The sequence below is a fragment of the Variovorax sp. 3319 genome, from assembly GCF_031456585.1.
GTDB classification, from domain to species: domain Bacteria; phylum Pseudomonadota; class Gammaproteobacteria; order Burkholderiales; family Burkholderiaceae_C; genus Variovorax; species Variovorax paradoxus_P.
Map to the genome: position 1 here is coordinate 335844 of NZ_JAVDUZ010000001.1, position 55869 is coordinate 391712.

A 55869-nucleotide genomic window follows, 5' to 3' on the forward strand; every position below is an offset into this window, starting at 1 on the left:
ATTCGCCGTTGGCCAGCCCTTGTCGCCCCAACTCGAGGCTGCGGCGCGTGTGCGCGCAGGTGCGGGCACCGTCCGGGCACTGAAGCCTGGCGAAGCCGTAACGATGGAACTCAACGGCGGACGCCTCAACCTCGACGTGGATGCACGCGGCCGCGTGACGGACGTCCGCTGCGGTTGACCACACCAACGACGCTATCGAAACCCTAGCAGCTGGACAGGGGTGAAACGCAGTTGGCGAACACCGTCGATCTCCACGGTTTCGCCGAACATTGCGGCGGGGCGAACCCACAACCCTTGCGCGCCGTAAAGGGCGCGGTAAAGCGTCATCGGCTCCAGGGTTTCGCTGTGGCGCACCGTGCCCAGCACTTCGTATTCGCCGCCCTTGTAGTGGCGATAACGGCCCGGCGGCGTCTCTATCAGGGGTGGCAGGTCGTTGTCGTTCACGGTCTTGCTTCTTTCAAACTGCGGGCATCGGTTAGAGGAAAGTCGGATGGATCGCGCTGATTTTGTTCACCTTGTCCGCCTGAGCGAGCATGCCAGCGCGGACGACAGCGCGCGCTATCGTCGAAGCGTGGCGGCATTTGCCGCACTCGGCTACCTTTGGGTGCTGGCTTGCCTGGCGCTTTCGGCGGGCATCATCGCCTGGGTTGCGCTGTCTGCCGGACGCGGTCGCTTCAGCTTTACGCGCGGGTGGCTGCTGCTTTTTGCTTTCGGCCTGCTTTGGGCCACGCTGCGTGCGCTATGGGTTCGATTCGACGAGCCCGACGGGCGGGAGCTTTCGCGCGCGGACGCACCGGCACTCTTCGAGGCGCTCGACCGCATTCGCAAGAAGATCAAGGGTCCGCCGGTTCATCGCGTCTTCCTGGACGATGAATTCAACGCCAGCATCCGGCAGGTGCCGCGCTTCGGGGTGTTTGGCGGAGCGGTCAATTCCCTGAGTATCGGGTTGCCGCTGCTGATGATGCTTGACCGGCGGCGGCTGCTGTCGGTGCTAGCCCACGAATACGGACACCTGCGCGGGAATCACGGCAAGCTGAGCGCCTGGATCTACCGTACGCGGCTCTCGTGGCTCAAGCTGGACGCAAGCCTGCAGCGCGACGAGGGCGTGATGGCGCTGGTGTCGCAGAGTTTTTTTCGCTGGTACTTCCCGCGTTTTGCGGCCCGAACCTTCGCGCTTGCCCGGCAAGACGAGTACGAGGCCGACCGCATTTCGGGCCGGCTCCTGGGCACGCCGGTCGCCGCGGCAGCGTTGACCGAAATCGCCATCAAGGCCACCTGGTATGCCGATGAATTCTGGGTTTCGCATTGGGCCCGGGCCGAGCGGGAACCCCAGCCTCCGGGCCCCTTCAGGGCACTGAAGGAGCTTGCCGAAACGCCGCCGAGCGACGAATTCGCGCGCCGGGCGCTGCGAGAAGCCATGCGGCGCGTCAGCGATCTCGAAGACACCCACCCGGTCTTGCGCGACCGGCTCGAAGCGCTCGGCCAGAAGGCGGTAGTGCCGCCCTGGTCGGCCGAGCCGGCACTCGGCATGCTGGCCGACAGTGCCAAATGGATCGAACACTTCGATAGCCAATGGCGCCGCGACCATGCCAGCGACTGGAAGCAGCACCATGCACACCGGTCTCGCCTGCGGGAGCGCGTCCAGCTTCTTGCGGCGCGAGGCGAGCGAAATACGCCTGATGAGCTCGTCGAATGGGCCGACTCCGAGCGGCGGCTCGATCCGGCGGCTCCGGTGCGCATTCGTTACGAGCGTGCGCTTCAGATCGCGCCCGCGCATGCCGGAGCCTTGCGGGGGCTGGCCCAGATGCTCCCGGTGCGTGATCGGGCGGCACGCCTTGCCGTGCTCGAGCGCTTGCACGGATCCAGTCCTGCCAGCGGATGGTGGGCTGCAAAAAGCGCGGTGGCCGCGCTCGAGAATCCGGATGCCGGAGCACACGACGAAGAAGCGCTCAAGCTGTGGCGCGGTCGCCTCAAGGAGGCTGAAGAAGCCGAGGCCAGGGCTTGGGAAGAGATCACGGAGACGCCTTTCTTCAGCCAGATCGCCCGGCACGACCTGAGTGACTATGAATTGGGCGAGCTGCGGGCCGACCTGGCGCGGTGCCTTCCAGTTTCGAAAGCGTGGCTGGTGCGCAAGACGCTGCGCGAATTTCCGTGGCGCAGGGCCTACATTGTGTTCGTCGAGCTGCCCGGCATGGACGACGAAGACCGCTGGCAGCTTTGCCGCCAACTCGAGCACACCCTGAGCCTGCCGGGTGCGGCGCTGGTCCTGTGGGCCGGCCATTCGCCAACGCTGGCCGAGATCGAACGACAGGCTTTCGGGACGATCTGGACGCGCAGGGCGTAGGAGGGGCCTCCGGCTGAGACAATCGGGGGTATGCACCCCAAAGCCCTGTTGGAGGCCACCGCCGATCTGGTCGGCCTTGTCCTGAAATTCGATCACCCGGCCGACCAGGTCGTTTCGCGCTTTTTCCGCGACCACCGCGAGTTCGGCCCCCGCGAGCGCGCCACGCTTGCCGAGACGGTCTACACCGTCTTGCGCAAAAAACTCCTGTTCGACCATCTTTCGCCTTCGGGCAGCGGCTCGAAAGAGCGCCGCATGGCGATTCTGGGCTTTCATGGCCCGCGAGACTTTCTGAAAAGCGCGCTCAACGATACCGAAAAGCGCTGGCTCGACAACTGCGATGCCGTCAAGCCGGAAGACTTGCTCGAGCGTCACCGCCACAACCTCCCCGAATGGCTGGTCGCTCCCCTCAAGGCTCAGCTCGGCGACGGTTTCTGGCCGCTGGTCGAAAGCCTTCAGCAGCCCGCGCCGCTCGACCTTCGGGTCAATGCCCTCACGGATAAACGGACCGATGTCAAGGCAGAGCTTGCCAAGGCTGCTATCAAATCTGAAGTGACGCCGTTCTCGCCATGGGGCTTGCGGATCGACGGCAAGCCCGCGCTGACCAAGCTGGACGCCTTTGCCCGGGGCGCCGTCGAGGTGCAGGACGAGGGATCGCAGCTGCTTGCGCTGCTGCTGGACGCCAAGCGCGGCGAAATGGTCGTCGATTTTTGTGCCGGCGCCGGCGGAAAGACGCTGGCGGTTGGCGCGACCATGCGCAACACCGGCCGGCTCTACGCCTTCGACACCTCCGCGCACCGGCTCGATGCGTTGAAGCCGCGGCTGGCACGCAGCAAGCTCTCGAACGTTCACCCGGCGGCCATTGCCCACGAGCGTGACGATCGCATCAAGCGGCTGGCCGGCAAGATCGACCGGGTGCTGGTCGACGCCCCGTGCTCGGGCCTGGGGACGCTGCGCCGCAACCCCGACCTCAAATGGCGCCAGTCGCCCAAGTCGGTCGAAGAGCTGACGGTGAAGCAGGCTGCCATCTTGCAGAGCGCAGCACGCCTCCTGAAATCGGGCGGACGTCTGATTTATGCAACTTGCAGCGTGCTTCCCGAGGAAAACGAGGCCATTGCCGAGGCTTTCAGCGCCGTCAACCCCGATTTTGTGCCCCTGGACGCCGCGGAACTGCTGCAGGGCCTGAAGGTGGAGGGTTTCGAGGCCCTCTGCGCGGGCGGCGAGCACGGCCGCCGCTACTTGCGGCTATGGCCCCATCGCCACGCCACGGACGGTTTCTTTGCGGCAGTGTGGAACCGCAAATAGGCGCGGCACTCCAAAGTAGGGTAAATCTGCGTTTTTAAGGAAGGGTAAAAGGCCTCATTTTGGCCTTGCCACCTTAAAATTGCGGGTTAACTGAAGGCTGCACCTTCGTGTGGCCATGGAGTACTTATTTCAATGTTGATTCCTGACTCTGCCGTTTTGAGCGCGGCCATCGACTGGCTCGGACACGGCTTGTGGGACCTGACATGGTGGCAGATCGTGTTGTACACGCTCGTCACCACGCACATCACGATTGCTGCGGTCACCATCTTCCTGCACCGTACGCAAACGCACCGTGCAATGGACCTGGGGCCAATTCCCTCGCATTTCTTCCGTTTCTGGCTCTGGCTGGGTACGGGCATGGTCACCAAGGAATGGGTTGCCATTCACCGTAAGCACCACGCCAAGTGCGAATCCGAAGAAGATCCGCACAGCCCGCAGGTCAAGGGCATCGACGAAGTCCTCTGGCGCGGCGCTGAGTTGTATCGCGCCGAGTCCAAGAACAAGGAAACGATGGACCGCTACGGTCACGGCACGCCCGACGACTGGATCGAACGCAACCTGTACACCCGCTACAGCTGGCAGGGCGTGGGCCTGATGCTGGTCATCAACCTGGCGCTCTTCGGCGTGCTCGGCCTGACCGTCTGGGCAGTGCAGATGCTGTGGATCCCGATCACGGCCGCCGGCATCATCAACGGTATTGGCCACTACTGGGGTTACCGCAACTTCGAGGCGCCCGACGCCAGCCGCAATGTCTCGCCCTGGGGCCTGATCATTGGCGGTGAAGAGTTGCACAACAACCACCACACGTATCCCACTTCGGCCAAGTTCTCGGTCAAGAAGTACGAGTTCGATATCGGCTGGGTCTACATCCAGATGATGCAGGCGATCGGCTGGGCCAAGGTCAAGAAGGTGCCGCCGAAGATGCAGATGGGCGACATCCAGCCCGTTGCCAACGAGAAGACGCTCGAGGCCGTCATTGCCAACCGCTACGAAGTCATGGCCGGCTACGCCCGCGAAATGCGCCGCGTTACCAAGGCGGAGCTGATTGCGCTCAAGACCAAGGGTGGCGACATCTCGGTGCTCAAGGCGGCCAAGAACTGGCTGCATCGCGACGACGACAAGGTGCCGGCATCCGCCCGCTCCCACCTCGTGCAGGCGCGTGCTGCCCACCCGGTCATCGACAAGATGGTGACGATGCGCGAAGAGTTGCGCCAGCTCTGGCTCAACACCTCGCAATCGCGCGAGCAACTGGCTGCCGATCTGGCTGCCTGGTGCCACCGTGCCGAAGCCAGCGGCATTGCGGGTCTGCGCGAGTTCTCGACGCGGCTGCGCGCTGCGCGGGCCTGATCGCCAGTCAAGCTCGAAGAGAGGCGGGCGGGCAGGCCGCTTGAAACTCTCCCCTGAAAAAGCCGGCTTGGAGCCGGCTTTTTTACGTCCATATCACGCCCATATCCCTGCGCCAAGCCAAGCGCCAAGCCGTACGCCAAGCAGTTGACGCGGGCAACAAAAAACCCCGCTGGGCAAGCCCGGCGGGGTTTTTTGTTTTTGTGGAACCAGTGCTGAATTACTTCAGCTTGATTTCCTTGTACTCGACGTGCTTGCGCGCCTTCGGGTCGAACTTCATGATCGACATCTTTTCAGGCATCGTCTTCTTGTTCTTGCTGGTCGTGTAGAAGTGGCCGGTACCCGCGGTGGATTCCAGCTTGATCTTTTCGCGTCCGCCTTTGCTCGTTGCCATGATTCAGCTCCTTAAGCTTGGCCGCGTGCGCGCAGGTCTGCGAGCACGGCGTCGATGCCGTTCTTGTCGATCAGGCGCAGCGCAGCGCTCGAAACACGCAGGCGAACCCAGCGGTTTTCAGTCTCGACCCAGAAACGGCGGTATTGCAGGTTCGGCAGGAACCGGCGCTTGGTTTTGTTGTTGGCGTGGGAAACGTTGTTTCCGACCATCGGGCCTTTGCCCGTTACGTCGCATACGCGTGCCATGAGGACACTCTTTCTTGAACAGCTGGCACCGGCGCAATCGTGGAGATTGCAGGTGTTTTGCAGCTTGACCTCGCCAGAAACGGGTGGCGGTACCCCGGCTTGCCGGAACGCTGAAGGACCCCGCAAGAGGGTCCTCATTTCGGCAAAGCCTTGGATTATAGCCCTTTTGGCGGGAGCCGGGTCTAGAGCGTGCCGTCCTGCTCCAGGAAGCGCTGCGCGTCCAGCGCGGCCATGCAGCCGGTGCCGGCGCTTGTGATGGCTTGGCGGTACACGTTGTCCTGGACGTCGCCAGCAGCAAAGACACCAGGAATGCTGGTCATCGTTGCGAAACCCTGCAGGCCCGAACGGGTCAGGATGTAGTTGTCCTTCATCTCCAGTTGGCCCTGGAAGATGTCGGTGTTGGGATGATGTCCGATGGCAATGAAGCAGCCCTTGAGATCGATCTGCTCGGTTGCGCCGGTCTGGGTGTTCTTGATTCGGATGCCTGTCACGCCCGTGTCGTCGCCCAGCACCTGGTCGAGTTCGCTGTGCAGCTTCAGCACGATCTTGCCTTCTGCCACCTTTTCCTTGACCTTGTCGATCAGGATTGGCTCGGCCCGGAACTTGTCCCGGCGATGAACCAGCGTGACCTTGTTTGCAATGTTGGCGAGATAGAGCGCCTCTTCCACGGCGGTATTGCCGCCGCCGATTACGCACACTTCCTGTTCGCGATAGAAGAAGCCGTCACAGGTTGCGCATGCAGAAACACCGCGGCCCATGAATTTCTGTTCTGAATCCAGCCCGAGATACTTGGCGGAAGCGCCTGTTGCAATGATCAGCGAATCGCAGGTGTAAGTGCCGCTGTCGCCCGTCAATGTAAATGGACGATTGCTTAGATCTACTTTGTTAATGTGATCGAAAACGATTTGTGTCTTGAAACGCTCGGCGTGTTCAAGAAATCGCTGCATCAGTTCGGGCCCTTGCACTCCGTGCACGTCGGCTGGCCAATTGTCGACTTCGGTGGTTGTCATCAATTGCCCGCCTTGGGCAATGCCGGTAATCAGCAAAGGCTGCAGGTTCGCACGTGCTGCATAAACAGCAGCGGTATAGCCGGCCGGGCCGGAGCCGAGAATCAAAACCTTGGCGTGTTGGGAAGCGGACATGAGTAGAAAACCTAGGATTTGCGCTGCGTCAGCGTGTACATTTTCAGGGTGGTAGCGATATATGTGGAGTATCACCGCTCGGTTCAACACCGGGTGAACGGTGTTTTCAATGCGCGCGATTGTAGTAATCCATGGGGTTCCGCAGGGTTGGCCCACACGCGCAGTATTAGGGATTGTTAAATGTCGATGCTGTCCAATCTTGAATTGCTGCGGCGCGTTCCGCTGTTTGCCTCGCTGACCTCCTCGCAGTCGTCGAGCATCGCAGACGCGATTGTCAAGAAACGTCTCAAGCGAGCCGAAATCATTGTGGAGCAGGGCAAGAAGTCCGATGCGCTCTACATCATTCTCACCGGCCGTGCGCGCGTTACCAGTGCCGACAGCCGCGGGCGCGAGGTGATTCTTGCAACGCTGCACCCGGGCGACTACATCGGCGAAATGAGCCTGATCGACGACGAGCCGCACTCGGCCACGGTGCGCACCGAAATCCAGTGCGACGTGCTCATGCTCGGCCGCGATGCGTTTGCGCGCTGCCTGCCCGAAAACTCCTCCATGGCCTACAACATCATGCGTGGTCTCGTGCAGCGCTTGCGCCATGCGGACCGCAAGATCGAATCGCTCGCGCTCATGGACGTGTACGGCCGCGTGGCGCGATCGCTGCTCGAGTTCGCAATCGACGACGGTGCGGGCAATCTCAAGGTGCGAGACAAGATCTCCCGCCAGGATCTGGCGAAAATGGTCGGTGCCTCGCGTGAAATGGTGAGCCGCGTGATGAAGGATCTCGAGGAACGCGGATTTGTTCAGACCCAGGACGACGGCTCCATGCTCGTCAAGGATCGGCTCCTGTCGCTGACCTGAGCGGTCACCGGCGCTTCTGGCGGCCACGTCCTTTTGTTGTAGTGTTCAGGCTCCAGCTGCTGCTTCCAGAGGCTGGAGTGCTGTGTTTTTCATGACCTATTCGCTCAATACGCTTCAATCTTCTTCGGCCACCGAAGGGCAACCCGTGCGCGTGCGCGCCATGCGCTTCGCCCATGAAATCACACTGATCGCCGGGTTTGCCGCGTTGCTGTTCTGGCTGCTGGCCATGCTGAGCTTCACGCCTTCGGATGCGGCCTGGTCGACCTCCGGCACCGGGGGAGAAATCAAGAACTGGGCGGGCCGCATCGGCGCCTGGCTGGCGGACGGCAGCTATTTCCTGGCCGGCTATTCGGTTTGGTGGTGCCTGGCCGCGGGGCTGCGCGCATGGCTTTCTTCTCTTGCCAACTGGTTGCGCGGAGGCGAGGCTTCGCCCGCCGAGCAGCCGGTGCGCGGCAGGTTCAACCGTAGCAGGCTGGCGTTCTGGTTCGGGCTCGTCCTGCTGCTCTGCGCAAGCACGGTTCTCGAATGGTCGCGCCTGTATCGGCTCGAATCGCATTTGCCGGGTTCCGGCGGCGGCGCCCTTGGCTATCTGGTCGGCCCGGCAAGCGTGCGCTGGCTCGGCTTTACAGGATCTGCGCTGGTGGCCATTGCCGCTGGCGTGATCGGCTCGGCGTTGGTGTTCCGCTTTTCGTGGAGCCTGATTGCCGAGCGCATCGGCGCGCGCGCTTACTCGCTGTTCGAGTCGCGCCGCGAAAAGCGCGAACTGGCGGCCGACATTGCCATGGGCAAGCAGGCGGCCCGTGAACGCGCGGAGGCTGAAGAACCCGTGTTCTCGCGCGAAATGAACGGCGGCATCGACCCCATGGGCGCCGATGACGACGAAGAGCTGCGCATCGAGCCTCGTCCCAAGCGGCGCGCGCCTTCGCCGCCGGTGCAGATCGAGCCGGCGATGACCGAAGTGCCCAAGAGCGACCGTGTCGTCAAGGAGCGCCAGAAGCCGCTCTTCAAGGAGTTGCCCGACAGCAAGCTGCCGCAGGTCGACCTGTTGGACGCCGCGCAGGCGCGCCAGGAAACCGTTTCTCCCGATACGCTCGAGATGACCTCGCGCATGATCGAGAAAAAGCTCAAGGACTTCGGCGTCGAGGTGCGCGTGGTACTTGCCTCACCAGGGCCGGTGATCACGCGCTACGAAATCGAGCCCGCCACCGGCGTCAAGGGCTCGCAGATCGTCGGCCTCGCCAAGGACCTTGCACGCTCGCTCTCTCTGGTGTCGATCCGCGTGGTCGAAACCATTCCGGGCAAGAACTACATGGCGCTCGAGCTGCCCAACGCCAAGCGCCAGTCGATCAAGCTCAGCGAAATCCTGGGCTCGCAGGTCTACAACGAAGGCAAGTCGTTCCTGACGATGGGTCTTGGCAAGGACATCATCGGCAACCCCGTGGTGGCCGATCTTGCAAAGATGCCTCACGTGCTGGTGGCCGGCACTACCGGCTCGGGCAAGTCGGTCGGTATCAACGCAATGATCTTGTCGCTGCTCTACAAGGCCGAGGCGCGCGACGTGCGGCTCTTGATGATCGACCCCAAGATGCTTGAAATGTCGGTCTACGAGGGCATTCCGCACCTGCTGGCACCCGTGGTCACCGACATGCGCCAGGCTGCGCACGGCCTGAACTGGTGCGTGGCCGAAATGGAGCGCCGCTACAAGCTCATGAGCAAGCTCGGGGTGCGCAACCTGGCCGGCTACAACACCAAGATCGATGAAGCCAAGGCGCGCGAAGAGTTCATCTACAACCCTTTCAGCCTCACGCCCGACGACCCCGAGCCGCTCAAGCGCGAGCCGCACATCGTGGTTGTGATCGACGAACTTGCCGACCTGATGATGGTGGTCGGCAAGAAGATCGAAGAGTTGATCGCCCGCCTGGCACAAAAGGCGCGCGCGGCCGGCATCCACCTCATTCTGGCCACGCAGCGGCCTAGCGTCGACGTGATTACCGGCCTGATCAAGGCAAACATTCCCACCCGCATCGCGTTCCAGGTGTCGAGCAAGATCGACAGCCGCACCATCCTCGACCAGATGGGCGCCGAAGCGTTGCTTGGCATGGGCGACATGCTCTACATGCCCAGCGGCACGGGGTTGCCGATTCGTGTGCACGGCGCTTTCGTGAGTGACGAAGAAGTGCACCGTGTCGTCGCTTACCTCAAGAGCCAGGGCGAGCCCGATTACATCGAAGGCGTGCTCGAAGGCGGCACGGTCGATGGCGACGGCGACATGCTGGGCGAGGGCGGCGACGCCGAGAAAGACCCCATGTACGACCAGGCGGTCGAAGTGGTGCTCAAGAACCGCAAGGCCAGCATCTCTCTTGTGCAGCGCCACCTGAAGATCGGCTACAACCGCGCGGCGCGGCTGGTCGAAGACATGGAAAAGGCAGGCCTGGTCAGCGCCATGAGCGGCAGCGGCCAGCGCGAAATCCTGGTGCCGGCACGCGCCGAATAGCCGACCGATACCGGCGAGTAGCGGCAAATACCTGCGGCAAATACCTGCAGGCCCAGCCGTCACGCGCCGACAGGCAGGTTGCAAAAGCTGCAATAACGTTGCAAAACTTCATCAATCCCCGCACATGCCGCAATGCGCCGCGGGGTATGGTCGCACCGACGCCACCGCTTCCTGAGGAACCCAAATTGAAATTTCGTCATTGGCTGTTGATCGGCCTTCTCTGCTCCGCCAACGCCTGGGCCGGCGGCCTCGAAAGCCTTGAGACCTTCGTCAAAACGGTCAAGTCGGGCCGTGCCGAATTCACCCAGACGGTGACTGCGCCGCCGCGTGAAGGGCAACCTGGCCGCACCAAAACCTCGTCGGGTACTTTCGAATTCCAACGGCCCGGCAAATTCAAGTTCGATTATCAGAAGCCGTTCGCCCAAGTCATCGTGGCCGATGGCAAGACGCTCTGGCTGTACGACGCCGACCTGAACCAGGTAACGCAGCGCGCCCAGTCGCAGGCTCTGGGCTCCACGCCGGCCGCACTGATTGCGGCGGCGCCAGACCTGCGCGCGCTGCAGGCCGATTTCGCGCTCGAAGCAGCGCCCGAGCGCGATGGCATGCAGTGGGTCAAGGCCACGCCCAAGAACAAGGACGGCCAGCTGCAGAATGTGCTGGTCGGCTTCCAGGGAGATTCCCTCGCGGCGCTCGAAATTCTCGACAGCTTCGGACAGCGCTCGGTGCTCAAGTTCAACAAGGTCGAAGTGAACCCGGCCCTCAACACGAGCGTGTTCGAATTCAAGGCGCCGGCCGGGGCCGACGTCATCAAGCAATAGCAGACCGACAGGCAGGTTTGGCCACCAGTTCGCATCAACCCCTTGCCGAGCGCCTGCGTCCGAAGACGCTGGGCGAGGTCATTGGCCAGCAGCATCTGCTGGGGCCAGGCATGCCGCTGCGCATCGCATTCGAGTCGGGCCAGCCGCACTCCTGCATCCTCTGGGGGCCGCCCGGCACAGGCAAGACCACCATTGCACGCTTGATGGCCGATGCCTTCGATGCGCAGTTCCTCAGCATCAGCGCCGTGCTCGGCGGCGTGAAGGACATCCGCGAGGCGGTCGAGCGCGCCACCGCCGCACGCGACGGCCTTGAACAGCAGCGCACCATCGTCTTCGTCGATGAAGTGCACCGCTTCAACAAGAGCCAGCAGGACGCGTTCCTGCCGCATGTCGAATCGGGGCTTTTCACCTTCATTGGCGCCACCACCGAAAACCCGTCCTTCGAGGTCAACTCGGCCCTGCTTTCGCGGGCAGCGGTGTATGTGCTGCAACCGCTCACCGAAGCCGATCTCAAGCAGATCGTGTCCAAGGCGCAGGCCATTCGGGCCGTTCCCGCCATCGAAGAGGCGGCCATCGACAGGCTCGTCGCCTATGCCGACGGCGATGCGCGGCGGCTGCTCAACACGCTCGAAACTCTGGCAGTGGCTGCCAAGGCCGAGAAGCTCGACAACATTACCGACGAATGGCTGCTGCGCGTGCTCGGCGAGCGCATGCGGCGCTACGACAAGGGCGGCGAGCAGTTCTACGACACCATCAGCGCACTGCACAAGTCGGTGCGCGGCAGCGACCCTGATGCATCGCTCTACTGGTTCGTGCGCATGCTCGATGGCGGCGCCGACCCGCGGTACATGGCGCGGCGGCTGGTGCGCATGGCCAGCGAGGACATCGGGCTGGCAGACCCGCGCGCGCTGCGGCTCGCGCTCGACGCCGCCGAGGTCTACGAGCGGCTCGGCACGCCCGAGGGCGAGCTTGCGCTGGCCGAGTGCGTGATCTACCTGGCCATGGCCCCCAAGTCGAATGCCGTCTACACCGCGTACAACGCCGTGCGCGCGCTCATCAAGAAAGACAGCACGCGCCCGGTGCCAATGCACCTGCGCAACGCGCCGACCAAGCTCATGAAAGAGCTTGACTACGGCAAGGGCTACCGCTACGCACACGACGAGGAGGGCGGTTTTGCCGCCGGCGAGCGCTACCTGCCCGAGGGCCTCGAAGGCCAGGTTTTCTATCAGCCCGTCGAACGCGGACTCGAAATTCGCATAGCAGAAAAACTGCGCGAACTCCGCCGCCTCAACAGCCAGCGCGACGAGTAATACGCGCATGCACGCTTGCGTGCATGCGATGCATGGCTTCACTTACATCTAGCATGACTTGAGCGGGTAAACCCCGGTGAGCGCGCACCAAATCGGCGCTGGCGCGTGCTTACAATCCCGCCCACAAATCAGCCGGCGACACATGTTGGCTGGTTTTTTGCTTATCAAGCCAAGGTGCCAAACCGGTGCCACGGTGGGTGAATGGCACCCTGCAACGGTGCAATAAATAGGAACGCTTATGGAAATTTTGCTGCAGCAGATCATCAACGGTCTGGTCCTGGGCAGCATGTATGCCTTGATAGCCTTGGGCTACACAATGGTGTACGGCATCATCAATCTGATCAACTTTGCGCACGGCGAAGTGCTGATGGTGGGGGCGCTTACAAGCTGGACCATCATCGGGCTCATGCAGGAATCGATGCCCGGCACGCCCGGCTGGTTGATCCTCATCATCTCGCTGGTCATCGCCTGCATAGTTGCCGCCACGCTCAACTTCGTGATCGAGAAGGTTGCCTACCGGCCCCTTCGCAACAGCCCCAAGCTCGCGCCGCTCATCACCGCCATCGGCATGTCGATCCTGCTGCAGACGCTGGCAATGATCATCTGGAAGCCCACCAACAAGGCGTATCCCAACCTGCTGTCGACCACCCCCATCGAAGTGGGCGGCGCGGTGATCTCGCCCACGCAGGTCATGATCCTGAGCGTCACGGCGTTCTCGCTCGTGGTGCTCATGTGGCTGGTCAACTACACCAAGCTCGGCCGCGCCATGCGTGCCACTGCCGAGAACCCGCGCGTCGCGGCGCTCATGGGCATCCGGCCCGACATGGTCATCTCGGCCACGTTCATCATCGGTGCCGTGCTCGCAGCCATTGCAGGCGTCATGTACGCATCGAACTACGGCATTGCGCAGCACGCCATGGGCTTCTTGCCCGGCCTCAAGGCCTTTACCGCAGCGGTCTTCGGCGGCATCGGCAATCTCGCCGGCGCGGTGGTCGGCGGCATCCTGCTCGGCTTGATCGAAGCCATCGGCTCCGGATACATCGGTTCGATCACCGGCGGCGTGCTCGGCAGCAACTACAGCGACATCTTCGCTTTCATCGTGTTGATCGTCATGCTCACGCTGCGGCCTTCCGGCCTGCTCGGCGAACGCGTGGCCGATCGGGCTTGAGGAGCGGCACACCATGAAGAACAGCAAGAACCTCGCTCTCTACATCCTCGGCGTCGTCGCAGTGCTCGCACTGCCGATCTTCCTGCAAAGCCAGGGCAACGCCTGGGTGCGCATTGCCGACATCGCATTGCTCTACGTGATGCTGGCGCTCGGCCTGAACATCGTCGTCGGCTACGCCGGCCTGCTCGACCTGGGCTACGTTGCCTTCTTTGCCGTGGGCGCGTATCTCTTCGCGCTCATGGGATCGTCGCACCTGTCCGACACCTTCCCGTGGTTCAAGGCCATGTTCCCGAACGGGCTGCACACCTCGCTGCTCATCGTGATACCGCTGGCGTTGGTGGTGGCGGGGGTGCTGGGCGTGATGCTCGGCGCGCCCACGCTCAAGCTGCGCGGCGACTATCTGGCCATCGTGACGCTCGGCTTCGGCGAAATCATCCGGGTGTTCCTGAACAACCTCGACCAGCCGATCAACATCACCAACGGGCCGAAGGGCATTACCGCCATCGACTCCATCAAGTTCTGGGGGCTCGACCTCGGCAAGGCATGGAAGTTCGACGGCTTCACGATCTCCTCGGTCACGCTCTACTACTACCTGTTCCTTGCGCTGGTGATCGCCACGATCATCATTTCGCACCGCTTGCAAATCTCCCGCATCGGCCGCGCCTGGATGGCCATCCGCGAAGATGAAATCGCTGCCAAGGCGATGGGCATCAACACCCGCAACATGAAGCTGCTGGCCTTCGGCATGGGCGCCAGTTTCGGCGGCGTTTCGGGTGCCATGTTCGCGGCCTTCCAGGGCTTCGTATCGCCCGAGTCGTTCAGCCTCATGGAGTCGGTGATGATCGTTGCCATGGTGGTGCTTGGCGGCATCGGCCACCTGCCGGGTGTGATTCTCGGCGCCGTGCTGCTGGCCGCCTTGCCCGAGGTGCTGCGCTATGTGGCCGGCCCGCTGCAGGCCATGACCGATGGCCGTCTCGATGCGTCCATCCTGCGCCAGCTCTTCATCGCGCTGGCCATGATCGTCATTATGCTGATGCGCCCGCGCGGCCTCTGGCCTTCGCCCGAGCATGGCAAGACGTTGCAGCGAAAGGGTGCGCCTTCCGACGCCCCAGTGGCACCGGGTTCGCTCCAGACCCATGCGCCCGGCATCGAAACGCCTGCAGACGAATTGCCGGGTGCGGCTTCGCGTCCCATGTCGATCAATCCGTGAGCCGAGGAAAGCAATCAACATGACGACAGACACCATCCTCGACGTTCGCGGAATTTCCAAGCGCTTTGGCGGCCTGCAGGCGCTTTCCGACGTCGGCATCACCATCAAGCGCGGCCAGGTCTACGGCCTGATTGGCCCCAACGGCGCCGGCAAGACGACGTTCTTCAACGTGATTACCGGGCTCTATACGCCCGACAGCGGCAGCTTCGAGCTGGCCGGCAAGCCCTACCAGCCGACGGCCGTGCATGAAGTGGCCAAGGCCGGCATTGCGCGCACCTTCCAGAACATTCGCCTGTTCTCCGAGATGACCGCGCTCGAGAACGTCATGGTCGGGCGCCACATCCGCACCCATTCGGGCGTGTTCGGCGCCATGCTGCGCACGCGTTCGTTCAAGGCCGAGGAAAAGGCCATTGCCGACCGCGCGCAAGAACTGCTCGACTACGTGGGCATCGGCAAGTTTGCCGACTACAAGGCACGCACCTTGTCGTACGGCGACCAGCGCCGGCTCGAAATTGCCCGCGCACTGGCCACCGATCCGCAACTTATCGCGCTCGACGAGCCCGCCGCCGGCATGAACTCCACCGAGAAGGTGCTGCTGCGCGAACTCATCGACCGCATTCGCAAGGACGACCGCACCATTCTCATCATCGAACACGACGTCAAGCTCATCATGGGCCTGTGCGACCGCGTCACGGTGCTCGACTACGGCAAGCAGATTGCCGAAGGCACGCCGTACGACGTGCAGAAGAACGAGAAGGTGATCGAGGCTTACCTCGGCACCGGAGGACACTGAAATGACGACGATGACGAGCGCAGAAGAAACAATCACCGCAACCCCGCCGAAGACTGCAGCCAACGCCCCCGGCAAGACGCTGCTCAAGGTCAGCGGACTGAAGGTCGGCTACGGCGGCATCCAGGCCGTGAAGGGCGTGGACTTCGAGGTTCATGAAGGCGAACTGGTGTCGCTCATCGGCTCCAATGGGGCTGGCAAGACCACCACCATGAAGGCGATTACCGGCACGCTGCCAGCGGGCGCGGGCAGCATCGAATTTCTGGGCCGCAACATCAAGGGCCGCGGTGCATGGGACCTGGTGGGCGAGGGCCTCGTGATGGTGCCCGAAGGCCGCGGCGTGTTCACGCGCATGACGATCACCGAGAACCTGCAGATCGGCGCCTACATCCGCAAGGACAAGGCCGAGATCGCAAGCGACATGGAGCGTGTGTTCGTGACCTTCCCGCGCCTGCGCGAGCGCAAGGACCAGCTCGCGGGCACGATGTCGGGCGGCGAACAGCAGATGCTGGCCATGGGCCGCGCCCTCATGGCGCGCCCCAAGGTGCTGCTGCTCGACGAGCCGACCATGGGCTTGTCGCCCATCATGTGCGACAAGATCTTCGAGGTGGTGCAAACCGTGGCCTCGCAAGGCGTGACCATTCTGCTGGTGGAGCAGAACGCCAACCGCGCACTGCAACTGGCAGACCGCGGCTACGTGATGGAGTCGGGGCTCATCACCATGACCGGGGACGCCAAGGAGCTGCTGCGCGACCCGCGCGTGCGGGCCGCTTACCTGGGCGAATAGCCCGCAAAGGCCGCAGGGGTCAGTCGACCCTTGCGCCGGTTGCCTTCACCACGGCTTCGTACTTGGAGAGCTCGCTCTTCATGAACGCGCCGAACTGCTCCGGTGAGCTGGCCACCGGCTCAGCCAGCAGCGTGGCAAAACGGGTCTTCGTTTCCGGTGCGTTCAGCGCCGCAACAAAGGCCTGGTTGAGCTTTGCGACCGCGTCGCGCGGGGTGCCGGCAGGTGCAACCAGCCCCCACCAAGTGTCGATTGAAAAGCCCTTGAGCGTGTCTGCCACCGGCGGCACTTCGGGCATGGCGCTGCTGCGCTGCAAGGTGGTGACGGCAATGGCCTTCAACTTGCCCGAGCGAATGTTCGGCGCCGCCGTGGCAAGGTTGTCGAAATTGAAATCGACCTGGCCCGATAGCAGTGCCAGTTGTGCCGGGTTGCCGCCGTTGTACGGAATGTGCAGCGCAAAAATGCCGGCCTGCTTCTTGAACAACTCGCCCGCGAGGTGCCCGGCGCTGCCGTTGCCGCCGCTGCCGTAGTTGAGCTTGGCCGGGTTGGCCTTGGCATAGCGGATCAGGTCGGCCACGGTGTTGATCTTCAGGCGCTGCGCTGTTTCCGCGTTCATTACCAGCACATTGGGCACGCGCACCATCTGCGTGATGGGGGCGAAGTCGGTGGCCGCGTTGAACGGAATCTTGCTGTAGAGCCACGGATTGACCGCATGCGTCGCCGTTGCCGCAATGCCGATCGTGAGGCCGTCGGGCGCGGCCTTGGCCACGGCATCGGCGCCGATGTTGCCGCCTGCGCCGGGCTTGTTGTCGATGATGACCGTGCCCAGGCTGTCTTTCACGCGCTCAGCCAGGATGCGGGCAGTCACGTCGATGGGGCCGCCCGCGGCATAAGGCACCACAAGGCGGATGGGGCGCTGCTGTTGTGCTGCGGAATGGCCGGTAGCAAGCACTGCGGCGCTCGCAAGCAGGGTGAAGAGGAAGTGTCTCGTTTTCATTTTTCTGTGTTGTCCAAGGGAGGCAGGCCGATCAGGGCAGTGCCTTGTCGGCCTCTGTGGTGAACGCGTCGGCAAAAAATTCTTCTTCGGGCAAGGCGGCCATTGCCACATAGTCGCGCTTGGCCGAATCGACCACGATCGGCGCGCCGCAGGCGTACACCTGGTGGCCCGAGAGATCGGCAAAGTCTTCAAGCACCGCGCGGTGAACAAAGCCCGTGCGACCGGTCCAGTTGTCTTCCGGCGTGGCGTTGGACACGACCGGCACATAGCGCAGGTTCGGCATTTCGGCGAGCTGCTCGCGCAGCCACGCATCCATGTACAGGTCTTCCGGCCGCCGGCCGCCCCAGTAGAGCGTGGCAGGCCGGTCGATGCCCTTGAACTTCATGTGTTCGAGCAGCGCCTTGATGGGCGCAAAGCCGGTGCCCGATGCCAGCAGGATCATCGGCTTGCTCGAGTCTTCGCGCAGGAAAAAACTACCGTAAGGGCCTTCGATGCGAAGGATTTCCTTTTCCTTCATCACGCCGAACACATGGTCGGTGAACTTGCCGCCCGGCAAATGCCGCAGGTGCAATTCGATGCCCGTGCCCGGTTCGCCCAGCGTGTGCGGCGCATTGGCCATCGAGTAGCTGCGGCGTGCGCCGTCGCGCAGGATGAACTCCACGTACTGGCCGGCATGAAACTGCAGCGGCTCGCCCGCCGGCAGTTGCAGGCGCAGCTTCATCACGTCGTGCGACAGGCGCGTGAGCGCCAGCACCCGCACCGGCATCTTGCGAATCGGAAAGGCCCCCGCTTCCGTGACCTGGCGCGATTCGAGCACCACGTCGCTCTTGGCATGGGCGCAGCAGGTCAGCACGAAGCCGGCAAGCTGCTCTTCGGCGCTCAGTGCCTTGCTCTGGTGCGGACCCAGCTCCACCTCGCCCGAGAGCTTCTTGCACTTGCAAGAGCCGCAGGCGCCATCCTTGCAGCCATAGGGCAGGCCAATGCCCTGCCGGATGCCGGCCGCGAGAATGGTTTCGTCACCATGCACCACGAAATGACGCCCGCTGGGCTCGACGGTGATGGAAAAGCCCGCGTCATGCGGCGCTGCAACAGTCATCGGTATTCTTCGGCTTGTTTCAGCCTGAGCAGAAAAGAGAAAAAGGGAAAGGAACCCGGATTTTGCCTTCAATCAATAGCCCTTCCGGCGCGCTGCCGGCCCGCTTTCGCCGCGAGCGCCTGCTCATCGTGGGTTGCGGAGACGTCGGCCAGCGCGTAGGCCGCGATCTGCGTGGCCGAGTGCAACTGGTGGCGCTCACTTCATCGGCCGAGCGGGTGCCCGCGCTGCGCACGGCCGGCATTCGTCCGCTCGTGGGCAATCTGGACGACCCGGCCACGCTCCGGCGCCTGGCCGGCGTGGCCACCCGTGTGCTGCATCTGGCCCCGCCCGCTCGCGACGGCGGAGCGGCCTGGTGGCGCGACCAGCGCACCACCGCCCTGGCTCGCGCGCTCCGGCTGCGCTCTACACCGCTCGCATTCGTCTACGGTTCGACCAGCGGGGTCTACGGCGACTGCGGTGGCGCCCGCGTAAGCGAAACACGCGCCGTGCGGCCAGACACCCCCCGCGCGCATCGCCGCGTGGACGCCGAGCGTGCCGTCCGCTGGCTTGGCCGCAGCGCGGGTGTGCGCGTGAGCATCCTGCGCATTCCGGGCATCTACGCGCCCGACCGGGAGGGCGGCACACCGCGCCAGCGGCTGCAGCGCGGCACGCCCGTGCTGCGGCGCGAGGACGACGTGTTCACCAGCCACATTCACGCCGACGATCTTGCGCGCGCCTGCGTGGCGGCGCTGTTCCGCGGCCGGCCGCAGCGCATCGTGCATGCCGCCGACGACACCGAGCTGCGCATGGGCGACTACATCGACCTGGCCGCCGACATATATGGCATGCCCCGCCCGCCGCGCGTGACGCGCGAAGAGGCCGAGCGCCAGTTGCCGTTGCAACTGCTGAGTTTCATGGGGGAATCGCGCCGGCTGGACAACACCCGGCTCAAGCGCGAGTTGCGTGTGCGGCTTGCGCACCCGACGGTGCATACAGGGCTGTGCGAGGCAGCCTGAGTCGGGTCAAAAATATGGTGCCCGGGGCCGGAATCGAACCGGCACACCTTTCGGTGGGGGATTTTGAGTCCCCTGCGTCTACCAATTTCACCACCCGGGCAGGGTTCTGAACGAAGCCCAAAATTATGGCACAGTGGCTGCCATGAATTATCCGACGATCGAAGACGCCATCGGCAAGACCCCCCTGGTGGCACTGCAACGCATCGACGCCGCCGAAAATGCCAAGCGCGGCAACGTGATCCTCGGCAAGCTGGAAGGCAACAACCCCGCGGGTTCGGTCAAGGACCGGCCCGCCCTCTCGATGATCAAGCGCGCCGAGGAGCGCGGCGAAATCAAGCCTGGCGACACGCTGATCGAAGCCACTTCGGGCAACACCGGCATAGCGCTGGCCATGGCTGCGGCCGTCAAGGGCTACCGCATGGTGCTGATCATGCCGGAGGACCTGTCCGTGGAACGCGCCCAGACCATGAAGGCCTTCGGCGCCGAACTGGTGCTCACGCCCAAGAGCGGCGGCATGGAATACGCGCGAGACCTTGCCGAGCAGATGGTCGCCCAGGGCAAGGGCAGGGTGCTCGACCAGTTCGCCAACCCCGACAACCCGCGCATCCACTACGAAACCACCGGCCCGGAGATCTGGGCCGACACCAAGGGCAAGATCACGCATTTCGTGAGCGCCATGGGCACCACCGGCACCATTACCGGCGTTTCGCGTTTTCTCAAAGAAAAGAACCCCGCGGTGCGCATCATCGGTGCGCAGCCGGCCGAGGGCTCGCGCATCCCGGGCATTCGCAAGTGGCCGACCGAATACCTGCCCAAGATCTACGACGCGAGCCGGGTCGATGAAGAAATAAGCGTGAGCCAGGACAACGCCGAAGAAATGTGCCGGCGGCTCGCGCGCGAAGAGGGCATCTTTGGCGGTATTTCTGCAGCGGGCGCGCTGTGGGTGGCGCTCGAGGTCGCAAAAACGGTCGAAAACGCCACCATCGTGTTCGTGGTGTGCGATCGCGGTGACCGTTATCTCTCGACCGGCGTGTTCCCCGCCTGACAGAAGTCCACATGCCCCACCCCAAGTTTTGCCAGGCCTGCGCCACGCCGCTCGAATGGATCGCGTTGATGGAAGACGGAGGCCCCAAGGAGCGGCTGCGCTGCCCCAACTGTGGCCATACCCACTGGAACAACCCCACGCCCGTGCTCGCGGCCATCGTCGAATACCGCGGCCAGGTACTGCTGGCGCGAAACGCCGCCTGGCCGGCGAAGATGTACGCGCTGATCACCGGCTTCATGGAGGCCGGCGAAACGCCTGAAGAAGGCATTGCGCGCGAGGTCAAGGAGGAAACCAACCTCGACGTGAGCGCGACCAAGCTCGTGGGTGCCTACGACTTCCAGCGCATGAACCAGATCATCATCGCGTACCACGTGGTGGCCGACGGCGAGGTGAAGCTCTCGCCTGAACTGCTGGACTATCGCCTGTACGACTTGCCCGATCTCAAGTGCTGGCCGGCCGGCACCGGCTATGCGCTGGCCGACTGGCTTCGCACCCGGGGGCACGAGCCGGTGTTCTTTACGGCTGCAGAAAACGAAGAGCGGCGGCGCGGCCTGAACTTGCCGCCCGAGGAGCCCAAGCATGCAAATTGATCGCGAACTCGACACGCGGGGCCTGAACTGCCCGCTGCCCATTCTCAAGGCGAAGAAATCGCTCAATGACATGGTCAGCGGCCAACTGCTTAAGGTGGTGTCGACCGACCCCGGCTCGCTGCGCGACTTTCAGGCTTTCTCTCGGCAGACCGGCAATGAGCTGGTCGAGCAGCAGACCGTCGGCACCGACTTCATCCACGTGCTGAAGAGGCGCTGAGCGGCAGCTAAAGCTGACCGGCGATAAAAAAGGGCCCCGCGGGGCCCTTTTCTTTTTTCAGAGCTCCAGGCTCTTGAGGTATTCGCGGAACTGCGCGCCCACTTCCGGGTGTGCCAGCGCAAGCTCGACAGAGGCTTGCAGAAAGCCTTCTTTGCTGCCGCAGTCGTAGCGGATGCCCTTGTAGGCATAGGCGTAGACCGATTCCTTCTTCATCAAAGACGCGATGCCGTCGGTGAGCTGGATCTCGCCGCCCGCGCCCTTGGGCTGGTTGCGGATTTCCTCGAACACGCCGGGCGTGAGGATGTAGCGCCCCGCCACGCCAAGGCGCGAAGGTGCCTTGTCCGGTGACGGCTTCTCGATCATGCGGTCGACCTTCACGAGATCGTCGCCGATGGATTCGCCCGCCACGATGCCGTAGCGCTTCACGTGCTCGAGCGGCACTTCCTGCACCGCAAGAACCGAGGCGCCCAGCTTGCCGAAAGCAGCCGTCATTTGCGCGAGAACGGGCGCTCCGCCCACCGGGCCGACCATCAAGTCGTCGGCCAGCAGCACCGCAAAGGGTTCGTTGCCGACCAGGTGCTCGGCGCACAGCACTGCGTGGCCAAGACCCAGCATGCGTGGTTGGCGCACGTACGAGCAGGTCATGTCGTCGGGCATGACCGAGCGCGCAATGTTGAGCAGCTCGTGCTTGCCGCTGGCCTCGAGCTGGCTCTCGAGTTCGTAGGCGGTGTCGTAGTGGTCTTCGATGGCACGTTTGTTTCGGCCGGTTACGAAAATCATGTCGCGAATGCCCGCCGCGTAGGCTTCCTCAACCGCATATTGGATGAGTGGCTTGTCGACAACCGGCAGCATTTCCTTTGGCTGCGCCTTGGTAGCGGGCAGAAAGCGGGTGCCGAAACCTGCAACAGGAAATACGGCCTTGCGAATGCGTGTCGAGGGAGTGGGCATGGACAAATTGGGCGTCGGTTCGTTCAGTTGAAGAATAAGGTTTTACAGTCGACGGCGGCACAAAAAGCCGCCGTTGCCATGCTAAACCTTGACCCGACCCCAAGTGTGTCAGCCGAGGCGCCTAAGCTGTTCGCGCAACCGTTCCAGCATGGGCGTGAAGTCAGCCAGACGTTTACGTTCCTGCTCGATGACCGCTGGCGGCGCCTTGGCCACAAAGGCCTCATTTCCGAGCTTGTCGTTCACTTTGAGGATCTCGCCCTCGATGCGAGCAATTTCCTTGCCGATGCGCGCGCGTTCGGCGGCCTTGTCGATTTCCATGTGCAGGCACAGCCGCGTGGTGCCAACCACCGCCACGGGGGAGGCTTCGGCCGCCGCCGACCACGAAGCCTCGTCGTCGAAGACCTTCACTTCCTTGAGCTTGGCCAGCGCTTGCAGTACCGGCGCCGCCTCGCGCAGGAAAGCCGCGCCTTCGGCATCGTCGGCCACCGCGTAAAGGGGCAGGCGCACCGCGGGCGACACGTTCATTTCGCCGCGCAGCGTGCGGCAGGCATCGACCAGCGCCTTCAGGCGCGCCACATGCGCTTCGGCCGCTTCGTCGATCTTTTCGGGCTGGCTCTTGGGATAGGCCGCCACCATGATCGATTCGCCCTCGCGCCCCGCCACCGGCGCCACTTTTTGCCAGAGCTCTTCGGTAATGAAGGGAATCACCGGGTGCGCAAGCCGCAGCAGCGCCTCGAGCGTGCGGATCAGCGTGCGGCGCGTGGCGCGTTTTTGCGAATCGTCGCCGGTCTGGATCTGCACCTTGGCAATTTCAAGGTACCAGTCGCAGAACTCGTCCCAGGCAAACTGATAGATGGCGCTGGCCACGTTGTCGAGCCGGTATTCCTCGAAGCCCTTGGCCACCTCGGCCTCGACGCGCTGCAGCTGCGAGGCAATCCAGAAGTCGGCGCGGCTGAACTTCAGGTAGCCGTGGGCCGGGCCGCCCACTGCGCACTCTTCCTTGGTGTGTTCGCGCAAGCCGCAATCCTGGCCTTCGCAATTCATCAGCACGAAGCGCGTGGCGTTCCAGAGCTTGTTGCAGAAGTTGCGGTAGCCCTCGCAGCGCTTGCTGTCGAAGTTGATGCTGCGGCCCAGCGACGCGAGCGACGCGAAGGTGAAGCGCAGCGCATCGGCGCCAAAGGCCGGAATGCCGTCCGGAAATTCTTTTTGCGTGTTCTTGCGCACCGCGGGTGCCGTTTCGGGCTTGCGCAGGCCCTGCGTGCGCTTGTCGAGCAGTTCGGGTAGCGCAATGCCGTCGATCAGGTCGACCGGGTCGAGCACGTTGCCTTCGGACTTGCTCATCTTCTTGCCCTGGGCATCGCGCACCACGCCGTGGATATACACGTCCCTGAACGGCACCTTGCCGGTGAAGTGCTTGGTCATCATGATCATCCGGGCGACCCAGAAGAAGATGATGTCGAAGCCCGTGACCAGCACGCTCGAAGGCAGGTACAGCTCGAGGTCCTTGGTCTTCTCGGGCCAGCCGAGCGACGAGAAGGGCACCAGCGCCGACGAATACCAGGTGTCGAGCACGTCTTCGTCGCGGCGCAGCTTCTTGCCCGGTGCCTTTGCTTGCGCCTCGGCCTCGTCGTGCGCCACGTACACATTGCCTTCGTCGTCGTACCAGGCCGGAATCTGGTGGCCCCACCACAGCTGGCGCGAAATGGTCCAGTCCTGGATGTTTTCCATCCAGTGGTTGTAGGTGTTGACCCAGCTCTCGGGCACGAAGCGCACCTCTCCGGTCTTCACCACGTCGATGGCTTTCTGCGCAATCGACTGGCCGTCCGCTCCCGGACGGGTCATGGCCACGTACCACTGGTCGGTGAGCATCGGCTCGACGATGGCGCCCGAGCGGGCGCAGCGCGGCACCATCAGCTTGTGCTTCTTCACCTCGACCAGGAGTCCGAGCGCGTCGAGGTCGGCCACGATGGCCTTGCGCGCGACAAAGCGGTCCATGCCTCGGTACTTCTCGGGCGCGTTGTCGTTGATGGTCGCGTCAAGCGTCAGGATGCCGATCAGCTCCAGCTTGTGGCGCTGGCCCACGGCGTAGTCGTTGTAGTCGTGCGCGGGCGTCACCTTGACCACGCCGGTGCCGAATTCCTTGTCCACGTAGTCGTCGGCAATGATGGGAATCAGACGGTCCACCAGCGGCAGCTTCACGCGCTGGCCAATCAGGTGCTTGTAGCGCTCGTCCTCGGGGTGCACCATCACGGCCGTGTCGCCGAGCATGGTTTCGGGGCGGGTGGTGGCAACGGTGAGCGTGCCGCTTCCGTCTTCGAGCGGATAGGCAATGTGCCAGAGCGAGCCGTCTTCTTCTTCGCTTTCGACTTCGAGGTCGCTCACCGACGTCTTGAGCACCGGGTCCCAGTTGCCCAGGCGCTTGCCGCGGTAGATCAGGCCTTCTTCATACAGAGAGACGAAGGTCTGCGTGACCACCTTCGACAGGTCTTCGTCCATGGTGAAGTATTCGCGGCTCCAGTCGACCGTGTCGCCCAGGCGGCGCATCTGGCCCGTGATGGTGTTGCCGCTCTTTTCCTTCCACTCCCACACCTTGGCGACAAAGTTCTTGCGCGCCTCGGCGGGCGTGGGGCCCATGTCGTGGCGGCTGATCTTCTGTTCCTGCAGCTGCCGCTCCACCACGATCTGCGTTGCAATACCCGCATGGTCGGTGCCCGGCAGCCACAGCGTGTTGTCGCCCTTCATGCGGTGGTAGCGCGTGAAGCTGTCCATGATCGTGTGGTTGAAGGCATGCCCCATGTGCAGCGTGCCCGTCACGTTGGGCGGCGGCAGCTGTATGGCGAAGGAATCGGCGCCTTCCTTTGGCTGCTGGGTACCGCGGAAACCCGCCTTGGCGTAGCCGCGCTTTTCCCACTCCGGGCCCCAGTGCGCCTCGATGGCGGCGGGTTCGAACGATTTGGACAGGCTGTCCAGTCCAGGTTGGGCGTTGGGAGTGGTGGATTCGCTCATGGGGAGAATGCAAAACGGCACCCGCGGGTGCCGTCGGTCACAGGGTGGGAATGGCGGCGATTTTACCGGGGAGGTACCCCGTCACCCGTGCGCCCGATAATTCCGCGATGCTGTTTCTGCTCTCTCCTGCGAAGTCGCTCGACTACGACACGCCCGTTCCCGACGAAATCCCCGCCACCAAACCCCATTTCGAGGCTCCCCGCGGCCCTTCGGCCGAACTGATCAGGCTGCTGCGCGAGAAATCGCCGCTGCAGATCTCGCAGCTCATGCACCTGTCGGACAAGCTCTCGGCCCTCAACGTGGCGCGTTACCACGCCTGGGCCGGCAAGAGCACGCCAAAGAACGCCCGCCAGGCCGCATTCGCGTTCGATGGCGATGTGTACGGCGGCCTCGACGCCCGGTCGCTCACGCCCGCGCAGCTGGCCTGGGCGCAGGAGCATGTCTGCATCCTGAGCGGCCTCTACGGCCTGTTGCGTCCGCTCGACCTGCTGCAGCCCTACCGGCTCGAGATGGGCACGCCGCTTGCCAACAAGCATGGCAAAGACCTGTATGCCTTCTGGGGCTCGCGCATTGCAGAGCACCTGAACGAGCGCTTGGCCGCAGACCGCACGCCCGTGGTGGTCAATGTGGCTTCGCAGGAATACTTCAGGTCGGTCGACCTGAAAGTGCTCAAGGCCCGCGTGGTCGAATGCGTGTTCGAGGAATGGAAGGGCGACAGGTACAAGATCGTGAGCTTCTACGCCAAGCGCGCGCGCGGGCTGCTCGCGCGCTGGGCGGTGCTGCACAAGGCCGCCACGCCCAAGGCGCTGGAAAAATTCGATCTCGAAGGTTATGGTTTCGACGCCGAGGCCTCGACGGCCGAAAGACTCGTATTCAGGAGGAAGACTTGATATGTCACAGGCGATCAGCCCTGAGCTGAGGGAATGGCTGGTGTCGCAGCTCGCGGCAGGGCATTCGGTGCCCGCGCTGCGCGCGTCGATGCGCGCGGCCGGCTGGCAAGACTCCACTACGGACCTCGCACTGGCGCAGCTCGAAGCCGGTTTCCCCCATGTCGAAGCGGCCAAGCCGCGCCGCACCGACATGCCCGGCCCCAACCTGGACGGCGCGCCGCTCTACATCGACGCGGGCGACCGCCGCGTTCAGGTGCTGCACACCATGCAGCATCCGCGCGTGGTCGTCTTCGGCAACCTCGTGTCGCCCGAAGAGTGCGAAGGCCTCATTGCCGCAGCTCGGGTGCGGCTTGCGCGCTCGCTCACCGTCGAAACCCGCACCGGAGGCGAGGTGCTGAACGTCGACCGCACCAGCGACGGCATGTTCTTCGAGCGCGGCGAAAACGAAATCGTCTCGCGGCTCGAGCAACGCATTGCCATGCTCCTGCGGTGGCCGGTGGAGTTTGGCGAAGGCCTGCAAATCCTGCGCTATGCGCCAGGTGCCCAATACCGCCCGCACTACGACTACTTCGACCCCGGCGAACCCGGCACGCCCACCATCCTCAAGCGCGGCGGCCAGCGTGTGGCCACGCTGGTCATGTACCTGCAAGAGCCCGAGCAGGGCGGCGCCACTACGTTCCCGGACGTGGGACTGGAAGTGGCGCCCGTGCGCGGCACCGGCGTGTTCTTCAGCTACGACGAGCCCGACCCCGCGACCCGCACGCTGCATGGCGGCGCACCGGTGCTCGCCGGCGAAAAATGGGTGGCCACCAAGTGGCTGCGTGAACGCGAATTCAAATAACAAGACGAACCCATGAAGCTCCAGGCCAACGGATTGCAGATCGAGGTTGAGGACACCGGTGGCGAAGGGCGCCCGGTCGCCTTGCTCATCATGGGCCTGGGCATGCAGCTCGTCGGCTGGCCGCAGCCCTTTGTGCAGGCGCTGGTCGATGCGGGGTTTCGCGTGGTGCGGCATGACAACCGCGACATCGGACTGAGCCAGGGCTTCGATCATGCCGGCACCGGCAACATCGTGTGGGAAAGCATTCGCCAGCGCCTCGGCCTGCAGGTACGGTCGGCGTACACGCTGCAAGACATGGCGCGCGATTCGCTCGGCGTGCTCGACGCTCTCGGCATCAGGCATGCGCACGTCATCGGCGCCTCGATGGGCGGCATGATTGCGCAGCACCTGGCCGCCGATGCGCCAGACCGTGTGACCAGCCTTGTGAGCATCATGAGCTCGAGCGGCGCTCGTGGCCTGCCCGGCCCACGAAGCGACGTGGCCGCCATGCTGCTGCGCCGTCCGCTGGGCCGCGGCGAGGCCGAACTGGTGGCGCACAGTATCAAGCTGCTCAGGCTCATCCAGAGCCCCGCGTACCCCCAGAGCACTGAAGAGCTGGCCGAGCGCCTTACCTTCAGCATGCGCCGCTCCTACCGGCCGGCCGGCATGTTTCGCCAGATGCTGGCCATTGGCGCCGATTCGCGCCGGCCTGAAGTGCTGCCGCGCATCAAGTGCCCGACGCTGGTGCTGCATGGCGAGGCCGATGCGCTGGTGCCCATGGTCTGCGGGCAAGACACCGCCAAGCGCATTCCCGGCTCCAAATTCATCAGCATTCCCGGCATGGGCCACGACCTGCCGCCCGGGGTGTGCGCCATCCTCGTCAATCACATCGCCCCGTTCCTGCACGCGGCCGAAGAACACCACAAGCCATGAGCCTGGACAACATTCCCCCCAACCCGAACGCAAACCCGAACACGCCCGAGCAGTCGCAACTGGGCCGTGCCTCGGACTACGCCGACAAGTACGACCCCACGCTGCTTTTTCCGATTGCGCGTGCCACCCAGCGCGAGGCCATGGGCATTGCCGCTGGCGCGCTGCCTTTCTTCGGCGCCGACCTCTGGACCGCTTTCGAAGTGAGCTGGCTCAACCTGCGCGGCAAGCCTCAGCTGGCCATTGCGCACTTCACCATTCCCTGCGAAACGCCCAACATCATCGAGAGCAAATCGTTCAAGCTGTATCTCAACAGCTTCAACAGCACCGCTTTCGCAAGCATCGACGCCGTGCGCGACCGCATGCGCACCGACCTGAGTGAGGCGCTCTGGCGCGGCAGCGACCAATCGGCCGGCATTGGCGTGAAGCTGCTCGCACCCGACATGTTCGACCGCGAGCCCGTGCATGAACTCGACGGACTCGACCTCGACCGGCTGGACATCGAGTGCACCCACTACCAGCCCGCGCCCGAGCTGCTGTCGAGCGATGCAACCCAGCCCCCGGTGAATGAAACGCTCACCAGCCGCCTGCTCAAGAGCAATTGCCTCGTTACGGGCCAGCCCGATTGGGGCAGCGTACAAATCCGCTACAGCGGCCCTGCCATCGACCAGGCCGGCCTGCTGGCGTACATCGTGAGCTTTCGCAACCACAACGAGTTCCACGAGCCGTGTGCCGAGCGCATCTTCACGGACATCTGGAACCGCTGCAAACCGAACAAGCTCGCCGTGTATGCGCGCTATACGCGGCGCGGCGGGCTCGACATCAATCCGTTTCGCACCAGCTGGCCGCAGGCGCTGCCGCCGAACATCCGAACCGCGCGGCAATAACCGGGAGGGGCCCGCTGAAGCCCCTCTTCGGAAATCCGGAACTCGCCAGCCGGCTCCTGTGGCATTCTGGAATTGCCCGTGAACTGCGGGCGGATTTCTGGAGCAGACACACATGGTTGAAGGAAAAGTGGTCGTCGTCACCGGCGCGGGCGGCGGCATCGGGCGCGACATTGCACTGGCCATGGCCAAGAGCGGCGCCAAGGTGGTGGTCAACGACATCGGCGCCGCGCTCGACGGCGTCGGCGGCAGCGCCGGCCCCGCGCAGCAGGTGGTCGATGAAATCCGCGCCGCAGGCGGGCAGGCCGTGCCCAACACCGACAGCGTGGCCGAAGCAGCCAGCGCGGCGCGCATCGTCGAATGCGCGGTCGAGAGCTTCGGCCGCATCGATGCCGTGGTCAACAACGCCGGCATCCTGCGCGACCGCTTCTTCCACAAGATGTCCGTCGACGAATGGGACGCCGTGATCAAGGTGCACCTTTACGGCGCCTACTACGTGAGCCGCGCCGCGGCTACGCATTTCAAGGAGCAGAACTCGGGCGCCATGGTGCACATGACCTCGACCTCGGGCCTCATCGGCAACTATGGCCAGGCCAACTATGCGGCGGCCAAGCTCGGCATTGCGGCGCTGTCGAAATCCATTGCGCTCGACATGCTCAAGTTCAACGTGCGTTCAAACTGCATCGCGCCGTTCGCGTGGAGCCGCATGATCGGCGCCATTCCCACCGACACCGACGAGCAGCGCGCCCGCGTCGACAAGATCAAGCAGATGACGCCCGCCAAGGTGGCGCCGCTTGCGGTGTACCTTGCAAGCGATGCGGCCGGTGCGGTCAACGGCCAGATCTTTTCGGTGCGCAACAACGAGATCTCGCTCATCAGCCAGCCCCGGCCGGTGCGTTCCATTCACCGCTCCGAGGGCTGGACGCCCGAGAGCATTGCCGAGCACGCCATGCCCGCCATGCGCGCAAGCTTCTTTCCGCTGGACCGCTCGGCGGACGTGTTCAGCTGGGACCCGGTCTGAGGTCAAACCCCGAGAACGGCGCGCACGGCGCCATTCGCCCGACAATGCACGCTTGTTTCCTTTCTGGCGCGCTTGTCCGGTGAACCTGCATTTCGACCTGTTCGACCTGAAACTGTTCGTCTACGTGGCGGATGCGCGCAGCCTTACCCGCGGCGCCGAAAAAGCCTGCATCTCGCTTGCGGCGGCCTCCACCCGCATCAAGCAGATGGAAGAAGCCGTAGGCGGCAAGCTGCTGCACCGCAGTGCGCAGGGCGTAAGCCTGACGGCCGCGGGGCAGGCGGTGCTGTACCACGCCAAGCGCGTAATGCAGCAAATGGAGCACTTGCGCTGCGACATGCAAGACTTTGGCAAAGGCATCAAGGGCCATGTGCGCGTGTTTGCCAACACCACTTCAATTACCGAATACCTGCCGCAAAAGCTTGCGGGTTTTCTGACGCAGCACCCGGCGGTGCAGGTCGACCTGCGTGAATACCTGAGCGAAGAAATCGTGCGCGCGGTGGCCGATGGCGAGGCGGACATCGGCATTCTGGCGGGCGACGTGCACACCGGTGAATTCGACGCGCGCCCCTTCGGCAGCAACCAGCTCGTGCTGGTGGTGCCCAAGACGCATCACCTGGCAGGGGCGCCTTCGGTGGCCTTTGCCGACACGCTCGATGAGCAGCATGTGGGCCTGCACCATGGCAGCGCCATCCACCGCTTTCTTCAGCGCCGTGCCGAGCTGGCCGGCCGCGGCTTCAACCCGCGCATCCAGGTCAGCAGCTTCGAGGCCATCTGCCTCATGATCGAAGCGGGCGTAGGCGTTGGCGTGCTGCCGGCTTCTTCGGCGCAGCGTTTGTCGATGGCAATGCAGATTTCGACCGTGGCGCTCAGCGATGCATGGGCCGAGCGCGAACTCAAGCTGATTGCGCGCAACCGCGAGCAGCTGCCCGCCTCGGCGCGTGAGCTGTTCGATCACCTCGTCATGTCCTGAAGAAAACGCGCGCAGCCATGTCCGCCGACCTGAAGTCGCTGCGCCTGTTCGTGGCCGTGGCCGATCACGGCAGCATCAGCGAAGGGGCCAAGCGCTGCCACATTGCGCTTGCAGCCGCCAGCAAGCGCATCTCCGACCTTGAAGCCCGCGCGCGGCTGCCCCTGCTGGTGCGCCATGCGCGCGGCGTCACGCTCACTTCGGCCGGGCACGGGCTGCTGCTGCATGCGCGCGCCGTGCTGTCGGCCATGGACCGGCTGGGCGCGGAGCTCGACGACTTCCAGAACGGCGTGGCGGGCGTGGTGAGCATTACGGCCAATGCGTCCACCATTGCGCAGTTCCTGCCCGCGCAGATCGGCTCGTTCCTGCGGCTGCATCCCGTGCTCAAGATCGACCTGCAGGAGCGCGCCAGCACCGAAGTTGTGAAGGCGGTGCAGGCCGGCCTGGCCGACATCGGCGTGATCGAAGGCCACACGCCCGCCGAAACGCTCGAATGCCTGCCCTACCGCAGCGACGAACTGGCCGTGGTGGTCGCGCGCGACCATCCGCTGGCCAGGCGCAAGCGAATCGGCGTCGACGAGGTGCTGCGGCACGACCATATCGTGGTGCGCGAAGGCACTGCGCTGCACCGCGTGCTGCTGAATGCGGCGCTGGAGGCACAGGTGCCGCTCAAGGTGCGCATGCAGGTGGGCAGCTTCGACATGGTCTGCCGCATGGTGGAGCAGGGCGTGGGCATCGGCGTGCTGCCCTATGCGGCCGTCCTGTCGCAGCTGCAGATACTGAAGCTGCGCTGCCTGAAGCTCGATGCGCCGTGGGCGGTGCGCCGCCATTTGCTGTGCGTGCGGCGCCAGCAAGACCTGACCGCGGCCGCGCGTTCGGTGCTGGAGCATCTGGGCCGGCCCGACTGAGCCCGAGCCTTCGCGCGGCGCGAAGGCTCGTGTCCGCCAAAAACGAATTGTTCCCTGCAGCCTGCGCGCCAAGAATGAGGGCGCAACTGCAAGCAAAGGAGACATTCTTGAAGATCACCCGCGTCAGCGCCACGCCGCTGAACATTCCCGTCACCATCGACGTGGTGGGGCTGAACAAGCAGACCTCGCTCTCCCTGTGCCTGACCGAGATCGAGACCGACACCGGCCTCGTCGGCCATGGCATGACCGCCATCACCGAAGAAGAGATCATTGCCGCCGCCGTGCGCGAGGTGGCCGGCCCGGCGCTCTTCGGCGAAGACCCGATGGCCACAGAGCGCCTGTGGGACAAGCTCTACTGGCTGCTCTCTCCCCGCGGCCAGACCGGCTATGCGAGCCACACCATCGCCGCGCTGGACATCGCGCTGTGGGACCTGAAAGCAAAGGCTCTGGGCCAGCCACTGTGGCGCCTGCTGGGCGGCGCGCGCTCCAGGGTGCCGGTGTACGCGACCTTCGGCTTCGGTTTCTTCGAGCGCGACCAGCTTGCCGCCGCAGCCAGGCTCTGGGTTTCGCAAGGCTTCCAGCGGCTGAAGATGACGGTCGGTGGCCATGCGCTCGCGCGTCGCGACGAGCCGCGGCCCATCGACGAGGTGATTGCGGAAGACGTGCGCCGCGTGGCCGCTGTGCGAGAGGCGGTCGGCCCCGACGTCAAGCTGTATGTCGACGCCAACTGCGGCCTCGACCTGTTCCACGCGACCGAACTCGCGCGCCGCATCGAGCCCTACGGCATCAGCTTCTTCGAGGAGCCGCTCACGCAGAACGACGTGCGGCAAATGGCCCAGCTGCGCTCGCGCACCAGCATTCCCCTGGCGTGCGGCCAGAACGAAGGCCTGGCCTTCCGCTTTCGCGACCTGCTGGTGAACCAGGCAGCCGACGTGCTGCAGCCCAACGTGACCATTTCCGGCGGCTATTCGCAGTGCCTGAAGATCGCGGGCATGGCGCAGGCCTTCAACGTTCCGATCGACAACGGCGGCGCCTGGCCATTCCACAACATGCACCTGCATGCGGGTGTATCGAACGGAGGCATGGCCGAATACCACTACGTGGCGGTGCAGATGCTCAAGCAGATCTTCGACGACCTCCCGGTGCCGCAGGAAGGCTGGCTGCAGTTGCCCGAAACCCCCGGCCTGGGCTTTGCGCCCAATGCCGAGCGGGTGCGCGAGCTCGCCAAGCTGCCCACTTCGCGCGGCAAGGGCAAAGCCTGAGCATGGACGCCCCCCGAAGCGCCTTTGGCGCTTCCCCCACTGGGGGGGGCGCACCCGGCGGGCCGGCAAAGCCGGTTCCGCGGGTGCACTTGAATGAGCCGCGCAGACGGCCGCTGATCGATGACCATTGGAGACACGATGAAAAAAGCTACAGACCTTGTTCGCCCTGCACGCCGCGAGGCGCTGCTTGCCGCCATGGCCCTCGGCCTTGCGGGCGCGCTCGCCGCGCCCGTCGCCTGGGCCCAAAGCTACCCTGACAAGCCCATTCGCCTGGTTGTCGGCTACTCGGCCGGTGGGGGCGTCGATGCGGTTGCGCGCCTGCTTGGCACGCGGCTTTCAGCGGTGCTCGGCCAGCAGGTGATGATCGACAACCGCACCGGCGCCACCGGGCTGATCGCGGCCGACTTCGTGGCCAAGGCGCCGCCCGACGGCTACACGCTCATGATGGGCGACAGCGCCTTGCTCATCGCCAAGCTCCTGCAGCCGAAGATCGGCCTCGACCCGCTCACCAGCTTCAGGCCCGTGGCGGGGGCCTTCGTCTCGCCGCTGATGATCGTCACTGGCAACGACTTTCCGGCCAGGACGCCGGCCGAACTGGTGAAAGAACTCAAGGCCAACCCGGCGCGCTATTCCTTCGCCACCTCGGGCGTCGGCACGGTGCAGCACCTGGGCTTCGAGATGCTGAAGCAATCGACCGGGAGCAACGTGGTGCACGTGCCTTACCGCGGCGCCGCGCAGATCGTGCCCGACGTGGTCGGCGGGCAGGTGCCCATCGGCGTGGTCAGCGCGACGGCCGGCATGGCGCAGGCCAAGGCCGGCAAGCTGCGCGCCATTGCGCTCATGAACACCGCCCGGCTCGAGGGCGCCGAAAGCGTGCCGCCGCTGGCCGATGCGCTGCCGGGCTTCGACGTGGCGCCGCGCATCTTCGTGCTTGCGCCCGCCGGCACGCCCGACGAAGCCGTCGACAAGCTCTCGGCCGCAGTGAAGACCGTGCTCGCCACGCCCGAGACCGGCGCCGCCGCCGCTGCGCAAGGCACGCTGCGCGCCTACGCCACGCCCACGCAACTCGGCAAGGACATGGCTGAAGAAACCAGACGCTGGCAGCGCATCATTGCCGAGCAGAACATCGTGGCGGAGGGCAAGTAGATGACCTCGCTGCCGCACCTTGGCCTTATCGTGCCGCCAGCAGCCGGCGCAGTGCCCGTCGACGGCCCGCTGCTGTACGGCGACCGCATCCGCTTCAGCGCGCTGGGCCTGGGCCTCGGCGAAATCTCGACGCGCGGATACACCGAGGTGATCGATTCGGTGGTCGAGAAAGCGGTGGCACTCAAGGCAGAGGGCGTTTCTGCCGTCTCGCTCATGGGCACCTCGCTGAGCTTCTTTCGCGGCGCCGCGTTCAACCGGCAGCTCGAAGTCGAGATGGCACGCGCTACCGGCCTGCCCTGTACAACCATGAGCAATGCCATCGTCGGCGCGCTGCGCCAGCTGGGCGTGCGCCGCGTGGCGGTGGCCACCGCCTACATCGACGAAGTCAACGCACATCTGCGGCGCTACCTCGAGCAGAGCGACTTCGAGCCGCTGGCGCTCGAAGGGCTGGCCATCTCCGACGTGCAGGCTGTGGGCCAGGTGCCCACGCAGGTTCTGGTTGACCTGTGCCTGCGGGTGTTCGATGCACAGCCCGGGGCGGACGGCATTCTCATCTCGTGCGGCGGGCTGGTCACGCTCGATGCGGTGCGCGAGGTGGAAGCGCGGTTGCGGCTGCCCGTGGTGTCGAGCTCGCCCGCTGGCTTCTGGGACCTGGTGCGCACCGCGGGCCTCGATGCGCGCTCGGCCGGGCAGGGCCGGCTGTTCGCCGAGGCCTGAGCGCCAGAAATACGGGGTGGCCCCTCAGCCGAGCCAGCGGCCGACGCGCGGCTCGGTCTCGAGCTGCCACATGCGCTGGCACAGCGCCTTGGCTTCCTCGGCCGTGACGCCCTCGCCGTAGTGCGCGAGGCGCTGCATCTTGTCTTCGATCTCGGCGCGGCTCAGCGTGTTGCCCGGATCGCCCTTGGGCTCGTCGACGCGGCCCTGCAGCGTGCGGCCGTCGCGGGTCTGCACGCTGACCTTGCCGATCCAGCGCGCGGGGTAGGCGGTATCGACTTCGGCGTCGAGTTCCATCGCCACCCTGTCGCGGAACGCCGCCACTTCGGGCGCGAGAAAGTCGCGGTCGAATTCGCCAAGCCCTGCGCGGCCGTGCACGGCGATCAAGCCCAGCACCGTGCCCATCGAGAACTTGCCCTGGTGCACCGTGGCGGGCACCGTGACGCGGCCCAGCACGTCGATGGCGCCCTGGTGCACATGCGTGGTCACGCGGGCCACGTCGTCGGGCTTGAGGCCGTGCTGCGCCATGACCTGCAGCAGCGCGTCGGCCGCGGGATGGGTGTGGCGGCACGATGCGTGGTACTTGAACGAGGTTTCGGCCAGTGCCCAGCGCGTGCCGAGGCGGTCGGTAAGCCGCGGCGGATCGGCATCGTTCGACATGCCGACGCCAAGGCCCTGCGCACCTTCGAGCACCTTTGCGGCGCCGGTGAAGCCGTCTTGCGCGAGGTAGGCCGACATGAGCCCGCTGGCAGCCGCATGCGCGCAATGCAGTTGCTTGGAATCGGCCGCGTCGCGCAAAAACTCCCATACCCCGGCCGACTGCGTGCCGGCCGAACCAAAGGCATGCAGCATCTGCTCCGGCGTGAGCTTCAGCAGGCTGCCCACCGCGGCGGCCGCCGCCAGCGTGCCTGCCGTTGCCGTGGTGTGAAAGGTCTTGTAGTGCGAGCGGCCCAGGAATTCGCCCACGCGAATGCCGACTTCGTAGCCCGCGACGACAGCAGTCAGCAGTTGCGAACCGCTGGCGCCAATGCTCTGCGCCACGGCAAGTGCCGGTGCAATGACCACCGCGGCCGGGTGGAACACCGAGCCGTTGTGCACGTCGTCTTGCTCCACATAGTGCGAGGCCGCAGCGTTGACCAGCGCCGCGAACACGGGTGAGCTGGTGCGTCGCGAGGTGAGTATTTCGCTTGGCCCATCAGCGGGGCCCATCATCTGCGCGAAGCGCTCGATGGAGCGCACCGGCCGCGCGGTGCGGGCCGCGAGCACCGAGCCCAGCCAGTCGAGCATCAGGTCTTCGGTGCGGCGCAGCACGGGCGCGGGAATGTCCGCCAGCTCCAGTTCGGCGGCAAAGGTGGCGAGCACCTTGCTCGGATGGTTCGAATCGGTCATGGGTCGGTTTCTTCAGAACGAGCGGGGCAGGCCGAGCATGTGTTCAGCCACGTAGCTCAGGATGAGGTTGGTCGAGATCGGTGCCACCTGGTACAGCCGCGTCTCGCGGAACTTGCGCTCGATGTCGTATTCGCACGCAAACCCGAAGCCGCCGTGGAACTGCAGGCACGCGTTGGCGGCCTCCCAGCTTGCCTTGGCCGCAAGGTACTTGGCCATGTTGGCCTGCGCACCGCAGGGCTCGCGCGCGTCGAACAGCCTGCAGGCTTCATGGCGCATGAGGTTGGCGGCCTCGATCTCGATGAAAGCCTCGGCAATTGGAAACTGCACGCCCTGGTTCTGTCCGATGGGCCGGCCGAACACCACGCGCTCCTTGGTATACGCAGTGACCTTGTCGATGAACCAGTAGCCATCGCCGATGCATTCCGCCGCAATGAGCGTGCGTTCGGCGTTGAGTCCGTCGAGGATGTACTTGAAGCCCTGGCCCTCTTCGCCGATCAGGTTCTCGGCCGGAATCTCCAGGTTCTCGAAGAACAGCTCGTTGGTCTCGTGATTCACCATGTTCAGGATGGGCCGCACCGTCATGCCCTTGCCGATGGCCTCGCGCAGGTCGACGATGAAGATCGACATGCCTTCGGATTTTTTCTTCACGTCCGCAAGCGGCGTGGTGCGTGCCAGCAAGATCATCAGGTCGGAGTGCTGGATGCGCGAGATCCACACCTTCTGCCCGTTGACTACGTAGCGGTCGCCTTTTTTTACGGCGGTGGTCTTGATCTTGGTGGTGTCGGTGCCGGTGCTCGGCTCGGTCACACCCATCGACTGCAGGCGCAGCTCGCCGGTGGCGATGCGCGGCAGGTAGTTGCGCTTTTGCGCTTCGCTGCCGTGGCGCAGCAGCGTGCCCATGTTGTACATCTGGCCGTGGCAGGCACCGGAGTTGCCGCCCGAGCGGTTGATTTCTTCCATGATCACCGACGCTTCGGTAAGCCCGAGGCCGGAGCCGCCGTACTCCTGCGGAATGAGCGCGGCCATCCAGCCGGCCTTGGTGAGCGCATCGACGAACTCGGCCGGGTAGCCGCGCGCTTCGTCGACCTTGCGGAAGTACTCGTTGGGAAACTCGGCGCACAGGTCGCGCACGGCGTCGCGAATGTCCGCAAAGCGGTTGTCGTTGCTGCTGTTCATGCATCGAATCTATGCCTCTCCCGCGCGAGGCGGTTCTGTCATTGCGAAACCCTCCCTTCGGTAAATGCAAATGCCGCGCGGCAGGGTGTTCTGTCACGCTGCGGCGATGGATACCGAATCACTCTCCGCAATACGCGAAGCAGCGCTCGACTACTTCGTTCGCAGCCGTTCCGTCCAGCGCCGTCGCGAGCTCATGGAACACCCCGATGCCGACGAGGCGCAAGGCTGGAGCGCGCTTGCCGAACTGGGCTGGACCGGCATGCTGGCGCCCGAATCGGCAGGCGGCATGGCCCTGGGGCTTGCGGGTGCCGCTCAAATACTGCGCGCTGCGGGCGAGCACGTGGCGCCCGAGCCGCTGCTCGCGGTAGCGGGCCTGAGCGCGCTGTTGCTGGGGCGGCTCGAATCGCAGGGTGCGCAGTCGCTGCTTGCAGACCTGGTAGCCGGCCGCAGCCTGCCCGCGCTGGCCTGGCAGGAGAGCGCGGGCGACCTGAGCGCCGTGCCGCTCGCCTGCGGCTGCGAACCGCGCGCAGGCCACGCGGGCGGCGTGCTGCTGCAGGGCGAAAAGCTCATGGTGCTGCCCGGCGCCGCAGCCAGCGGATGGCTGGTTTCGGCACGGGCCAGCGACGACGCGGTGCTGCTGTGGGTGCCGCGCGGCACGCCCGGCGCGAGCGAAACCCTGGTGCCGCTGGTGGACGGCAGCCAGGCAGCGAGCCTGCGCTTCGAACAGGTGGAGCTGCCGCCCGAAGCGGTGCTGGCAGAAGGCCCTGCCGCGCAAGAGGCGCTGCGCCACGCGCTTGCAGCCGGGCAAATCCTGCAAGCCGCCGAGCTACTGGGCCTGGGGCAGGCCATGCTCGCGCAAACACTGGCCTACCTGCGCACCCGTTCGCAGTTCGGCAAGCCCATCGGCAGCTTCCAGGCGCTGCAGCACCGCTGCGTGGACATGTTCATTCACCTCGAGGTGGCGCAAGCCACGCTCGCGGAAGTGCTGTCGCTCGCAAGCCAGGGGCTCGCCGCCGACCGGCTCGAAGCCGAAGCGAGCCGCGTGAACGCGCGGTGCACCGCCGCGGCGCTGCAGGTTTCACGCGCCGCGGTGCAGCTGCATGGCGCCATCGGCTACACGCAGGAGTGCGACCTGAGCCTTTACTACAAGCGCACGCTGTGCCTTTCGGCGTGGCTCGGCAATGTCAGCGCGCACCAGCGCCGCCATGCCATGCTGGCCGAAAGCGAAGAAGCGCGAACCGGCACGGCCGAGTGGGAGAGCGAGTTTCCGCGCAGCGCCGACTGGAGCGCGATGCCCGAGGCGGACTTTCGCCGCATGGTGCGCGGCTTTCTGCAGCGGCGCTACCCGCAGCAGCTGCGCTACCTTTCGCACCGCGCCCGCTGGAGCGAGATACGCGAGTGGTACCTCACGCTATCGCAGCAGGGCTGGATTGCCCCGGCTTGGCCGCAGGCGCATGGCGGCATGGGCCTGCCCGCCGACAAGCTCATTGCGTGGATCGAGGAGCTCGAACAGTACGGCGTTGCGCGCACGCCTGACCAGGGCATCGTGATGATCGGGCCGTTGTTGATCCAGCACGGCACGCCCGAGCAGCAGGGCCGCTTTCTGCCGCGCATACTGAGCGGCGAGCACGTGTGGTGCCAGGGTTATTCAGAGCCCAACGCCGGCTCCGACCTGGCCGGGCTGCGCACAGAAGCCGTGGCGGGGCGCGATGCAGGGGGCGACCACTTCATCGTCAACGGCCAGAAGATCTGGACCACGCTGGCGCAGGACGCCAACCACATCTTCATGCTCGTGCGCACCGACAAGGCTGCCCGCAAGCAAGAGGGCATCAGCTTTCTGCTGTGCGACTTGCGCACGCCGGGCATCACGGTGCGGCCGATCCGCACGCTCTCGGGCGAGCCCGAGTTCTGCGAAGTGTTCTTCGACAACGTGCGCGTGCCGGCCGAAAACCTCGTTGGCAAGCTGCACGGCGGCTGGACGATTGCCAAGGCGCTGCTGGGCTTCGAGCGCATTTTTCTCGGTAGCCCCAAGCAGTCGCAATACGCACTGGGCCAGCTTGCGCGGCTTGCGCAGGCGCGTCGACTTTTTGCGGACCCGGTGTTCGCGCAGCGCTTTGCGGCGCTTCGGCTCGACGTGCTCGACCTGTCTGCCGCCTACACGGGCTTTGCCAACATCGTGCGTGCGGGCAAGCCGCTGCCGGCATCGGTGTCGCTGCTGAAGATATGGGCCAGCGAAACCTATCACCGCATTGGCGCGCTGCTGATAGAGGCCGGGGAAGAGCAGGGCGCCGTGGCGGGCGACCAGGTGCTCGACGGGCAAACCTTCAACGTGCTCTCGCCTTTGATCGGCTCTACGGCCGCAATGATCTACGGCGGAACCAACGAGATCCAGCGAAACATCCTCGCGCGGCAGGTGCTCGACTTGCCTGTCTGAAACGGTTGCGTTCGCCCAATAAATAAACAACAGGAGACAAAGCCAATGGAAACCACGGACTTCACACGGCGGCAAGCCGTCGCCGCGCTGGCAGGCAGCGCGCTCTGGGCCGCACTGCCTTCGCGCGCCTTCGCACAGCAGCAGCCGCAACAGCAGCTGCCGCCGCTCATCAAGCTGGTCGTCGGCTACTCCGCGGGCGGGCCTGTGGACGGCGCGGCGCGTCTGCTCGCACCTGCACTGGGCCAGGAGCTCGGCACGCAGGTCATCGTGGACAACCGGCCAGGTGCCAGCGGCTCCGTGGGCGGCGATGCGGTCGCCAAGGCTGCGCCCGACGCTGCACTGCTCTTCTTCGGCGCAAGCCCGACGATCACCATCAACCCGAACATCCAGCGCAAGATGCCCTTCGACCCGATGAAGGACCTGACGCCCATTGCGCCGCTGGTCGACTACACCAACGTGCTGGTGGTCAACAAGGATTTGCCGGTGCACAGCGTGTCCGAGCTGCTGGCCTACGCGAAGGCGCGGCCGGGCAAGGTGTTCTACGGCTCGGCCGGCATCGGCGCATCAAACCACCTGAGCGGCGCGCTGCTCGAGAAGATGACCGGCGTGCAGCTGACGCATGTGCCGTACAAAGGCAGCGCGCCCGCGCTGGCCGATGTAATGGGAGGCACCGTGACGATGATGTTCGACATCATCGCCACCTCGCGGCCGTTCATCCAGTCGGGCAAGCTGCGTGCGCTGGCCGTGACATCGCGCCAGCGCAACCGCATGCTGCCCGAGGTGCCGACCATGATCGAATCCGGCGTGGCCGGCTACGACGTGGGCGGCTGGTTCGGCCTGTACGGCCCCGCGCGCATGGACCCGGCCCTGGTCGCCCGCCTGAATGCGGCCGCGCACAAGGCGCTGGCGCGCGAAGACATCGCCAATCGACTGCGCGAGCAGGGCTACGAAGTCTGGACGGGCGCTGCGGAACTGCTGGCCACCAAGGGCCAGGCCGACCGAAAGCTCTGGGCCACCGCCTCCAAGGGCATCGAAGCGGAATAGCCGATGGCGCCCACCCGAATCCACGAGCTGCTGGAGGCGCGCGCATCGCGCTCGCCCGACGCGCCATTTCTTTTCGAGCCTTCGGGCACCGTGACTTATGCGGCGTTGCAGGCCATGGCCGAGGCCGCCGCGCAAGACCTGCTGGCTGCGGGCGTGCGGCCGACCGACCGCGTGCTGCTGGTAGCCGAGAACTGCGCCGCGCACATCGCGCTGATCATGGCGTGCAGCCGTGTCGGTGCATGGTCGTGCGGCGTCAATGCGCGCATGTCGCCCGGCGAAATCGCGGCCATTGCGGAACGCGCCGATGCGCGGCTGTGCTGCTTTACCACCGGTGTTTCGGAGGCGGCGCGGCAGCACGCGGCCCGTGCCGGCGCCGTTCCCTCGGCACTGCCGGGCGTGATGCGCTCCGCAGTGCGCTCCGAAGCCCGGCCGGAACCCGACCCCGCGCTGGCGGATGCGGCCGCCATCATCTTCACGTCGGGCACCTCGGGCACGCCGAAGGGTGTGATGGTGTCGCACCGCGGTCTGCTGCATTTCGGGCGCGTATCGGCCTCCGTGCGTTCGTTGGGCGAGCGCGACCGGGTCTACGCCTTCTTGCCCATGACGCATATCTTCGGCATTGGCACGGTGCTCATGGCCGCGCTCACGGGCGGCGCCGCGCTGGTGCTGCGCGCGAGCTTTTCGCCAACCGACATGCTGCACGCGCTCGCGCATGAACAGGTGTCGAACCTGCTCGGCCCGCCGACGATGTATGCGCGCCTGCTCGCGCACATCGAGGCGGAACGCGCGGCCGTGCGCTTTCCGGCACTGCGATACGTCTATACGGGTTCAGCGCCGCTCGACCTGGGTCTCAAGCAGCGCATAGAAAGCTTGTTCGGCCAGCCGCTTCACTATGGCTACGGTCTTTCGGAGTACGCGGGCTCGGTGTTCCTCACGCGCGTCGAAGCTCCGCGCGCGGACACGGCTGCGGGCTATGTGGTGGAAGGCGGAGAGGCGCGCATCGTGAGGCCCGCGGGTAACGATGTCGCGCCCGGCGAAACCGGCGAGATCTGGCTGCGCGGCCCCGGCCTGATGCTGGGTTACTTTAGAGACGAGGCGGCCACGGCGCAGGTCATGCGCCCGGGCGGCTGGTATGCGAGCGGCGACCTCGGGCGCTTCGATGCGGACGGCGCGCTGTTCGTGGTCGGCCGTCTGAAGGAAATGATCATCCGCTCGGGCTTCAACGTTTATCCAGCCGAGATCGAAACGGTGATCGGCCGTTTCGACGGCGTGCACCTTTGCGCGGTGGTGGGCGTGCCCGAGGCCGACGGCAACGAGCAGATCGTCGCGTTCGTCGAGATGAAGCCCGGGGCGGTGCTGGACGAGCCCGCGCTGCGGGCCCATCTCGTGGAGCACCTCTCGCCGTACAAGCGCCCGGCGCGCATCGAGGTCATCGGCGCATTGCCGACCACGGCCAACGGCAAGGTGCTCAAGCGCGAACTGCAAGCACGCTGCAGATAGCAACCTCATGCGCTGCATGCATCAGCCAAAGATGCAGGCATGGCCCTTCCGCGTATCCATGTACTCGCGCATGCGGGCGATGCGTCCGTCTTGGAGTTCGAAGATGAAGCAGTAGTCGTTGTCGTACTTTCTGCCGTTCGCAAGCATGGCCTGCATGCGCAGTTCAACAATCACGGTGTCGCCCTCGCAGTACCTGCTGCGGAAATCGACGGTGACATCGGAGACGAAAAGCTTCGGGAACATCTCCGCCAGGAACTGGACGATGGCTTTCCGTCCGATCATGTGGTCGGGAACGACCAGCGCCAGCGCGGTCGCGTTGCGCTGCGGGGCGAGCCATTCGGCGTCTTCCGTGAACCAGGCGGCAATGCGTGCCGGGTCGTGGCTTGCGAAGGCCTTCCATGCGTCGGAAATGGTGCGTTTGTTCTGCTCGGGTGTCATGTGGTTCTTAGGCGGGAGTGTTCGAGCGCCGAAGGTAGGCGGGCGGCCATCGGCGCGCGCGCCGCTTTCGGACATGTCCAACGCCAACTCCAACCCCGTGCGGCGCTGCGCTCGTGCTCCTGCTCGGACTTTTCCTTCATTCAACCGCGCCGCCGTCCTCCAGTGCAGTGCAAAAAACAGATGCATCGTGTCGACACCGATCAAGGAGCATCCAACCACCATGGCAGACGATCCCACCAAGCGCGGGCCGCAAGACCGCAGCCGCATCAATGTGAACGAGCCGCACGAAGTGCGCTACTGGACCCAGACCTTGGGCGTGACCGAGGCGCAACTGCGATCGGCTGTCGCCGCTGCGGGCGTCGAGGTGAAAGACGTGCGCGTCTACCTCGGCAAGCCATAGCTTTCACGTCACCAGGCTCATCAGTGCGGCCGGTGCCTCCTCATCGGGGTTCGCGGCCGAAACCGTAGGTACGCTCCTACACCCGGCTCACGGGGTGGGCCCGATACTTCTTGACTTTCCTTCGCTTCAGGAAGCGCAAAGTGAACGTGCCCATTGCCGTCCCCCAACCTGCAGTCCGCAGCCGCCTGCCGGCCTGTCTACAGAACGAGGCGAAGCCTTCGGCTCCCGCCGCTCGATGAAGGCCTCGCCAGGAGCCCGCAGTTGGATCGCTGCCGGCGTGCGCCATGAACTGCTTACCCGCGCCTTGCCGGCATTGCGGCATGACATGGCAGCACCGGTCTCGGTCATCCGCATGGCACTGCTCATGCTCAAGCGGCAGGTGGGTGCAACGCCAATCGACCCCGCCGCCTGCGAAGAGCGCGTGGCGCTCATCGACAACCAGGTGTCCGAACTCGTCGAAGGTATTCGCTCTCTGCGCGACTGGGAGCTGGCCACGGCAGACGACGGCATTGCGCGCAGCGCGCTGGTGGCGCAATGCGTGGGCCTGATGCGCGCGGCCTTCGACATGCATGGCGTGACGCTCGACGTAGACCCGGCACTGGACCCTACCGCAGACGAACCCCGCCACCCCCAGGGAGCCGCATTGCGCTACCTGCTTCTCGGAGGCCTTGGCTATCTTCATGACAGCGCTTCCGAAGCCGGCGCCATACGCATCGATGCCGACGGCGCCGATGCGCTTCGCCTGACCGCATTGCCGCGCGAAACCGGCGGCGTGAGTCCCGTGCTAGGTGCGCATCGTGCGCCGCGCGCGCTGGCCATCGATGCCATTGCGCTGCAAAGCCTGGCCGAAGACCTGGGCTACACAGTGGCGCTGGAACGCGACAGCGTGCGCTTCTCGCTTGCTGCGGGCTGAGCAGGCCTTTGCCGTTGCGCTGAACGCCGGCCGGGCAGGGGCACGGCCTTGGGGCTGCCCTTGCCGTTGGACTTGCGTGCCTTGGAGGCCTCGCGCAGTTCGCGCGCCAGGCGTTGCCGGTGCGACCGAAGAAACGCGAGCAGGCGCTCTTCCGCCGCATGCAAGCCGCGCGTGCGCCGGGCGGCAGTGCGGGCCGACATCTTTCGCAGTACCTCCGCTGACGGGTCTTCGCCGTCTCCCGCGAGCGCGCTGCCCAGTGCCAGCACGGCGGGGTGCACATAGGCCTTCTTGCACACCGCGGGCGTGTTGCCCAGCTGCTTTGCGACGGCAGTAAGGATTTCCTTGGCGCTGTAGCGGCTGCCGTCTGCGGCGGCGCGGCCGGGTTCGCAGGCCAGCCGCGTGAGTTCCAGCGCCTGCACGGTGCCGTGCCAGGTTCGAAAGTCTTTCGCGGTAAAGCGCTCGCCCGGCGATGCTTCGGCCAGATAGTCGTTCACGTCGGTGGACGACACGCTGCGCAGCTCGCCGTCTTCGTCCTGGTACTGAAACAGCGCCTGGCCGGGCAGTTGCTGGCATTGGCGCACCACCTTTGCAACGCGCGGGTCGTCCAGCAGGGCTTCGTGCATGACGCCGCTCTTGCCGCGAAAGCGCAGCCGCAGCGCGGCGCCCTGCACGGCGGCATGCCTGTTGCGCAGCGTGGTGAGGCCGTAGGAGCCGTTGCTGCTGGCGTACTCTTCATTGCCTACGCGCAGCAGCGTGGTGTCGAGCAGGCGCACCAGCGCGCCCAGCACCTGCTGGCGCCCCGGTGCTCCCGCCTTGCTGCCCTCTTGCAGGTCGCGCGCCACGCGTGCGCGGATGCGCGGCAACGCGAGCCCGAAGGCCTCGAGCCGCTCGAACTTGGTCTCGTCCTTGAAGAGCCGCCAGTCTGCGTGATAGCGGTATTGCTTGCGGCCCTTCGCGTCGATGCCCGTCGCCTGCAGATGGCCGTTCGGCAGCGGGCAGATCCACACCTGCGTATAAGCCGGCGGAATCGCCAGCATGCGGATGCGCGACAGCTCGTCCGGGTCGCGTACCCACTGCCCCTTTGCATCGCGGTAGCGAAAACGGTCGCCGTGCTTCAGGCGCCGGATGCCGGGCATGTCGGGGTTCACATAGACCAGGCCGTTGGCAATGGGCGCGGCTGTGGGCGAGGGTCTGGAGGGCGGTGTGGTCGATCTGGAGCGAGCCGGCATGGGGTTTGCGTGGTGAAGGTACCCTGCGCTTGTGCCTGCACCGACAATCGCTGCCTGTAGGACGCCGCAATCGCCGCTGGTGCGATGGAGGCGCTTTGTTCTTTCCTGGAGTCCCAAAGAAAATGATGTTCTTCCATCGGCCGTTCTCGTCCTCTTGCGTGCGCTGGCTCTCCGCCTGCGGGGCGGCGCTGCTTGTTGCTGCCTGCGCTTCGCCCACCTCGCCGGTGCCGGTTGGGCGCTCTGCCTCCGCCACCACCGCGCCCGTCAAGGTGAAGGTCTTCGTTGCAGCCATGTTCGAGATCGGCCAGAACACCGGCGACCGCGCCGGCGAGTTCCAGCACTGGTACGAGCGCTACTGGAAGGGCGCCGCGCCGATGGCCGTGCCCGGTGCATTGCAGCCGGTGTATTGCAATGCCGATGGCGTGTGCGGCGCGGTGCTCGGCATGGGCAAGGTCAACTCGTCGTCGTCGATGCAGGCCATCCTGCTGAACCCGCAGTTCGATTTCTCGCAGGCCTACTACGTGATTTCCGGCGTGGCCGGCACGCCGCCCGCACGCGGCACCATCGGCGAGGTGAGCTGGGCCACCTGGCTCGTGGACTACGACCTCGGCCACCGCTGGGCACCCGAGGAGAACAAGCCCGGTGAGCCCACCTTCATGCCGCGCAAGGGCTACGAGGAATACCGCCGCTTCAAGCTCAACCCCGATCTCGTGGGCTGGGCCATGAAGCTCTCGTCGAGCACGCAGCTGAAAGATTCGGACGGCGCGCGCAAATACCGCCTGCGCTACCCCGATGCGGCAGCGCGGCGCGCGCCCTTCGTCGGCACCGGCACTCACATGACGGGAGACACCTTCTTTCACGGGCCCGGCATGTCGAAGCAGGCGCAATACATCGCCAAGCTCTACGGCGCCGACGACTACGTGATCACCGAAATGGAAGCCGCCGCCATCACGCTCGTGATCAAGCGCACCCACGGCACCGACCGCGTGATGAGCCTGCGCGGCGCCGTCAACTTCGACCAGGGCAACCCGAAGGAAAGCACGCTGCAGCACCTGGACCCGGCCCCGGGCGAAACGGCCGGCGGATTTGCCGAGACGGTGGAGAACATCGCGTTGGTGGGCACGCGCGTGGTGGACCACATCGTGGCCAACTGGCCGCAATGGCAAGCCGGCGTGCCCAGGCCCTGAGCGGGTTCAGGGCCGCACCGGCTGCAGGTGCCACGTCACATTGAAATCGAAGGGCGTCCAGCGGCTTGCAGTGACGCCCGCCTGACGCAGGCCCCTGCCTGTCCAGGTGTTGCAGGTTTCGAAGAGGTGGTAGCCGCCTTCGGCCTCGTAGAAGGCGTCGTCGTTGCCATAGTGCGCACCGGCAATCGGTGTTGCGCGGCCCGCTGGCAGCGCGGCACGCACGTAGGCCGCGAGCTGCGCGTACTGCGCCTGCGAGAGCGGCAGCTCGAAGGCGTTGTGTTTCAGCTGGGAGCGGCGCAGATAGGTAACGTGCAGCAGCGCCCGATTGCCGCCGAGCAGCGCGCCGAATGCGCGCGACGCGGTCAGGTCGCCCCACGTGGGCGTGTTCAGGTAGAACTCGCGGTCGCCCCAGCCGATGGCGATGAACTCCGCATCGGGCGGCACCGCCTTGAAGTGTGCAAACGGAAAGAGCTGCAGCCAATCGACAGTTGCCGAGCGAACCGGAAACACGAGGTCGGTGTGCACGCCGTTGCTCAAGACCCACGCCCGCACTTCGGGCGCATTGGTGGTCGCGCCACCCCGAGGCTTTGCATCGGCGGGCCAGAACATCAGCGCACACGCTGTGCCCACGTATACCGCGGCCAGCAGCGGCAGCACCAGCAGTGCGAGGGCAACGCGCCGGAGCCAGCGGTTCGGCATGAAGTTCAGAAGAGCGAGGCGGTGGTGGCGGCGGCGTCCGCCGGCGCACGCGGCGCACCTGTACCGGCAGGCGCCGTCGCCTCGGGGCTGCCCGCCTTGGCCAGCGCGCCCACGCGCACGCCCAACAGGCGCAGCGGCCGCTCCAGCGGCACGCGCTTCAGGCACAGTCCGCCGACCTGGCGGATGGTCTTGCCATCGGCGGTGTAGCGGTCGATGGTCTGGTCGCGCGTGGCAATCCTGAAGTCGTCATAGCGCAGCTTGATGCCGATGGTCTTGCCCACGTAGCCCTTGCGCTGCAGGTCTTCGGCCAGCTTCTCGCACAGGTGGGTGAAGATGGCACCGAGTTCGGCGCGGTCGCGCACCGCGTGCAGGTCGCGGTCGAAGGTGGTTTCGCGGCTCATCGACACGGGCTCGCTTTCGGTCACCACCGGCCGGTTGTCACGCCCCCAGGCTACCTCGTGCATCCACGCACCGGTCGACTTGCCGAAATTCTGGATGAGCCAGTCCCGCTCGCGCGCCGCGAGCTGGCCCACCGTCTCGATGCCGAAGCGCTTGAGCTTTTCGTCCGCCTTGGGCCCGATGCCGTTCACCTTGCGGCAAGGCAGCGGCCAGATGAGGGTCTGCAGGTCGTCCTCGTAGACCACCGAGATGCCGTTGGGCTTGTTGAACTCGCTCGCCATCTTGGCAATGAGCTTGTTGGGCGCCACGCCAATGGAGCAGGTGAGGCCGGTTGCGTCGAGGATCGCTTTCTGGATCAGCCGCGCGAGCGAGCGCCCGCCGTCGCGCTGGCCGCCGGGCACGTCGGTGAAGTCGATGTACACCTCGTCCACGCCCCGGTCTTCCATCAGCGGCGCAACCTCCCTGATGATCTGCTTGAAGGTGCGCGAATACTTGCGGATCTCCTCGAAATCCACCGGCAGGATGATTGCCTGCGGGCACAGCTTTGCCGCCTTCATGAGCCCCATGGCCGAGCCCACGCCGAACTGCCGCGCCGGGTAGGTGGCGGTGGTGATCACGCCGCGGCCCACGTAGTCCTTCAGGCGCGGAAAGGCGTCCACTGGAATGTCGGCCAGGGTGCCGCCTTCGGGCACGTGGCGAATCGCTTCGTCCACGCTGCGCCGCCCACCGCCAATCACCACCGGCAGCCCCTTGAGCTGCGGATAGCGAAGCAGCTCGACGGACGCGAAGAAGGCGTCCATGTCGAGGTGGGCGATGCGGCGGATCGGAGGCTTTGGCAAAGGCTGGGAACTCACCCGCCGATTGTCTCGCGGCTGGGCCGTGTCTGCGCGCGGCCATGTGCATGCCAGAATGCGGCGGATTGCGGTTCAGGCCGCCCGGTGGCATCGAAAAGCATGGCAAGGAAAGGGATCTGGCATGAGTGACGAAGTCGAAGGCATGACCATTGCGCTGACGCCGGTGCAGATGGCCGGCGTTCTGGGCGGACAGGACGTGCCCGAGTCCGCGAGCCTGAGCAACCGGCTCTGGGGTACCGTCGGGCTGGTGGGCGGTGTCGTGGAACTGGTCGGCGCCGGCGTGCTCTGCCTGGCGCCCGAGCCCACGATGGTGACCAAGGCGGGCTGCGTGGTGCTTGGAGTGCACGGCTTCGATACCCTGGCCACGTCGGGCCGCCAGGTCTGGACGGGCACTGCGCAGCGCACCGCCACCGCCGTCACCGCCAGCTCGGCAGCCGAGGCGCTGGGGGCCTCGCGCGAAACGGCCGACGGCATCGGGCTTGCGGTGGACGTGGCCGTTCCGCTGGTGGTGGCCGCGGGGCTCGGAGCCGCCCGCATCATCGCGGTGACGCGCGGCGGCCGCATCCGCCTGGCCGAGCATGAAGCCGCTGCCGGCTCGAGGCTCGGCGGACACACCATGGCGCGGCACGTCGGCCAGGCGGACGCACAACTGCTGGCCAGGGTGCGAACCGCAACTCGGCCGGGTCCCAAGGCCGTATCGACCTTTGCCGACCTTGCCACGGCGGAACGCGCAATTACCGAGACCCTGCGCGCCAATGCAGCCGCGGTGCAAGCGTGGTCACGCAGTGCTGCGGCGGGCAGCAAATCGCCGGAGCTCGAGCATGTGCTCGGCTACGTGGTGGGGCGGGGCGTGCAGTTTGGCAGCACGGCCGTCAACGACCTCTCCGGCGTGCGGATCATCCTCAAGATGGAAAGCTACAACGGCAAGCCGTTCTACATCCTGACGGCCTATCCGATCTGAGCTCCGAGGCCTGCGCTAACGAGGTGGAGGCATTTCGCCGGTGGTCCACACGTCGGCGCCGAACTCCTTTGCGAGCTGGGCCACGATCTTCGCGGTGCGCTCGCGCAGCGGTGCGATGCGAGCCTGCAGGCCCGCCCTGGGCAGCGCAACGGCCTGGCCGGGATCATCGTCGGCCTCGGGGTCGCTTTGGCGGATGTAGAGCGTGCCGTTGCGGGCCCACACCTCGATGGCCCAGCCCTGGTCCTGGTCGTCGTAGATCATGCCTTCGTCGCTCCCGGCCACGGCAACAAGAAAGTGGTCCATCGCGGCAAAGGTGTCGTACCAGGGGAACGACAGCTGAACGCCGGCTTCTTGGTTGTCCAGCCGCAGATCCATCCAGAAGTAATGCCGCACCTGGTCGAGTTCGAGTGCGTGGCGCCGGGCCGCCGCAGCCACCTGTGCGTAGTAGGCAGCAAGCTCCGCCTCGTGCCCGACCACCTCGGAGGTGCGCGCCAGCAAACGCTCGGCGCGCGGAAACGCGGGCAAGGCGAGCGGTTCGGCCGGGCCGCCCCACACCGGGCTGAACGCGTCCTGCAAATGAAAAGCGATCTCGGGCTCCAGCGAGTCGATCGGCTTGGCATGGGCGAACCAGGATTCCAATTGCGCGCTCCTCTGAATGGTCGTGCGTACGATGTTAGCTCGGCATGCATCGATGCGGACGGCGCCCTGGACGAGAGCGCTCGGCGCCCAATGCTCCGCGCCTAGCGCGTCTCCACCGTCGTGAGCAGCGGCGATTCGAACATCGCCACCGGCGAGATCACCGGTTCATCCATCGGCACCTTGTCGCCGTAGCGCTCGCGCATCTTGGCGCGCACCGCGGGGTCGTCGAGGTTGAAGCTGCGAATCTTCTGCAGCTCGCCGATGCGCACGCCCAATGCGCGCTGGTAGAGCTTCCACACGAGCTCGGAGCAGTAGATGCGCTGGTCCGACCATTCGAAAGTCAGGTCGTAGGGGCGGCCTTCATAGTCGGCTGAGCCGGCGTGCAGGCGGGCCACCGCGGCGGGCGTGAGCAGCGAGCCGGCATTGCGCAGCCGCTTTGCCACGTAGTGCCCGCCGTCGCCGCGCGCCGTCCATTGTGCGAGCGGCGTGTAGCGCACTGTCGACACCGCCTCGAATACATAGGGCTTGCCACCGCGCATCAGCACCACGCCCATGTGGCTGTAGCGTGAACCGGTGGCGCGCTGCACCGCCAGGCTCTGGGCCGAGCGCGAGGTATGAAAGACGATGTCGCCGTCTTTCAGCGCGGCATGCACCGGGGCGGCAGAGAGGCAGAGCAGGGCGGGCAGCAGCAGGGCTGCCGCGCAGGGTGGGATGTTGTTCTTCATGTGCGGCGCATTGTGACAAGGCTTGCCTGTTGCGCCCGCTCGCGCCATCATCCGCGGCATGCAAACCGTCGCTTCCATCCTGTGGCGCAGGCTCGATGCACCGGGCCACGACGCCTGCCGCCTCGAACGCAACGCCACTGCATGGCAGCTCGATGGTGCTGCCGTATTCCGGCTCGAAGACCAGCGCATTGCGCAGCTGCACTACCGCGTGCGCTGCGACCTGCACTGGCACGCGCAATGGGGCACGGTGCGCGGCTGGCTCGGCAGTGCCGCCGTCGACCTGTCGATTGCCCGCGATGCGCGCGGGCACTGGAAACTCAACGAAGAAGCGGTGCCGGACCTTTCGCACTGCATCGACCTCGACCTTGGCTTTACGCCAGCCACCAACCTGCTGCAGCTGCGGCGGCTCAATCTTGCGCAGGGTGAGGGTGCCGATGCGCCGGCTGCCTGGGTCGATCTGGAGGGCGGCGTGTTGAGCGAACTGGTGCAGCGCTACGAACGCACCGCAAGCGATCAATACGCCTATGAGGCCAGGCGCTTCGACTATGCGGCAACGCTGGGCGTCACGTCCGACTGTTTCGTGCGCGACTATCCGGGCCTCTGGATCGCCGAGGCGTAGCGCCCCGGCGCCGCGAAGGCGTCAATGGTCGTGGTGAAGGTACGCCGCCTGCCGCGGAAGCCGCAAGCTCACGAGGAACGCAATCACCATCATTGCGCTCACGTACCAGAAGAACGCCGATTCGTGCCCCAGCGTCTTGAGCCCCAGCGCCACGTACTCGGCCGAGCCGCCGAAGAGGGCGTTGGCGACCGCATAGGCCAGGCCCACGCCCAGCGCGCGCACCTCGGGCGGAAACATCTCCGCCTTCACGATGCCGCTGATGGATGTGTAGAAGCTCACGATGGCCAGGGCAACGACGATCAGCACAAAAGCCACCACCGGGTTGGTGGTGTGCTGCAGCGCCGTGAGGATCGGCACCGTGGCCAGCGCCCCGAGTCCGCCGAACAGCAGCATGTTGTTGCGCCGGCCGATACGGTCCGACAGCGCGCCGAACACCGGCTGCATGCACATGTACAGAAAGAGCGCGCCGGTCATCACGTAGCTTGCGGTCTTGATTGGCAGGTGCACGGTGTTGACCAGGTACTTCTGCATGTACGTGGTGAAGGTGTAGAAGATGAGCGAGCCGCCGGCCGTGAAGCCCAGCACCGTAAGAAAGGCCGGCATGTGGTGCTTGAACAGCCCGGCCATGCTGCCGGCTTCCTTGTTGGCCTTGGCTTCGGCGCTCTGGGTTTCGTGCAGCGTGCGGCGCAGCAGCAGCGCCACCACGGCGGCCACCGCGCCAATGACGAACGGAATGCGCCAGCCCCAGGCCTTGAGTTCGGCCTCGGTGAGCAACTGTTCGAGCACCACGATCACCAGCACCGCGAGCAGCTGCCCACCGATCAGCGTGACGTACTGGAAAGACGAGAAGAAGCCGCGCTGGCCGCGCAGCGCCACCTCGCTCATGTAGGTGGCCGTGGTGCCGTATTCACCGCCTACTGAAAGGCCCTGGAACAGGCGGCACACAAGCAGCAGAAACGGTGCCCAGGCGCCAATCTGCGCATAGGTCGGCAAGAAGGCAATGACCAGCGAGCCGCCGCACATCATGGTCACCGAGATCAGCATCGAGGTCTTGCGCCCGATCCTGTCGGCAATGCGGCCGAAGAGCCAGCCGCCGATGGGCCGCATCAGGAAGCCGGCCGCAAATACGCCGGCTGTGTTCAGCAGCTGTACCGTCGGGTCCGACTTGGGAAAGAAGGCCGACGCGAAGTACAGCGCCGAAAAAGCGTACACATAAAAGTCGAACCATTCGACCAGGTTGCCCGAAGAGGCCGCCATGATCGAGAAGACACGGTGGCGTTTTTCTTCTGCCGTGTACTGGCGGGGAGGTGATCCGGAATCCGAAGGGCCTTGCGTGACCGGCGTGGCTGCGCTCATGATGGGTTATGCCGCCCGTGCGGGCGATGTTGTTGGAAGCAACAATTTTCCGCATTCATGCATTTACGCGCTGTCAGCCAGCGCCGCAAGCCTGCCGGCCGAGGGGGCTTAGAACGTACCCGGCAATGGCGCTCTAATGCCTGCTGTAGCTCCGCTGCCTAGGAAAGGTTGGTAGTGCTCGCCCGAACGCTTCAATGGCGCGCTCCACATCCTCTTCCGTCGTACACCAACCCACGCTCAATCTGAAGCTCGAGTCGATGCGTGCACGCGCTAGCCCCATCGCTGTTAGCACGTGGCTCGCTGCCGCGCCGGAAGTACATGCAGAGCCGGCGGAGAAATGAACGTTTGGTATTCTGCGCATCAATAGAAGTGCCGAGATTCCCTCGAACCCTCCGTTGAGGTTGTTACACAGTCTATGGTCTGCGTCGCTGTTCGTAAAGAACGGTCCAAGAGAACGAAGCCCGCTTAAGAGCCGATTGCGCATATGGCGCATGCGAGTGATTTCGGTCTCCATGTTTTCTGACAGCGCCAGCGAGGCAGCCGCCATTCCAGCACACAGGGCGAGAGGAGTGGTTCCCGAGCGTAAGCCGCGCTCCTGACCGCCGCCGACGAGCAAAGGCTCTACGCGATCCGTTCCTCGGCGCGAGCAGATGACCCCACCTATGCCTTGTGGCCCTCCATATTTATGGGCCGTGAACGTCAGGTAGTCGATTCCTAAGGCTGTCACATCGAGCCGCATCTTTCCGATAGCTTGAGCGGCATCGGAATGAAACCGGACGTCGGCAGCTTGGCACATGCGGCCGATCTCTTCGAGCGGCTGGATCACGCCAATTTCGTTGTTGGCAGCCATGATAGAGACGAGGGTGGCTCCTTCCGATATGAATCTCTCAAGCGCGCTTAGATCCACGACGCCGCGCCCGTCCACCGGCAGAAGCGACACCCTGGCGCCGAATCCCTGGGCCCTCGCTGCACTCTCTAGGACGCACTTGTGCTCGATTGCCGAGATGACCAGATGGGCGCCTGGCCGGCGACCCTCCGAGCCCAGAATCAGATTGTTGCTCTCGGTTGCGCCGCTGGTGAAGAGCAGTGCGTCTCCTGCAGCATGAACCACGGAGGCCGTTACCCGTCTAAAATTCTCCAGGTGGCGCCGCGAACGCTGTCCACGTGCATGGGCTAGTGCACTGGCATTTCCAAAATGTTGCTCCATGCACCGCCTGACCGCTTCAACGGCTTGGGGCCGAGGCCGATCTGTCGCTTGGTGATCGAGATAGATCCCGGGCACGTCATCCAGGAATAGCGCGCTGAGTGATGTGGGCATCTTTTCAGCTCAGCAACTGGATGAGACTGCCGTCCGACTGGCGCTCCAGCACTTCACCGATCGTCCAGGCAGTGACTCCCTCCTCGGTCAAAATCCCGCAGGCCTGGTCCCAAGTCTCCGGTTGTACGGAAAAAAGAAGTCCTCCGTTCGTCTGCGGGTCGCATAGCAGCAGCCTTTCATGGCGCATTAGAGACACGGGAAATCTCACCCGAGCTTGAAATGCCTCCAAGTTATCTTCAGCTAGGAGGGGAATGGCCCCATCGCGTGCAGCACTGACAACACCAGGCAGAAACGGGACTTTGCGCATGCTCAGCCGCAGCGTAACTCCGCTGCTTTCCGCCACTTCCGACATGTGTCCGAGTAGTCCGAAGCCAGTGACATCAGTCATGGCGGACACACCGAGCAGCGGCCCCAGCCGAGCACCGACGCGATTCGACTGCAGAAGGGCCGAGAGCGCTTCTTGGTAGTCTTGATCGCCGAGCAGGCCCTGTTGTCTAGCAGCCACCGCGACTCCATTGCCCAGAGGCTTGGTGAGTACCAGCAGATCACCAGGTGCCGCGCCGGATTTGCGCTTGACGTGCCCCATTGGCGCAATGGAGAAGACGGAGAGACCTACGATCGGCGTCTCGCCGCGAATGGTATGTCCACCAACGATGGCGCAGCCGTCCTGCTCGCATGCCCGTGCCACGCCTCTCATCAGGTCCTGGCCGATAGCCACTGCGTCTTCGCCGTATGGGACGACAAGGACCACATCCGCGTATAGAGGCGATACGCCACACGCAAATATGTCACTCAACGCATTTTTCGCTGCGATCTCGCCCGCGATTACAGGGTCGTCGACGACAGCGTTCTGAAAGTCAATCGACGTGATAAGCGCCTTGCCGCCCTCCAACGGCAGAATTGCCGCATCGTCGGGAGCCAAGTCGGGCAACATGGCGTTCCGCATTTCAGGGATGGAGCAGAGCCGTGCTAAGTCCTGAGAGCCGAGCTTGCAGGAACAGCCCCCCATGCGGGCAAAGTTGGTGAGATTCAAGTTATTCATTTTTACGATCCTCCATTTGTTCAACGCTTTATCCAGCCTTCACGAACGCAACATCACCAGCTAGATGACATGTCCCTTCGGCAACATGACCAGTTGCGGGATGTTGATGTGCCTAGGCATTTGCAGCAGCCACAGCACCGCGTTGGCGATGTCAGAAGGGCTGAGCGGGTCGATGTTCCTGGTGATCGAGGGATGGATAGGAAGGTCGCGGTGCAATTCAGTGCGGACGAGTCCCGGGGCCACACAGGAAATACGGATGTCGGTTCGCGCGAGCTCCATGCGAAGCGCCTCGCACAAGGCCTCCACCGCATGCTTGGTACCTGAGTACCCGCCCCCTGTTTCTCGGACTTTGTAGCCCATGATGCTGGTGATGTGGATGAGGTCACCGAAGCCCCGCTCCTTAAAGTACTTCAGGGTCAAATACGTCAGTCTGAAAGCGGCCTCCGTATTGACGCGCACCATCTCGCAAAGTGCATCGACATTGACGTCTTCGATTGAACCAACGTGGTTCTTCCCGGCGCAGTTCACGACACAGTCCACGCGCCCGAAGCGCTCCAGTGCGGCACTTAGCAGCGCCTCGCAGGCATCTTCATGGGTTAGATCGCCCGCGATCCATGCGCAGCCATCCACTTTCAACGCAAAGTCTCGCAAGCGCCCTTCCCGCCGGCCATGCGCCATGACGACGTAGCCCGCCTCGGCCAATGCATGTGCCACAGCCAGCCCAATTCCGCTGGAGGCTCCGGTCACTACCGCAACTCTCTTGTTGTCCATCTCCACTCCGGTTCATATGTTGTTGTGGCTCTAGAGCCTCAGGCGCGAGTCGATACCGGAGTTGCTTTATTCAGCCTGCGCGCGTCGAGCACTTTTACTAATGCCGTTTCGAGATCCAGCAAATCTTCCTCTCCGAGCGA

General features: G+C 64.8%; 55 protein-coding genes and 1 tRNA gene (2 of these 56 running past the window's edge). 34 read left to right on the forward strand and 22 right to left on the reverse strand.

All coding sequences use genetic code 11. The features are described 5' to 3' along the window. On the forward strand, positions 1–178 hold the 3' portion of the coding sequence (locus J2X67_RS01610) for an I78 family peptidase inhibitor (RefSeq protein WP_309950813.1). Its footprint begins 98 nt before the window's first position; 178 of the gene's 276 nt are visible here — the last part of the coding sequence; its start codon lies off the left edge, out of view; the stop codon is at positions 176–178. 14 nt (positions 179–192) lie between these two features. On the opposite strand, the gene J2X67_RS01615 is transcribed toward J2X67_RS01610, so the two are convergent. Continuing rightward, on the reverse strand, positions 193–444 hold the full coding sequence (locus J2X67_RS01615; protein ID WP_309949886.1) for a DUF1653 domain-containing protein: 252 nt from the start codon (positions 442–444) through the stop codon (positions 193–195). Between the two features lie 46 nt (positions 445–490). Between J2X67_RS01615 and J2X67_RS01620 the strand changes: the two genes are divergently transcribed. The 3 genes from J2X67_RS01620 (at position 491) to J2X67_RS01630 (ending at position 4993) form a co-directional block, all read left to right on the forward strand. Continuing rightward, positions 491–2344 carry a M48 family metallopeptidase gene (locus tag J2X67_RS01620; protein WP_309949887.1) on the forward strand — a complete coding sequence of 618 codons (1854 nt, stop codon included), beginning with the start codon at positions 491–493 and terminating at the stop codon, positions 2342–2344. Positions 2345–2374: 30 nt separating this feature from the next. Beyond that, on the forward strand, positions 2375–3646 hold the full coding sequence (locus tag J2X67_RS01625) for an RsmB/NOP family class I SAM-dependent RNA methyltransferase (protein ID WP_309949889.1): 1272 nt from the start codon (positions 2375–2377) through the stop codon (positions 3644–3646). Positions 3647–3778: 132 nt separating this feature from the next. Beyond that, complete coding sequence (locus tag J2X67_RS01630; RefSeq protein WP_309949891.1) at positions 3779–4993, forward strand: fatty acid desaturase; 1215 nt, start codon at positions 3779–3781, stop codon at positions 4991–4993. A gap of 217 nt (positions 4994–5210) precedes the next feature. Here the strand turns inward: J2X67_RS01630 and rpmG are convergent, their stop codons facing one another. From rpmG to trxB, 3 genes are all read right to left on the reverse strand, one after another. Then, positions 5211–5384, reverse strand: a complete 174-nt coding sequence (rpmG, locus tag J2X67_RS01635) for a 50S ribosomal protein L33 (RefSeq protein WP_007830291.1) — start codon at positions 5382–5384, stop codon at positions 5211–5213. Positions 5385–5395: 11 nt separating this feature from the next. Continuing rightward, a complete protein-coding gene (rpmB, locus tag J2X67_RS01640) occupies positions 5396–5629 on the reverse strand; it encodes a 50S ribosomal protein L28 (RefSeq protein ID WP_007830293.1) in 234 nt (77 codons plus the stop codon). 182 nt (positions 5630–5811) lie between these two features. Next, the gene (gene trxB / locus J2X67_RS01645; protein ID WP_309949894.1) at positions 5812–6771 is read right to left on the reverse strand and encodes a thioredoxin-disulfide reductase; all 960 of its coding nucleotides are present in this window, start codon (positions 6769–6771) and stop codon (positions 5812–5814) included. Between the two features lie 180 nt (positions 6772–6951). On the opposite strand from trxB, the gene J2X67_RS01650 reads away from it, so the two are divergent. The 8 genes from J2X67_RS01650 to J2X67_RS01685 all read left to right on the forward strand — a co-directional run bounded on the left by J2X67_RS01650 (position 6952) and on the right by J2X67_RS01685 (position 16203). After that, positions 6952–7626: a Crp/Fnr family transcriptional regulator gene (locus J2X67_RS01650; RefSeq protein WP_309949895.1), complete on the forward strand. Its 675-nt coding sequence runs from the start codon at positions 6952–6954 to the stop codon at positions 7624–7626. A gap of 91 nt (positions 7627–7717) precedes the next feature. Beyond that, on the forward strand, positions 7718–10120 hold the full coding sequence (locus J2X67_RS01655) for a DNA translocase FtsK 4TM domain-containing protein (protein ID WP_309949896.1): 2403 nt from the start codon (positions 7718–7720) through the stop codon (positions 10118–10120). Positions 10121–10305: 185 nt separating this feature from the next. Continuing rightward, entirely contained in the window at positions 10306–10938 is a 633-nt protein-coding gene (gene lolA / locus J2X67_RS01660) for an outer membrane lipoprotein chaperone LolA (protein WP_309949898.1), read from the forward strand. Between the two features lie 17 nt (positions 10939–10955). After that, positions 10956–12248 (forward strand): replication-associated recombination protein A, encoded by a 1293-nt coding sequence (locus tag J2X67_RS01665; RefSeq protein ID WP_309949900.1) that lies wholly within the window; start codon positions 10956–10958, stop codon positions 12246–12248. 238 nt (positions 12249–12486) lie between these two features. After that, positions 12487–13416, forward strand: coding sequence for a branched-chain amino acid ABC transporter permease (locus tag J2X67_RS01670; protein WP_309949901.1), 930 nt, complete (start codon positions 12487–12489; stop codon positions 13414–13416). 13 nt (positions 13417–13429) lie between these two features. After that, positions 13430–14626 (forward strand): ABC transporter permease subunit, encoded by a 1197-nt coding sequence (locus J2X67_RS01675; protein ID WP_309949903.1) that lies wholly within the window; start codon positions 13430–13432, stop codon positions 14624–14626. 19 nt (positions 14627–14645) lie between these two features. Further along, on the forward strand, positions 14646–15419 hold the full coding sequence (locus J2X67_RS01680) for an ABC transporter ATP-binding protein (protein WP_124957304.1): 774 nt from the start codon (positions 14646–14648) through the stop codon (positions 15417–15419). Positions 15420–15429: 10 nt separating this feature from the next. Next, positions 15430–16203: an ABC transporter ATP-binding protein gene (locus J2X67_RS01685; RefSeq protein ID WP_309950815.1), complete on the forward strand. Its 774-nt coding sequence runs from the start codon at positions 15430–15432 to the stop codon at positions 16201–16203. Positions 16204–16222: 19 nt separating this feature from the next. Here J2X67_RS01685 and J2X67_RS01690 read toward each other — a convergent pair whose 3' ends face one another. Continuing rightward, positions 16223–17197, reverse strand: coding sequence for a tripartite tricarboxylate transporter substrate binding protein (locus J2X67_RS01690; protein ID WP_309949905.1), 975 nt, complete (start codon positions 17195–17197; stop codon positions 16223–16225). A 31-nt stretch (positions 17198–17228) separates the two neighbouring features. Next, positions 17229–18293 carry a CDP-6-deoxy-delta-3,4-glucoseen reductase gene (locus J2X67_RS01695; RefSeq protein ID WP_309949906.1) on the reverse strand — a complete coding sequence of 355 codons (1065 nt, stop codon included), beginning with the start codon at positions 18291–18293 and terminating at the stop codon, positions 17229–17231. Positions 18294–18355: 62 nt separating this feature from the next. Between J2X67_RS01695 and J2X67_RS01700 the strand changes: the two genes are divergently transcribed. Further along, positions 18356–19288 (forward strand): SDR family oxidoreductase, encoded by a 933-nt coding sequence (locus tag J2X67_RS01700; protein ID WP_309949908.1) that lies wholly within the window; start codon positions 18356–18358, stop codon positions 19286–19288. A 15-nt stretch (positions 19289–19303) separates the two neighbouring features. On the opposite strand, the gene J2X67_RS01705 is transcribed toward J2X67_RS01700, so the two are convergent. Next, positions 19304–19388: transfer RNA gene (locus J2X67_RS01705), tRNA-Leu, on the reverse strand. A gap of 42 nt (positions 19389–19430) precedes the next feature. Between J2X67_RS01705 and cysM the strand changes: the two genes are divergently transcribed. From cysM to J2X67_RS01720, 3 genes are read left to right on the forward strand one after another with little or no spacing between them, the layout of a single operon-like run. Beyond that, a complete protein-coding gene (cysM, locus tag J2X67_RS01710; RefSeq protein ID WP_309949909.1) occupies positions 19431–20333 on the forward strand; it encodes a cysteine synthase CysM in 903 nt (300 codons plus the stop codon). 11 nt (positions 20334–20344) lie between these two features. After that, the gene (locus J2X67_RS01715) at positions 20345–20923 is read left to right on the forward strand and encodes an NUDIX domain-containing protein (RefSeq protein WP_309949910.1); all 579 of its coding nucleotides are present in this window, start codon (positions 20345–20347) and stop codon (positions 20921–20923) included. Next, on the forward strand, positions 20913–21140 hold the full coding sequence (locus J2X67_RS01720) for a sulfurtransferase TusA family protein (protein ID WP_309949911.1): 228 nt from the start codon (positions 20913–20915) through the stop codon (positions 21138–21140). The genes J2X67_RS01715 and J2X67_RS01720 overlap by 11 nt, the downstream gene beginning before the upstream one ends. A 57-nt stretch (positions 21141–21197) precedes the next feature. On the opposite strand, the gene galU is transcribed toward J2X67_RS01720, so the two are convergent. Then, positions 21198–22088, reverse strand: a complete 891-nt coding sequence (gene galU / locus J2X67_RS01725; protein WP_281149481.1) for a UTP--glucose-1-phosphate uridylyltransferase GalU — start codon at positions 22086–22088, stop codon at positions 21198–21200. A 108-nt stretch (positions 22089–22196) separates the two neighbouring features. Next, positions 22197–25094 (reverse strand): valine--tRNA ligase, encoded by a 2898-nt coding sequence (locus tag J2X67_RS01730; protein WP_309949913.1) that lies wholly within the window; start codon positions 25092–25094, stop codon positions 22197–22199. Between the two features lie 107 nt (positions 25095–25201). On the opposite strand from J2X67_RS01730, the gene yaaA reads away from it, so the two are divergent. The 10 genes from yaaA to J2X67_RS01780 all read left to right on the forward strand — a co-directional run bounded on the left by yaaA (position 25202) and on the right by J2X67_RS01780 (position 34639). Then, positions 25202–25984: a peroxide stress protein YaaA gene (gene yaaA, locus J2X67_RS01735; RefSeq protein WP_309949915.1), complete on the forward strand. Its 783-nt coding sequence runs from the start codon at positions 25202–25204 to the stop codon at positions 25982–25984. A 1-nt stretch (position 25985) separates the two neighbouring features. Continuing rightward, positions 25986–26825 carry a 2OG-Fe(II) oxygenase gene (locus tag J2X67_RS01740; RefSeq protein ID WP_309949917.1) on the forward strand — a complete coding sequence of 280 codons (840 nt, stop codon included), beginning with the start codon at positions 25986–25988 and terminating at the stop codon, positions 26823–26825. 12 nt (positions 26826–26837) lie between these two features. Beyond that, entirely contained in the window at positions 26838–27737 is a 900-nt protein-coding gene (locus J2X67_RS01745) for an alpha/beta hydrolase (protein ID WP_309949919.1), read from the forward strand. Further along, positions 27734–28621 carry an NADPH-dependent 7-cyano-7-deazaguanine reductase QueF gene (queF, locus tag J2X67_RS01750; RefSeq protein WP_309949921.1) on the forward strand — a complete coding sequence of 296 codons (888 nt, stop codon included), beginning with the start codon at positions 27734–27736 and terminating at the stop codon, positions 28619–28621. Before J2X67_RS01745 ends, queF begins: the two co-directional genes overlap by 4 nt. Before the next feature lie 112 nt (positions 28622–28733). Then, on the forward strand, positions 28734–29639 hold the full coding sequence (locus J2X67_RS01755) for an SDR family NAD(P)-dependent oxidoreductase (RefSeq protein WP_309949923.1): 906 nt from the start codon (positions 28734–28736) through the stop codon (positions 29637–29639). Between the two features lie 79 nt (positions 29640–29718). After that, positions 29719–30609: a LysR substrate-binding domain-containing protein gene (locus J2X67_RS01760; protein ID WP_309949926.1), complete on the forward strand. Its 891-nt coding sequence runs from the start codon at positions 29719–29721 to the stop codon at positions 30607–30609. A gap of 17 nt (positions 30610–30626) precedes the next feature. Beyond that, entirely contained in the window at positions 30627–31514 is an 888-nt protein-coding gene (locus J2X67_RS01765; RefSeq protein WP_309949927.1) for a LysR family transcriptional regulator, read from the forward strand. Positions 31515–31621: 107 nt separating this feature from the next. After that, on the forward strand, positions 31622–32776 hold the full coding sequence (locus J2X67_RS01770; RefSeq protein ID WP_309949929.1) for a mandelate racemase/muconate lactonizing enzyme family protein: 1155 nt from the start codon (positions 31622–31624) through the stop codon (positions 32774–32776). A gap of 138 nt (positions 32777–32914) precedes the next feature. Next, entirely contained in the window at positions 32915–33922 is a 1008-nt protein-coding gene (locus J2X67_RS01775; RefSeq protein WP_309949931.1) for a tripartite tricarboxylate transporter substrate-binding protein, read from the forward strand. Then, positions 33923–34639, forward strand: coding sequence for an arylmalonate decarboxylase (locus tag J2X67_RS01780; RefSeq protein WP_309949934.1), 717 nt, complete (start codon positions 33923–33925; stop codon positions 34637–34639). A gap of 24 nt (positions 34640–34663) precedes the next feature. Here J2X67_RS01780 and J2X67_RS01785 read toward each other — a convergent pair whose 3' ends face one another. Both J2X67_RS01785 and J2X67_RS01790 read right to left on the reverse strand, forming a co-directional pair. Then, positions 34664–36025, reverse strand: coding sequence for an MmgE/PrpD family protein (locus tag J2X67_RS01785; protein WP_309949937.1), 1362 nt, complete (start codon positions 36023–36025; stop codon positions 34664–34666). 12 nt (positions 36026–36037) lie between these two features. Further along, positions 36038–37201 carry an acyl-CoA dehydrogenase family protein gene (locus J2X67_RS01790; RefSeq protein WP_309949939.1) on the reverse strand — a complete coding sequence of 388 codons (1164 nt, stop codon included), beginning with the start codon at positions 37199–37201 and terminating at the stop codon, positions 36038–36040. Between the two features lie 106 nt (positions 37202–37307). On the opposite strand from J2X67_RS01790, the gene J2X67_RS01795 reads away from it, so the two are divergent. From J2X67_RS01795 to J2X67_RS01805, 3 genes are read left to right on the forward strand one after another with little or no spacing between them, the layout of a single operon-like run. After that, positions 37308–39635, forward strand: a complete 2328-nt coding sequence (locus J2X67_RS01795; RefSeq protein ID WP_309949942.1) for an acyl-CoA dehydrogenase — start codon at positions 37308–37310, stop codon at positions 39633–39635. A gap of 45 nt (positions 39636–39680) precedes the next feature. Next, a complete protein-coding gene (locus J2X67_RS01800; protein WP_309949944.1) occupies positions 39681–40679 on the forward strand; it encodes a tripartite tricarboxylate transporter substrate binding protein in 999 nt (332 codons plus the stop codon). A gap of 3 nt (positions 40680–40682) precedes the next feature. Further along, positions 40683–42179, forward strand: coding sequence for a class I adenylate-forming enzyme family protein (locus J2X67_RS01805; protein WP_309949946.1), 1497 nt, complete (start codon positions 40683–40685; stop codon positions 42177–42179). A 21-nt stretch (positions 42180–42200) separates the two neighbouring features. Here the strand turns inward: J2X67_RS01805 and J2X67_RS01810 are convergent, their stop codons facing one another. Further along, positions 42201–42821, reverse strand: coding sequence for a nuclear transport factor 2 family protein (locus J2X67_RS01810; protein WP_309949948.1), 621 nt, complete (start codon positions 42819–42821; stop codon positions 42201–42203). Between the two features lie 16 nt (positions 42822–42837). Here J2X67_RS01810 and J2X67_RS01815 point away from each other — a divergent pair, with 16 nt between their 5' ends. Together J2X67_RS01815 and J2X67_RS01820 are read left to right on the forward strand one after the other, a co-directional pair. Further along, positions 42838–43017: a DUF3606 domain-containing protein gene (locus J2X67_RS01815; RefSeq protein WP_281149497.1), complete on the forward strand. Its 180-nt coding sequence runs from the start codon at positions 42838–42840 to the stop codon at positions 43015–43017. Positions 43018–43252: 235 nt separating this feature from the next. Continuing rightward, entirely contained in the window at positions 43253–43930 is a 678-nt protein-coding gene (locus J2X67_RS01820; protein ID WP_309949951.1) for a hypothetical protein, read from the forward strand. Here J2X67_RS01820 and J2X67_RS01825 read toward each other — a convergent pair. Next, positions 43876–45159 (reverse strand): DNA topoisomerase IB, encoded by a 1284-nt coding sequence (locus J2X67_RS01825; protein ID WP_309949954.1) that lies wholly within the window; start codon positions 45157–45159, stop codon positions 43876–43878. The genes J2X67_RS01820 and J2X67_RS01825 overlap by 55 nt on opposite strands. Positions 45160–45281: 122 nt before the next feature. Between J2X67_RS01825 and J2X67_RS01830 the strand changes: the two genes are divergently transcribed. Continuing rightward, positions 45282–46346, forward strand: coding sequence for a purine nucleoside permease (locus J2X67_RS01830; protein WP_309949956.1), 1065 nt, complete (start codon positions 45282–45284; stop codon positions 46344–46346). 6 nt (positions 46347–46352) lie between these two features. Here the strand turns inward: J2X67_RS01830 and J2X67_RS01835 are convergent, their stop codons facing one another. Together J2X67_RS01835 and dinB are read right to left on the reverse strand one after the other, a co-directional pair. Further along, positions 46353–47045: a TIGR02117 family protein gene (locus tag J2X67_RS01835; RefSeq protein ID WP_309949958.1), complete on the reverse strand. Its 693-nt coding sequence runs from the start codon at positions 47043–47045 to the stop codon at positions 46353–46355. A gap of 5 nt (positions 47046–47050) precedes the next feature. Continuing rightward, positions 47051–48244, reverse strand: a complete 1194-nt coding sequence (dinB, locus tag J2X67_RS01840; RefSeq protein ID WP_309950818.1) for a DNA polymerase IV — start codon at positions 48242–48244, stop codon at positions 47051–47053. A gap of 175 nt (positions 48245–48419) precedes the next feature. Between dinB and J2X67_RS01845 the strand changes: the two genes are divergently transcribed. Beyond that, positions 48420–49259 (forward strand): RNase A-like domain-containing protein, encoded by an 840-nt coding sequence (locus J2X67_RS01845; RefSeq protein WP_309949960.1) that lies wholly within the window; start codon positions 48420–48422, stop codon positions 49257–49259. 15 nt (positions 49260–49274) lie between these two features. On the opposite strand, the gene J2X67_RS01850 is transcribed toward J2X67_RS01845, so the two are convergent. Then, positions 49275–49898, reverse strand: coding sequence for a hypothetical protein (locus J2X67_RS01850; protein WP_309949962.1), 624 nt, complete (start codon positions 49896–49898; stop codon positions 49275–49277). 101 nt (positions 49899–49999) lie between these two features. Next, positions 50000–50623 carry a YiiX family permuted papain-like enzyme gene (locus J2X67_RS01855; protein ID WP_309949964.1) on the reverse strand — a complete coding sequence of 208 codons (624 nt, stop codon included), beginning with the start codon at positions 50621–50623 and terminating at the stop codon, positions 50000–50002. Between the two features lie 58 nt (positions 50624–50681). Here J2X67_RS01855 and J2X67_RS01860 point away from each other — a divergent pair, with 58 nt between their 5' ends. Further along, the gene (locus tag J2X67_RS01860) at positions 50682–51242 is read left to right on the forward strand and encodes a putative glycolipid-binding domain-containing protein (RefSeq protein WP_309949966.1); all 561 of its coding nucleotides are present in this window, start codon (positions 50682–50684) and stop codon (positions 51240–51242) included. A 21-nt stretch (positions 51243–51263) separates the two neighbouring features. Here J2X67_RS01860 and J2X67_RS01865 read toward each other — a convergent pair whose 3' ends face one another. The 5 genes from J2X67_RS01865 to J2X67_RS01885 form a co-directional block, all read right to left on the reverse strand. Next, entirely contained in the window at positions 51264–52598 is a 1335-nt protein-coding gene (locus J2X67_RS01865; RefSeq protein WP_309949968.1) for an MFS family transporter, read from the reverse strand. Positions 52599–52731: 133 nt separating this feature from the next. Further along, positions 52732–53916 (reverse strand): cysteine desulfurase family protein, encoded by a 1185-nt coding sequence (locus J2X67_RS01870; protein ID WP_309949970.1) that lies wholly within the window; start codon positions 53914–53916, stop codon positions 52732–52734. A gap of 4 nt (positions 53917–53920) precedes the next feature. Beyond that, positions 53921–54958, reverse strand: a complete 1038-nt coding sequence (gene selD, locus J2X67_RS01875) for a selenide, water dikinase SelD (protein WP_309949971.1) — start codon at positions 54956–54958, stop codon at positions 53921–53923. A gap of 60 nt (positions 54959–55018) precedes the next feature. Beyond that, positions 55019–55729, reverse strand: a complete 711-nt coding sequence (locus J2X67_RS01880; protein ID WP_309949973.1) for an SDR family oxidoreductase — start codon at positions 55727–55729, stop codon at positions 55019–55021. 38 nt (positions 55730–55767) lie between these two features. Then, positions 55768–55869, reverse strand: the end of a protein-coding gene (locus J2X67_RS01885; protein WP_309949975.1) for an aminotransferase class I/II-fold pyridoxal phosphate-dependent enzyme. It continues 1173 nt past the right edge of the window; only the last 102 of its 1275 coding nucleotides appear in the window; its start codon lies off the right edge, out of view; it ends in the stop codon at positions 55768–55770.

Coding starts and splice junctions, on each gene's coding strand:
- J2X67_RS01620 (WP_309949887.1), top strand. CDS start 491: ATGGATCGCGCTGATTTTGTTCACCTTGTCCGCCTGAGCGAGCATGCC.
- J2X67_RS01625 (WP_309949889.1), top strand. CDS start 2,375: ATGCACCCCAAAGCCCTGTTGGAGGCCACCGCCGATCTGGTCGGCCTT.
- J2X67_RS01630 (WP_309949891.1), top strand. CDS start 3,779: ATGTTGATTCCTGACTCTGCCGTTTTGAGCGCGGCCATCGACTGGCTC.
- rpmG (WP_007830291.1), bottom strand. CDS start 5,384: ATGGCAACGAGCAAAGGCGGACGCGAAAAGATCAAGCTGGAATCCACC.
- rpmB (WP_007830293.1), bottom strand. CDS start 5,629: ATGGCACGCGTATGCGACGTAACGGGCAAAGGCCCGATGGTCGGAAAC.
- trxB (WP_309949894.1), bottom strand. CDS start 6,771: ATGTCCGCTTCCCAACACGCCAAGGTTTTGATTCTCGGCTCCGGCCCG.
- J2X67_RS01650 (WP_309949895.1), top strand. CDS start 6,952: ATGTCGATGCTGTCCAATCTTGAATTGCTGCGGCGCGTTCCGCTGTTT.
- J2X67_RS01655 (WP_309949896.1), top strand. CDS start 7,718: ATGACCTATTCGCTCAATACGCTTCAATCTTCTTCGGCCACCGAAGGG.
- J2X67_RS01670 (WP_309949901.1), top strand. CDS start 12,487: ATGGAAATTTTGCTGCAGCAGATCATCAACGGTCTGGTCCTGGGCAGC.
- J2X67_RS01675 (WP_309949903.1), top strand. CDS start 13,430: ATGAAGAACAGCAAGAACCTCGCTCTCTACATCCTCGGCGTCGTCGCA.
- J2X67_RS01680 (WP_124957304.1), top strand. CDS start 14,646: ATGACGACAGACACCATCCTCGACGTTCGCGGAATTTCCAAGCGCTTT.
- J2X67_RS01685 (WP_309950815.1), top strand. CDS start 15,430: ATGACGAGCGCAGAAGAAACAATCACCGCAACCCCGCCGAAGACTGCA.
- J2X67_RS01690 (WP_309949905.1), bottom strand. CDS start 17,197: ATGAAAACGAGACACTTCCTCTTCACCCTGCTTGCGAGCGCCGCAGTG.
- J2X67_RS01695 (WP_309949906.1), bottom strand. CDS start 18,293: ATGACTGTTGCAGCGCCGCATGACGCGGGCTTTTCCATCACCGTCGAG.
- cysM (WP_309949909.1), top strand. CDS start 19,431: ATGAATTATCCGACGATCGAAGACGCCATCGGCAAGACCCCCCTGGTG.
- J2X67_RS01715 (WP_309949910.1), top strand. CDS start 20,345: ATGCCCCACCCCAAGTTTTGCCAGGCCTGCGCCACGCCGCTCGAATGG.
- J2X67_RS01720 (WP_309949911.1), top strand. CDS start 20,913: ATGCAAATTGATCGCGAACTCGACACGCGGGGCCTGAACTGCCCGCTG.
- galU (WP_281149481.1), bottom strand. CDS start 22,088: ATGCCCACTCCCTCGACACGCATTCGCAAGGCCGTATTTCCTGTTGCA.
- J2X67_RS01730 (WP_309949913.1), bottom strand. CDS start 25,094: ATGAGCGAATCCACCACTCCCAACGCCCAACCTGGACTGGACAGCCTG.
- yaaA (WP_309949915.1), top strand. CDS start 25,202: ATGCTGTTTCTGCTCTCTCCTGCGAAGTCGCTCGACTACGACACGCCC.
- J2X67_RS01740 (WP_309949917.1), top strand. CDS start 25,986: ATGTCACAGGCGATCAGCCCTGAGCTGAGGGAATGGCTGGTGTCGCAG.
- J2X67_RS01745 (WP_309949919.1), top strand. CDS start 26,838: ATGAAGCTCCAGGCCAACGGATTGCAGATCGAGGTTGAGGACACCGGT.
- queF (WP_309949921.1), top strand. CDS start 27,734: ATGAGCCTGGACAACATTCCCCCCAACCCGAACGCAAACCCGAACACG.
- J2X67_RS01755 (WP_309949923.1), top strand. CDS start 28,734: ATGGTTGAAGGAAAAGTGGTCGTCGTCACCGGCGCGGGCGGCGGCATC.
- J2X67_RS01765 (WP_309949927.1), top strand. CDS start 30,627: ATGTCCGCCGACCTGAAGTCGCTGCGCCTGTTCGTGGCCGTGGCCGAT.
- J2X67_RS01775 (WP_309949931.1), top strand. CDS start 32,915: ATGAAAAAAGCTACAGACCTTGTTCGCCCTGCACGCCGCGAGGCGCTG.
- J2X67_RS01780 (WP_309949934.1), top strand. CDS start 33,923: ATGACCTCGCTGCCGCACCTTGGCCTTATCGTGCCGCCAGCAGCCGGC.
- J2X67_RS01785 (WP_309949937.1), bottom strand. CDS start 36,025: ATGACCGATTCGAACCATCCGAGCAAGGTGCTCGCCACCTTTGCCGCC.
- J2X67_RS01790 (WP_309949939.1), bottom strand. CDS start 37,201: ATGAACAGCAGCAACGACAACCGCTTTGCGGACATTCGCGACGCCGTG.
- J2X67_RS01795 (WP_309949942.1), top strand. CDS start 37,308: ATGGATACCGAATCACTCTCCGCAATACGCGAAGCAGCGCTCGACTAC.
- J2X67_RS01800 (WP_309949944.1), top strand. CDS start 39,681: ATGGAAACCACGGACTTCACACGGCGGCAAGCCGTCGCCGCGCTGGCA.
- J2X67_RS01805 (WP_309949946.1), top strand. CDS start 40,683: ATGGCGCCCACCCGAATCCACGAGCTGCTGGAGGCGCGCGCATCGCGC.
- J2X67_RS01815 (WP_281149497.1), top strand. CDS start 42,838: ATGGCAGACGATCCCACCAAGCGCGGGCCGCAAGACCGCAGCCGCATC.
- J2X67_RS01820 (WP_309949951.1), top strand. CDS start 43,253: ATGAAGGCCTCGCCAGGAGCCCGCAGTTGGATCGCTGCCGGCGTGCGC.
- J2X67_RS01825 (WP_309949954.1), bottom strand. CDS start 45,159: ATGCCGGCTCGCTCCAGATCGACCACACCGCCCTCCAGACCCTCGCCC.
- J2X67_RS01830 (WP_309949956.1), top strand. CDS start 45,282: ATGATGTTCTTCCATCGGCCGTTCTCGTCCTCTTGCGTGCGCTGGCTC.
- J2X67_RS01835 (WP_309949958.1), bottom strand. CDS start 47,045: ATGCCGAACCGCTGGCTCCGGCGCGTTGCCCTCGCACTGCTGGTGCTG.
- dinB (WP_309950818.1), bottom strand. CDS start 48,244: ATGGACGCCTTCTTCGCGTCCGTCGAGCTGCTTCGCTATCCGCAGCTC.
- J2X67_RS01845 (WP_309949960.1), top strand. CDS start 48,420: ATGAGTGACGAAGTCGAAGGCATGACCATTGCGCTGACGCCGGTGCAG.
- J2X67_RS01855 (WP_309949964.1), bottom strand. CDS start 50,623: ATGAAGAACAACATCCCACCCTGCGCGGCAGCCCTGCTGCTGCCCGCC.
- J2X67_RS01860 (WP_309949966.1), top strand. CDS start 50,682: ATGCAAACCGTCGCTTCCATCCTGTGGCGCAGGCTCGATGCACCGGGC.
- J2X67_RS01865 (WP_309949968.1), bottom strand. CDS start 52,598: ATGAGCGCAGCCACGCCGGTCACGCAAGGCCCTTCGGATTCCGGATCA.
- J2X67_RS01870 (WP_309949970.1), bottom strand. CDS start 53,916: ATGCCCACATCACTCAGCGCGCTATTCCTGGATGACGTGCCCGGGATC.
- selD (WP_309949971.1), bottom strand. CDS start 54,958: ATGAATAACTTGAATCTCACCAACTTTGCCCGCATGGGGGGCTGTTCC.
- J2X67_RS01880 (WP_309949973.1), bottom strand. CDS start 55,729: ATGGACAACAAGAGAGTTGCGGTAGTGACCGGAGCCTCCAGCGGAATT.